Origin of the sequence: Caldicellulosiruptor naganoensis, assembly GCF_026914285.1 — a bacterium.
Classification (GTDB): domain Bacteria; phylum Bacillota; class Thermoanaerobacteria; order Caldicellulosiruptorales; family Caldicellulosiruptoraceae; genus Caldicellulosiruptor; species Caldicellulosiruptor naganoensis.
The window spans coordinates 405172-462842 of record NZ_CP113864.1 but is presented as its reverse complement, the minus strand read 5'-3'; the positions used below and the strand labels follow the sequence as shown (position 1 = coordinate 462842).

Genomic DNA, 57671 nt, shown 5'->3' with positions numbered 1-57671 from the left:
CTCTTATAGCATCTCTAATCCTGTCGTTAAAAAGTCCGATTGAATAGCCTTGATGACAAGATGACAAGATTGTAGCCATCTCTTCAACAAGGCAGGTACTATCGCCCATCACCCAACCTTCGCCATAAATCAACGCTTTCGGATTTCGTTTCCGCACCTCATTAGCAATTTGCCTCATTGTTTTACAGTCAATAAGCCCCATCAGGTCAAACCTAAAACCGTCTATGTGAAACTCCTCTGTCCAGTAGATAATAGTGTCAAGGATAAATTTCCTCACCATTGGTCTTTCTGTTGCAAGTTCATTTCCACACCCTGTCGCATTTGAATAATCTCCATAGTCATCTACCCTGTAAAAGTATTCAGGTACAATCTTGTCAAATATAGAGAATTTTCCGCCCTTTGTGTGATATGTGTGATTGAAAACAACATCCATCACAACTCCAATTCCATTTTCATGAAGCTTTTTTATCATTGTTCTAAGCTCTTTCAACGCTTCAATACCACCGCTTTTTGTTGAGTACCAATACTCAGGACACTGGTAAAGTACTGGGTCATATCCCCAATTGTATCTTTTGTCTGGGTTTTTGTCATCAACACTCCCAAAATCAGATATTGGTAAAAGATGAACATGAGTTATCCCAAGCTCTTTTAGGTGCAAAAGACCGGTTGAAATCCCTTCCTTGTAATATCCTTCCTGACAAAAACCTAAAAACTTTCCTCTTAAATTTTCATCAATTCCAGAGCTTTGGTCAATTGTAAAATCTCTTACATGCATCTCGTAGATTATAGCATCATTTTGCTTTTCAATATTATCAACAAAACTATCAGCTTGCCATCCGTCTATCAAGCCATCTGCCGGGTCAAATATATAACTTTTGCCAGAGTTTGACGAAGATGCCTTAGAGTATGGGTCTGGGACGTGATACACAATATAGCCTTCATCATCTTCGTAATTGTAATGCCAGATTTCGTAAAGGTAAAAATGATTCTTTAAATCCCCTGGGAGATATACATCCCAAGTACCATTTTCTGCCCTTGACATTTCCTTTTCAAACTTGAAATTTTCATACTCATCAAATATTTGAATCTTTACCTTATAGGCAGTTGGTGCCCAGAGTCTAAAATAGGTTCCATATGGTTCATACCTTGCACCAAGCTCCCCAGCATAGAAATACTCGTTTCTTGTCAAAATCTCTCTTGGACGTGCATATTTGTATTCGTTTTTGTACATTACTTTGTATTTTAAATTTGCCCAAAGCCTTTTGGTGGTTGTAATTTTTACCATGTTTGTGAAAGCTGCTTCTCTGTCAAAATAGTCCTCTATTACAATATCATTTCCATATCCTGGAGGATACCAAAGTTTTCGGCTTGCCCCCTCTGCAAATTTAAACTTTTGACCAATTTGAACATCTTTTAAATCTTTTACAAGCTCATATCTTCCTCTTTGCTTTGAATAAGAAAGCTCCCACTCAGGTGAAATTGTCCAGTTGTTCATATCTCCTATAACAAAAACTGGCCTTACCATAGGTTTTCTGTGAAAATCAAAGTGTCCTTCTTTTAAAACAAATCTAATCTTCCCTTTTTGTTCGCAGATTTCATAGCCTCTTGTTTCTGCTTCAAATGGATTTTCTGAATGTGGTATAAGTTTTTTCACTTTTTCAATTTCTATTTCCTGATCATCTAAAAAAACCTTAAAATCTTCTTTTTTAACTGAATGAACCATCTGCGCAAGCACTACTGTTATCTCGTTAAAATCGTCTATATATGCTTTCACTATCATCAAACTCACCCTATCATTCTTAAGATTTAGAATATGACAATAAGATTATTCTAATTCATCTTTATTGATTTTTTAATACCCCAAAAGTTTTATTGGAAAAACGAAACTATGCCAATCTCTTTGCTTTTATATTTTTCCTTGCTTTTTCAATATCTTTTCCATCTCGTCAACAAGCTGTCCAAAGTAAGTTAACAAATTGTCAACAGGCTTTGTTGATGTCATATCAACACCTGCTTTTTTAAGAACATTGATAGGATAATCTGAACTTCCTGCTTTTAAGAACTCTATATACTTCGCAGTATCGCCCTTTTCGATATTCTTTACAACCTCGTTTGCAGCAGCCATAGAGGTTGCGTATTTATAAACATAAAAGTTCATGTAAAAGTGTGGTATTCTTGCCCACCACAATGTTGCAAGCTTATCAACTTCAAAGCTATCACCATAGTACTTCTTCATCAAGTTACCCCAAATGTTGCACAAAGTTTCCGCAGAGAGTGCTTCCCCTTTTTCTACCCTTTCATGAATTTCTTTTTCGAATTCTGCATACATAACCTGAGTATAAACAGTACCTCTTATATTCTCTACTAAGGTATTCAATAGATAAAGTCTTTCATCATCACTCTTTGCTTTTTTGAGCAGATAATTAATCATTAAAAGCTCATATGTTGTTGAAGCAACCTCAGCTGTGAAGATTGGTATATTGGAATTTATATACTTTTGTGTCTTGTTTGTATAATATGAATTTATAGCATGCCCAAGTTCATGAGCAAGAGTTAAAACAGAATCCATAGTATTGTTATAATTCATAAGGATATCAAGGATGTGTATCATATGCTCCCCATTGATATCCACCTGTATACTTGTTCTCGGTCTCAAATACGTCTATCCATCTATTGTTAAAGGCAATGTTTAGAACCTTTAAATAATCACTTCCAAGCGACTTTAAACCTTCTAAAATTAACTTCTTTGCCTGCTCATAATCGATGTTGACTTCATAATTTTCAACAAGCGGAACATACATATCATATATATGAACTTTGTCAAGATTAAGTACTTTCTTCCTAAGCTTTACATACTTATGCAAATACTTGATATTGTTATTAACCGCCTTGATAAGATTATCATAAACACTCCTTGGAATAAATTCCTGTGCTAAAGAAGCCTCTAATGCTGAATTATATTTTCTTGCTTTTGCAAAAAATACATTTTTCTTTACCTCAGCAGTCAATGTAGCCGCCAATGTCTTAACTTTGTCAAATGAGGAGTATATACCTTCAAATGCTCTCTTTCTGAAATCTCTGTCCTTGCTTTCAAGATATTTGCCATAACTTGCTTCTGTAAGTTGAATCTCATTGCCTTTATCATCTTTTATTTTTGGGAATGTAAGGTCTGCATATTTTAGCTGAGTAAATATACTGTAAGGTGAGCCTGCAAAATCCTGAGCTAAGGCTAATAACTGTTCACCTTCTGGAGATAGAGTATGAGGCTTTTGCTTTAAAACCATATCAAGATACATTTTGTAGTCTGCAAAACTTTTATCCTGCATATATGACTTTAAAGTTTTTTCAGGCAAGCGTAAAAGCTCTGGCTGGATAAACGAAACTGCAGCTGAGACTTGTGCATACATCGTCTCAGATTTTGACCTCATCTCATTTGCCTTGTTATCAGCCTGATTTTCATCAGCCTTCATATGAGCATAAACATAGACTTTGTCTGCAATTCTCATCATCTCATCTCTTAGTTTCAAACATTCAAGTAATTTATTCTTGTCTGAAAGCTTACCCTGGTAATTCTTAAATTTAGGAATGTAATAATTTAAAACCTTGTTTAGATCAGCATTCTACTTTTCTGGAGAGCCATAAATCTCTTCAAGATTCCACTTGTACTTGTCAGGGATTTCACTTCGTTTCATTATCCCTGTTGAAGAAAAACCAATAACTGTTGTGGCAACAAAAAAATGACAATAACAAGGACTAAAAACTTTTTCAAATGTACTCTTTTCATCTTGCTTGCGGCAGTTGCCGCCTTCCCCCTTTCTTAAAAAATTGTATTGGTACGCTTTTTTGAATTTTTAAATTTTTACGATTATATAATATTAAAACTATTTTTGCAATATTGTTGTACCAAAACTTTAATTTGCTTGCCCAATCAAAAAGAGTACTATAATTCCTCAATCTGTTGAATTTTGCAGTTAAAATAATTTGAAAATTAAAATTTATTGTAGTATATTTAAGTTCAAGACAACAATTGTAAACTCTAAGAACTTCAAAATCTCTATCGAGGTGATTTTTCATGGCACATAAAACAATCAAAATAGAAGATCTCAATTTTAACCCTTTTACTTTAATTGGGCAAGAGTGGATGCTCATTACAGCAGGGAACATCAACTCATTTAACACAATGACTGCAAGTTGGGGAAGCCTCGGCTATATTTGGGAAAAGCCTGTTTCCTTTTGTGTAATAAGACCTCAGAGGTTTACAAGAAAGTTTGTTGAAGAAAATGAATTCTTTACACTCTCGTTTTTCGGTAGGGAGTATAGGTCAGCTCTTGAAATCTGCGGCAAATACTCTGGCAAAGATGTTAATAAGGTTGAGATGGCAAAGCTCACCCCCAAAGAAGATGAAGAGTTCAAAACGGTGTTTTTCGATGAGGCTAACCTTGTTTTGATTTGCAAAAAGATTTATTTTCAAGATATAATCCCTGAAAATTTCTTGGACAAAGCTATTTACAATTTTTACACTGCAAAAGATTATCATAGAATGTTTATTGGGGAAATTGTTAAAGTGCTACAGAAAGAAAGATAAATAACCCAACTGGAAAGTGCTGTGCTGCTGTTGTCAAAGAAGCATTTGAAAGGGCTACAAGGATTAAAGAAGAAAACAGGGATTGCCTGAACTGATGCTTATTGGCATTCCTTTATTTCTGTCTTAGAAAAAGTAATTGACTTGCCGCTTATATACACTCTTTGGCCATCTATTCTGAGTTTTAGCTCTCTCCTCTTTTTGAAGCCTGATAGGCCACAAATTGTGTCTTTTACAGTTTTTTCCTCCAGTATGGGGCAAATAGGCAGTAATCAAAAAGGTTGTAATAAGATTTTTAAGTAGTATAATATTCCTTGTAATCGATTTACTCAAATTCTGAAAGGAAGGTTATTGCAAATGGCATACAAAAACTTTAAATTGGCAATATACTGCCCTGCTGGATTTTTAAAAAATGTAGAATTAGAGACGCTTGAAAAAGATTTGGAGTTCTTCCAAAGATACTTAGACATCTCAAAGGTATACCTTGAGACACACAGAGGTGCAGATACCGTCCCAAGAGAGAAAATGCTCAGAATAAAAGAGTTTTTTGAGAGGCAAAATATTAAAACATCTGGTGGAATCACTGCAACTGTGGTGTTCGGAAATGAAGAGCTTGATTATTATAGAATCTTTAATACTTTCTGTTACACAAACCAAAAACACTTAGACAAGTTAAAAGAAATTGTTCAATATACAGCTTCTTTGTTTGATGAAATCATTTTAGATGACTTTTTCTTTACTGCCTGCACATGCCCATCTTGCATTAGAGCAAAAGGAAATCTTAGCTGGAGCGAATTTAGGCTAAATTTAATGACAGAGGTTTCAAGAGAGTACGTGATAAAGCTTGCAAAAAGTGTCAATCCAAATGTAAAATTAATAATCAAATATCCAAATTGGATAGAGTCGTATCAAGAGACAGGTTACAACCCTCAAACTCAGGCAGATCTTTTTGACTATGTATACACAGGTACAGAAACCCGCGACCCTGCTTATACACAACAGCATCTTCCAAGGTATGCAAGCTATTCACTTTTGAGATGGTTTGAAAATCTAAAACCAGGCAAAAACCTCGGTGGATGGTTTGACTCCTTAGATTGTCTGTATAATATTGGCAGCTATCTTGAACAAGCAAATTTAACTGTATTTGCAAAAGCAAAAGAAATTACCTTGTTTGCCTTTCCGCACTTGAGAAACTCTGTATTTGTCCCAGCACTTGGGCTGCAGCTGCGTCATCTTGATGAGATTTGTAAATATATTGAAAATCCTATAGGAATTCCTGTTTACCATCCATTTAATTCATATGGTGAAGACCATATTTATGACTACTTAGGAATGGTTGGAATACCATTTGAGCTCACACCATATTTTCCTGAAAACAGTAATATTGTTTTTATCACAGCTGAGTGTGCAAATGACAAGGATATTCTGCAAAAGTTAAAAGAACATCTTTTAGCCGGAAAAGATGTAATAATGACATCTGGTTTTTTAAAGGCCATGCAAGGAAAAGGAATTGAAGATTTGACCTCTGTGAGAGTGACAGACAAAAAGGTTTTTACAAACTTATTTGCCATCAAAACAGAAGTGTGTTCATTTTCAAAGTATGTATATGGTAAAAAAGAAATACTAATTCCTGTCTTAGAGCACAGGACAAATGCGTCATGGCAGGAGATTGTTGCATTCTCAGGTGAAAACAACTTTCCTGTCCTGATGAAAGACTTTTATGGCAAAGGAACTATTTATACATTGACAATACCTGAAAACTACTCCGACATCTACAACTGGCCACTTGATGTCTTGACTGAAATTCGAAGAGTATTTATGAAAAATTTTGGTTTCTACATTGAAGCCGGAGAAAAGATAGGCATTTTTGCATACAGCAATAGCACTTTCATAATAGAGTCCTTCTTGCCTTACAGAACTAAGGTAAACATACACATTAAGAACAAAAATAAAAAACTTGTTGATCCTTTAAAAGCTTCTGATCTTAAAGTCTCTATGATATCAGAAAATGAAAATATCTATGAAATCAACTTAGAACCAACAAGTTTTAGAGTCTTGAAATTAGAAAACTAAATTTTTTTGAAACTCTTTTGAAGGGAGAGTGCTTGCAAAATGAGCAGTGTTTTTGAAAATGAAGTAATAAGTAAAAGATCAACCATGGTTTTTTACAGTGGTTCAAAATTTTGATATTTTAAACAAAAGTTAGTTTTTCCTCAAACCCTACAGGGCTTGCAAGAAGGGCTTTATGCCCTTCTTTTTCGTTTATTACAATGTGTTTAATCACTGTTATTTACAACCATCAAAATCTAACATTTTCTCAAAATTATTGAGAGGATTTTAGTGATTTTTAAGTTATTTTAAATGTTATGAACCTAAAGTAATAGGAGGTAAACTCTTGAGAATAATTGTAACTGACTTTGGAGCAAAACCAGATGGTGTAAGTTTCAGTACAGAAGCAATACAAAAGGCTATTGACACCTGTTTTGAAAATGGTTGTGGAGTGGTAGTTATACCTGCTGGAATTTATTTAAGCCGCCCTATAAGGTTAAAATCTAATGTAACCCTATATTTAGAAAGAAGAAGGTGCTGTAATCAAAGCAACCAACAATATTGAAGATTACCACCAAATTGGTCATTACCACAACGAATGGAGAGAGGTTACTTCCTTTTTATATGCGATGAACGAAAAGAACATAGCAGTTGAGGGAAAAGGTACAATTGACCTTTCTGGAAGCAGTTTTATGGATTTTTCAAGAGCATTTAATCAGTTTGAAGAGCTATCTCAACTTGACAAAGAGCAGTTTGAAGAGGTAGAATGCAAGCCAATTTGTAGACCAAATCAACCTATATTATTTTATAACTGTGAAAATATCAATTTAAGCGGTATTTCAATTATCGACTCACCTTGCTGGACAGTGTGTATTCATTCATCAAAATACATCAAGGTACACAACATAAGGATTATGAACAATCTCAGAGTCCCAAACAGCGATGGTATACATCTTTGCTCATGCGAAAATGTAGTAATCACAGATAGCTTCTTTACTTGCGGTGATGACTGTGTTGCTATATCTGGCATTACAAACTGGGACAAACCATGTGAAAATATAATTGTGTCAAACTGCATAATGCAAACACGCTCAGCAGCTGTGAGAATGGGACATTTAGATAGCAAAGTAAAGAATGTGGTTGCTTCAAATCTTATCATCCTTAATTCAAACAGAAGAATTGCAATATTTGCAAACGGCAAAAACGGATATGTCAAATCAGTTACAATCTCAAATGTCATTATGACAACAAAAATATTTGCTGGTACATGGTGGGGAAAGGGTGAACCAATTGTATTTGCCTCTCCTGAATAAGGCAATTTTATTGAAAATATATCTATTTCCAATGTAAAAGCTTATTCGGAAAATGGAATCTTAATCTATGGCAAAGATAATAATATACGAAATATCTCACTTAAAAGTATTGACATATACCTTAGCTTTGGCAAAAACAGACCACTTTTTGGCAAAAGAATTGATATTCTTCCAAGTCAATGTTCGCCTTTCCCTGATTACATGAATAAAATTCCATGGATTTTTGCAAAAGATGTTTTCAATCTTAAACTTCAAGATATAAACTATGGATACAATTTACAAAGCTTAAAAACTGATTTTGACATAGAGGGAATTTTTCAAAATGTAAATAACTCTTTCTTTTCTGGTATTAGAAAAGTATTTACTTAAAGTCAAAATTTTGAAATTTAAATTGAAACAAAATTTCAAGGCTGCCAGTTCACTCCAGAACATATGAAATGACCTCTTTCAAATGGCAGCCTTGAACTTTTTTTCTCATCTTCTAAATAAGTCGAATTTATCAAGTGTTATTACGTTAAGGGTGGTTATAAACCTTTCTCAGGTGTTCAAACGAATTTATCTTGCCGTCAGTTGTAAATCCACCCCATCAAGGCATAAACCAAAGCCAATAAGTCTTTGAACTTTGCAGTTTATCTGGGTCAGGAATTGGTCCGTTTTCTGTTAAAGCTATGGGTTTTTTAGCTTCTGTCAGCTCATAGACATAATTATACCAAAATGAAAGAGGACCATAGTTTTGGGCCGGGGCATAAAAGTCAACCCCTGCAACATCATAGTAGTCCATTTCTATTCTCCAATCAGGATGTGGTGCATTCCAAACCCATATGAGATTGTTTAATTTAAAGTGATTAGTATATACATCATACAAAAGATAGTAAAGCTTTTTGTAAGCATCAAACCCTTTTGCTCCCCACCAAAACCACCTGCCATCAGCCTCATGTAATGGCCTGAAAATAACTGGAACATCTGCATCTGCCATGATTCTCATCCACTTGCCAATTTTATATATGTCCTCCATCAGCAGTTTGTTTTCTTCAGTATTAGGGCAAAGAGCAACTTCAATATCAAAATCGGTGTTTTTTGTATAAAAAATCTTATCGTTGCCTCCTATTGGAGAAAACCAATGCCAGCAAAATGTCACAATTCCTCCTAACTCCTTGTGCCATTTAATTGCTTCTTCAACAGAGCCTTTATTTAAAATTACTTCAAACATTGCATCGTAGGTCATATTATTAGTAATGGTGTGCTTTGTATAACCCAGCAAATCAAAACCACGCAAAGCTGGTTTTTTGCCTGTTTGATATTCTAAATATGCAATTTCTGGTCCTGCTGCTGTGTTTGTGTGCTGGCCTGCAATAATTGCCTTGCTATAAATCTTTGAAAAATATTCCATCAATTTTTTGCATTTATCAGAGGCATTTTTGTTTGAAAGATCAAATGAAGGAACACTGTAATTTTGCAACTTATCTTCTTCAAGGTCAATTGCATATATGTGAGCTACTCCCCAGCCACCATAAATTTTGTTTTTTTTTGACCTTTTTCCAAGAAGGCCCTCCCAATCTTCATTTTTGAAACTTCACCCGATTCAGAATGCAATCTAATATCGCCATGACACAATCCATCTATATCTACGAGATAGACAGCTTTTGTTTACTTTTCTATTTTATAATTCAAATATAGATTGTAATAACCACTTTTTTCTATTTCTATGCAAAACTCAATTTCAAATCTGTCTGATTCAGGCAAAGCACTATAAACATCTTCCCCGCTGATATGTTCTTTCACAATTTTTACTCCATTTAACATTGCTTCTTCTATGTATTTGCTTATCTTCATAGCTACCCTATCATTCTTTCACAAAGACTCTCTTTGCAGTTTTTTTATCTTTTATTTCGTCAGCAGTATATCAAATACATCATAAATTAGCATGCAGAAATTTTAAAAAATATCTTAGGATTCTTTAAACACTTCATAAATACTGTTTAATCTGTTGATTAAAAGATTTTGATGGTCTGATAAATTCAATAAAAATTTTATAAACTTCAAGCACCAGATAAATCTTATTTTGCATGGGCAAATTTCCTGAGTGCTTGAAAATGAAAGGAAATTAAACTACATAGGTACTCAGAAATAAAATTTGAAGAAAATTTTGTAAATATTGTAAAATCATTTTATGCTTATATACTTACATTAAAGCAAAGAGAAAGGGGGCAAACAAAAGGACAAATGGGAAAATAAAAAGATTTATACCAAAGAGAAAGAAGATAAGTAAGATAAGCATGAAATGATAAGAATGAGCACAAATTGATGTAATAGCCTGCCGAGGAGGATACTTATGTACAAGAGTGTATTGGAGAGTTTGCGAAAGAACTAAGAGCTATATTTGTTGGAAAATATATAAGAGATTATAGCAACGATTTAGGTAGTTAAAATAGTATACATATATAACAACAAATACCAATCACCAGCTTCCCAGCAGGTAAGATGGAATAATACGGATACTAATATCATACACAGTGTGGACTTAAATAATCAATTTCCAGTTGCTTTTAAAAAAGTATTGCATTCGATATTGCAATTTAAAAAATTTTTTTAAAAACTTCTTTGACATTATACCGTCTGTTTTTACATTTTATTGTTTATCTTGGATATCTTTTTGTTTATATTTAGAATTGCTACCAAAGAAAGTCTATACTTTACACAAAATTACTTAAACTTTCGTGGTTACCGTTCATAACGTAATACCTGCCGAAACTCCAGTTGTCGCATTTCAAACAAAATTTGTTATACCTCATATAATTATCACAATTGTCCATCCTACTTTTCCAATACTTTCCAATATGTTTTTTCCTCACTATTTACCACAAGTCCTTCTTTGGGTACTTGTAATAGAATTAAAACGCAACTAAATATATCTACACATGAACCTAAAGCATTGAAAAGCACAATTAGCAATAACAAATCACTTTTAAAATCTAAAAATAACATAATTATGGTTGGAATAATTGAAAGTACAATAAATAGAGCAATATAAACTAATAAATATCTGTTTCTTTTCAAAACTCTGCTGTTATATGCATAAAAAATAAACATATCAGGCCAACATCCAATTACTGTATCTTTTGATAACAAACCACCATGATAACACAAAGCATGTATCATCTCATGAAGAGTTATCATTAGAAAATAGGCCAAAATGTATTCTACTCCAAATTTAGGTAAATTTATGCTTTTAAAATAATGCAAAATGAAAAAAATTAGTCCTACACAAATTAATCCTATTGGTAGAGTAACTATCTGGGTAACTGTTAAACTTTTTGGTTCTTTAAGTAAGTTACACCCTGATAAGTTAATATTTTTATTAATTGGTGGTTTGCCTACTCTAAATTTCATTTAACATTCACCTTGCTTTAATTTTTAGCTTCTTATACTAATTTTACTAGAATACCATTGTGGTATTACTATACATTATGTCTTGATTTTATAGAATTTTACGGATAAATGGAAATCAACGATTTATAACTATGTCCTTCATTGTGATATTATATGTGAAATACAATAAATTTGAAATTTAATTTTTTTCGCTATAATATAATCTTTTAATTTTAAACACATTGATATTTCTGACTACATGTAATTTATTTAGTAAAATTTTTTTAGACCATTTTCAACTAAATTTTGAGCTTAGAACACACTTTTCTTTAAATAGCTTAAAATTTCTTAAATTTTCTTGAGTTTATATCAAGGCCAAATTTGCAAATAGTTAAAATATATAGTTTGTTGAATAAAAGAAATAACCATATAGAGTAAATGTAGTAATAAAAGAAAAAAGCCCCATCGTATTATAATTTTGATCTTTAGAGAAAAGCTGCAACAAAACATAAGGGAAGATAAAAAATAAAGAACAGAACAACCAAGGAATGTAATCTATTTCAAATTGTCGCCATGTACTTAAAAACAAAAAGGATTTACAACTTTTATTTTTCCAAAATACTGACCAGAATTTAAATCTTCACTCCACATTATCGAACTCCTAAGTGCTTGTAAATCTTTCCCTTTAACCACCCCAACAATTTATTTTTTAGCCAAAAAACTGAAGGGTGAGCATTCAGAAAACTCACCCTCACTTTTGACAGATAAATATTATTACATTTTTCTGGTTTAAAATATTTGTATAAAAATTCTCTACTCGCATCAATTTTTATTTCCTTTTCCGTTAGTTTTATTAAACTATTTTTCCACTACTCTCTGACCCATTTCAATAACTGCCGCTTTTTGTGTTCTGATCATAATAATTAATTAATAATAATTTCAACTTTTTAATAAATATTTATCTCCAATCCTTCACTTTAGCTTTAAGTCAATAGAAATCTACTTTTTTACGGATTTACCATGCTCACAACTTTGCCATCGTAGCCTAAGATGAGGTACACTCTCTGACCAATTTTGAAGGTGTCAGAGAGAAGCACAGACGGGTCAAAATCTTCACTCACCTCATATGTCTTGTCCACAAGCTTTCCTGTTGTCAGGTCTACTGCACTTACAACAATTGACTTTGGTGTAAACCTTGTTGGCTGGTAGCTCTTGATATAACATTCAACCCTGTCATCTACAACAAGTATGAACTTATTACCACCCCAGATATCTGTCACAGCATAGACAACATCATTTTTCTGAATATAGCTGTAGTCCACAACATCCCCGTCTTTTATAACTTTACTGCTACCACTTATATCTAAATCACCTGCTTTTAAGGTCAGATATGTCTGCTCGTTTGCAAGGTATGGTTTGCTGTATACAGGGTCAAATACCACACAGTAGTCGTACCCTTTCTTTTGTGTTGATATTCCAAACACAAGCGATGTTGCCCTTTGCATCTTCTGCACAGCCACTGAGTAGTCAATCTTTGTGCCGCTATAGTAGTAGGTTATGTTCTGTGGCAAGTTCATCTCAACCTGTGTTCCGCCCCTGTCAACTGTTACTTTACTGCCAAGAGCGTACACAACTGTCATGCCATCTGTTGAGTTGAATTTTTTGTAGACAAGAGTTATTTGATTATCTGAATCAACATAAAGCCCGTATTTTGCGCCAAGCTCTAAGCTTGTGTTCTGGTTTGACGGCAGGGTCAAAATGCCCTTGTCTGTCAGAACTTCATTTTCTGCAAGACCTTTTGTTACCTTACTTGTGCCCATTACAATGACTTCCATGTATGTTCCATACTCATCATAATATGGGTCCTGGATGATTGCATACTCATAAGAACTTCCTGTCTGGTTGTAGCCAAAATAGATTTTCTGACCTGTTTTGAGAATGTTCTTTAGCTGGTCATAGCTGAGCTTATTTCCGTTGTAATAATATGTGGGTTTTTGAGGAAGAAACATGGTGTTTTCACTGCTTCCTTTTTTGATTTTTACGTTTGTATCGCTCACAACTGCAGTAATCTCTGCTGACTCGCTATTATTGAGCTTTTTCACAACCTTGGTGATTGTATCGTTTTTGATGTACACGCCATACTTTGCACCAACAGAAAGCTTTCCTGCAGATCTTCCCACAACATATATGCCCTTGTCAGTCAGAATCTCGTTTGTTGCAAGCTTACTTGATGAAACTGCATCTGCCATTACTATGACCTCTGTGTATGTGCCATACTCAAGAGAGTATGGGTCCTGAATTACAACATATTCATATGTCTTGCCGTCCTTTGCATAGCCAAAGTAGATTTTCTGACCCACTTTTAGTACATTCTTAAGCTCAGTATAGTTTGTTTTTGTACCATTGTAATAATAAACCGGCTTTTGAGGCAGAATTATGTTCTCCTGCCCCTGAGTACCTTTTAGCTTGACGTTAGTATCGCTAACAACATCTGTCACTTCATACCGCGCAGTGTTATTCAACTTCTTCACAACAAGGGTTATCTTATCATCTTTAACATAAAGTCTGTACTTTGCACCTATTTCAAGTTTTGTCTCGGCAGATGGAAGGTAAAAGATACCCTTGTCAGTCATAACCTGGTTGTTCTCAAGGCTTGAGTTTAAAAGTGCATCCTGCAAAACTATTGCCTCAATATAATTGCCGTACTGTGTGCCGTATGGGTCTTGAATAACATACGCCATAACCTTGCCTGTGTCAGTGTCTTTTGATACATAAAGTATCTGGTCTTCTTTTAAAATGTTTGGCAGATTTTCATAGCTCTGTTTTGTGCCCTGATAGTAATACACAGGTTTGCTTGTTAGCTGAATCTTCTGTGTCTTGCCGTTTTGATCAACATCAAGTGTGTAATCATCTATATTTTTGATTGTAAACTTGTCGGATACCCACACTTTTTGCAAAGCTTTTGTAATTGTATCATCTTTTATATACACTCCATATTTTGCTCCAATTTCAAGGTTTTCAGGTTTTATCGAAGATGCAACAAAATATATTCCCTTGTCTGTCTGAACCTGGTTTGCATCCAGTGCCGATGATGTTTTTGGGGTTGCCAAAATCAAAACCTCATCGTAGTTTCCATAAACCTCTTGTGCATATATGTCGGAAATTACAACAAAGTCTACTTTGCTTCTATCTTCAGAATAGATAAAGCTTATTTTCTGGTTTGGTTTTAGAACATTTTCAATTGCATCGTAGCTTTGTTTTGAGCCATTGTAATAGTATGTTGCCGAAGATGGCAAAGTTATTGATTTTGTCTTTCCACTTTCTTTGTAATATACAGTCTTTCCATCAACCTTTGTGCTGACAATCTGGAAAGAGTAGTTTTCTGTGCCAAACACTTTTGTGATTTTGTTGCTATCGACCTGAAGCATGTACTTTTTCCCAACTTCAAGTTGCGTTTTTGTTGCATTCACAAGCACTCCGCTGTCTGTCAAAACCTCATTTGGAAGAAGCTTTGATGATGTCTTGCCAGTATCAAGCACAACATACGATTTGTAAAGCCCAACATACTCAGAAAATTTTGTATTTGTATTTTTTACATTCGTTTCAAGCAGCCTATATAGCATAATGGCCAAATCGTATTTTGTAACTTTCTTCTTAGCCGACACATTTAAGCCTTTCAACAGTCCAAGTTCAGAAGCCTTTCTGATATAGTTATAAGGCCAAATACCCTCCAAATCTGAATCAGTATAATTTAGCATTTTTACCATTGCAGTTGCTGCATGAGAAAATGTAATTTCTTCAAATGGTCTAAATTTCCCATCTATTGAAATATTCAAATACTTATTTTTAACGGCCCAATTCACATAACCACAAAGTTCTGTATTAGATTTTACATCAATACAGTATGAAAATGGTTGTTGAACTAAAGTTTTTTCATCAACATTTGAAATTTTTGCAATAGCCCTAACAAACTCCTGACGAGTCACGTAACTGTTTGGCTTGAGATAATCTTTTGATGATACAACACCTATCTTAGACAACTTTTCCACTGCAAGCTTGTACATATCAGTCGATAAATATTCTTTTGTTTGTGCACTCACAGTTTTCATTATTAAAAGTTGAGTAATAACACAGATAACCAAAAATAAAAATCTGTGTATATTTTTATATTTCATTTTCTTATATCCCCCTTGCAAACAATAAATCTAAAAAATTTAAGCAATTCTTTTATCTTCTATAATTTTCCCATCATAAATTCTTACAATCCTTTTTGCCTGAGAGGCAATGTAATTGTCATGTGTAATTAACACCACAGTACAGCCTTGGCTATGAAGTTGTTTGAAAATTTGCATAATTTCTTCGCCAGATTTTGAATCTAAGTTTCCTGTCGGCTCATCAGCTAAAATTATTGAAGGATTTGTCACAATTGCTCTTGCAATGGCAACCCTCTGTTGCTGCCCACCAGATAGCTGTCGAGGTCTGTGATTTATCCTGTCAGAAAGTCCTACGCGTTCAAGTGCTTCTTTTGCAATCTTGTGTCTTTTTGATGCCGACATCCCTTTGTATATTAAAGGCAGTTCAACATTCTCAAGAGCAGTTAACTGTGGAATTAAATTAAACTGCTGAAATACAAAGCCTATTTTGCTGTTTCGAATCTCTGCAAGCTGATTGTCAGAGAGTTTACTTGCCTCATTTCCATCCAAAATATATCTTCCAGAAGTTGGTGTGTCAAGACAGCCTATTATATTCATCAATGTGGATTTTCCTGAACCAGAGGGTCCAAGAATTGCAACAAATTCGTTTTTTAATATTTTGAGGTTTACACTGTTTAAAGCATATAGATTAATATCACCCATTTTGTATATTTTGTAAATGTCATAAAGTTCAATCATTTTTTAAAACACCCCCTGGGATTAAATTATTACTCATATCTGAGAGCAACGATAGGATTAAGTCTTGAGGCTCTTTCTGCCGGTGCCCAACCAGCTAACAAACCAATAAGATAACATATTCCTATTGAAATTATAATCCATATTGGTGAAATAATGGCTTCCACTCCCAATACATCTGGTATAACTCCATATACAATCCCCAGTCCAAAAACAATTCCCACGAGACAACCAATAGTAGATATTAAGAATGACTCTATTAGAAATTGAAGTCTTATATCACTACTTTTTGCACCAACAGCTTTTCTAATTCCTATTTCTTTTGTTCTCTCAGTAACAGAGACTAAAATAATGTTCATAATGCCTATTCCGCTCACTATCAAAGATATAGCTGCAACGCCACCCAAAAGTCCACTCAACAGATATGAAATTGTTGTTATAGATTGAACAAGCTCTCTACCGTCAATAACTGCATAATCCTCTTTATTTAAACCTTTGTTTTGCAAATATTCCTCTAATAATTCCTTTATTTTGGGATTGTATATTGAGTTTATACTCTTTATGTAAAACATTTGTGAGGCTTTTTCAAGATTAAATATACTTTCACCAACTTTGTATGGAACAATAATGTTAATATCGTAATATGATGAGCCTATTGATATGTCTGTCATGCGTTTTTGTTTTGCAACAGTTCCTATAACTTCAAATTCCTCTCCCCCGATAAATAATTTTTTAAAAAGAACTCCATTTTTGCTATTAAATAATTTTTCTGCCTGATCATCAAAAACAATTGCAACCTTATTTAACTTCTCTTCATCTAAAACACTTAAAAATCTGCCTTTTACCAATTTTAAATTTTCAAGAATATATGAAGAGGGTTTTAAAAGAAGTACTTCACATTTATAATTTTTTCCATCAGATGATAATACCTCTGTGTAATAAGTTTTCCTTGGAGTTATTCCCACTATTAAATTTTGTTTGCTGTTGAGATATCCGGACATTTCACCTATATCAATGTCATAATGCAAAGCTAATATCAAACTATCAAGCCCACTCTCTTCTAATTGTTTTGAGACGCTAATACTAACCGATTGAACAAGTCCCACTGAAACTATTATTGCGCATATGCCAATTATTACCCCAAGTACACTCAGAAATGTTCTTGTTCTATTGTGAATTAAAGACTTAGCAGCAATTTTAAACGCCTCAAAAAACTTCACATATCCCATATTAAATATCACCCTCTGTTTTTACTTTATGTCTTTCTCATATGCCTGAGGCAATACTACTTCTTCTCCTTCTTTTAAGCCTTTTAAAATTTCTGCATACCTTTTGTTACTTTCACCAATGATAACCTCTCTCTTTTCTGCCTCGTTATAATAACTTTCTTTTGAACCATATTCATCAACAATCTTATCCTTTTCTGTTTTTTTAGTAATATTTTTTGTCTTTTGCTTTTTTACCCACACATAGTACTTACCATTTTCTTCTCTTAAAGCTTCCACAGGGATACAGAGTGCATTTTGCTTTATCAACACTTTTATCTGTGCTGTGGCATGCATTCCTCTTTTAATTCTGTCACTTTTAAACCCGATTTTAACTGGATAGAAGCTTATATTGGTATCCTTGCTCTCTTCAAGCGGTTTTGAACCTACCATTTCTACTGTGCTATTAATTATTTCTTGAACTCCTATTCTACCAGGAATTTTAAATTGTAACATTACTTTCTGACCTTTTTTGATCCTGTCAAGTTCAAGTTCTGATATTTTTGATTCAAATATCAAATTGTAAGGATTCCAAATAACAGCAAGTTTTTCACCTTCATTTAATATTTTGCCCTCAACAATATTAACGTCACTCACAATGCCATCCAATGTAGCTTTTATTACAAACCTGCTAAGTTCCTTTCTATATTCGCTTATTTCTTCTTCAATCTGCTCAATCTGTGTTTTCTTGTTTTCAATCTGTTCTGCAATCTTATCATCTGAAAGTTCAATTATTAACTGATTTTTATTTATTTGTGAAAATTTTGAGATATATATACTTTTTACAACACCATCTGTAGGTGACTTTATAACATCCTCTTCTGCTGTGATTATACCATCGTTCAAACTTCTAACTTTTTGCCCATTATATTCAAATATGCAAAATGCTCTTGCCTTTAAAGGTATACTCCTCTCCTTTAAGACTACTTCAACATCAAATGCTGGAAAACCATTTTCGTCTGTATAAAATACGGAACTTTTTGATCTTACATATCCTTTTATTTCTTGTCCAAACTCATGCAATATTATCTCAATTGGGTCCCCCTGCTTTATGTTTTTAAAAAGCCATTTGGGAAATGCTACTGTAAGGTATACCAAATCAATTTTGCTAACTTTGCAAATTGGGCTTCCTTTTGAAACTACATCTTTTTCTTTTACATATACTTCTAGAACCTGTCCTTCAAACGGAGAATACACTGAACATTCCTCAAGACTTTTGTACAAATTTTCCAAATCTTTATACAAACTTTGTTTTTCTCTTTCTTTTCTTTTTATTTCAAGTTTTATTTTCGTATCATCCAAAATTGCAATTAAATCGCCCTTTTTGACATAATTATTTTCTTTGATAAATACATTCTTAACTTTTGCAGTTACAGGTGAAAATATTGGTATTTCTTCAGAAGTAACCACACCCCTCAATGTCATTTCCTCGTCCAAATCCCTCTTAATAACTTTTACAACATTTTCATTTTGCATTTTTTCAGCCTGCTGTGTTTTTATGCTCTTTGTAAATACATTTACCACTATTAATATAACTATACAGACAATTACAAATACAAATAAAGATCTACCCTTTTTAAATCTCATTACAACTGCACCACCATATTAGTGTTCTATATTAATAATACACTGAAAAAAAAAGAAAGTCAATATATTAATTTATTTTTTCAAGATCTTTTTCTCAAAATTGCGCCTATCTTAAATCCTAAAAACGACAAGAGTGCTACTATTACAGAATAAAGCATAATACTTGATATTACATTGCCAAAGTTGTTTCCAAGATTAAGCTCCATGTTTTTTTGCATAGCTTCTTTGAGCAATCTCTGTTTTACATCTTCAGTTAAGATTACAGGTGTAAACATTGCAGAAATTATATTAATTATTATTACTGTAAAAATATTGATTGTTAAAATATTTAAAAGTTTTTTACCACCAAATATACCACTCAACAAACCTAAAAAAGCAACAACACCTATGACCGATAATCCCCACCCCCAGTACTCGCTCAGTGAAATATTTTCTTTTTTAAGAATCAAAAGTGTTCCAACACAGATTTCATACACAATTGCCAGAAATGCAAATATGTATACTGTCTTTTTCATTATTTATTTGCCCTCCTTGCAGATAGCTATCTTTCATTTATGATCCATTAATAAAGCACCCAATAAGTAAATACATAAACCTTCAGCTTAGGAATATTCTAAGGAAGTTAAACAAATTGTATCTACTGTAAAATTAATATTGAAATACTTATTAAAGAGGAGTACTGAAAAAGAATAAAAACGTAATTATTGAGACAGCTAAAAGAATGGTTCAAGAAGCAAGTATTAAATATATATTGCTTCCTGTGATGATCCTAATTGCTCAGCTCTAAAGCATCTACAAGTAAAACTTGCTCTATTACTTTATGTTGTCTGAAGTGTCAAGTACATCAATGGTTATTTTTGAGCATTCACTTGTCCGGACTTTGAAAGCTTTGAATTTTCCACTCACAAAATATTCTCAATTTTATTGCTGCAATATCACAAAAAGCAGAGTTTTATCTTGCCTATACAAAACACTCTAAAGAATTAAAGAAACATTTTTTATCCACAAAGGACACCAAAAGTGTAAACAGCATGATTGAAAAGTCAAGAAGTAAATTAAAATGGATATCTTTAGACTGTTAAAGTCAAGTAAATTAATATTTACTTGCAGCGAGAGAACTTACGCCGTATAAAATGGAAACAAGGAGGTTAAAGTATTAGAAAATGCACGAATAATATAACATATGTAAATCAGGCCTATTATAGTAACTTTAATTTAATAATCCTGATTTTCATTTTTTCATTATTTCAGGAAGTTTTATAACCCATAAATACGTGTTTCTTTCCTCTTCAGAATTAGGAACAATACTGATTGTCGGCTCGGCAAGTTTTTCTTTGTATTTGAGGCTACCATCTGCATAAAGTGTATAGTCTGCAATTTTAACATCTTTTCTCTCACTGTCTTTAACATTAATGGTTATACCAAAGTCGTTATCATTTATCACCATTATTGTCTTTTTGTCAGGACACATGACTATTCCTTCTGCTTTTTCAGCTTTCCAGCCATTTGCCCTTAGGTCAAATACAATTTTCTTTGTAGGAAATTTAATAGTTTTATAAAGCTGATCTTTGTCAGCGACAAATTCCAGTTCTTTGCCCTCTACTCTTATGTTAGAAATATCTGTGGCCTCTTTTATATCAACCAGGTAAATAATATTGCGCATATTATTATCTTTGCCTTTACCTTGTTCAATTAAAAGAAATTTGTTATTAGATATAGCAAATATATCACCAATTTTAGCATCTTTAGGAGACTTATAATTATCTTGATCAATGGGATAAGCATACATTTTTGTTCTTCCACTTTCAGGGTCTAATTCTAGTATTCTAGTAAATTTAGCAGTCTTAGCTGTTTTCCCCTCTATATCTAAAACACTTTGTAGCGCAGCGTAAATCTTTCCATTTGGTGCTATAGTAATGCCCTCAAAACCTCTGTTAGGAATACGGTACTTCAGTATATTAGGCAAACCATTTCCAGGAGCATATTTCTTTATGAGTTTGCCAGTTTTATCAAACTGAGCTATAAAAGGACCATATTCATCACAAATCCAGAAATTACCTTTAGAGTCAAGTGCAATACCTTCTGGATCAAGACCATTATTGTCATAACTTAGAAGTTTTAGATTTTCAGTTAAAGCAACTTCATTAGTAGAACCAACTAAACCAGGCATGATAGGTAAACCCGTAATAGCTTTACCTTGTTCGTCCTTTAAACCTATTGTCTCAATAACCTTTGCTTTTCCATTTTTAATAACTCCTACCGCAATTTAAGGTTGAAATGTAGGAACAGGGAAAATTATACTGGCATATTTATTTCTGCCATCATCGTAATTTGGACCATCAACATTTGGTCCCCGGTCAGTAACCATATAGAACTCGATGGAACCATCCGGGTTGACTGATTTAATGGTGAGTCCAGAACCAAAAGCTGGTTTAATACCATTTGGGAAATATTTATGAGCATTGCCTTTATAGGGGATATAAAATTTTTCTGGTATTGTTATTACATATTTATCTATCATAACAGTGGGCGCGTTTTTCGCACCAGTAAGAAAAACTGTAACACTAATCACCAGGAATAAGGTAAAGACTATGATAGCCAGAATTCTCATTATTGATTTTATCATACCAATACCTCTCTCGTATCATATAATTATCAAATCAATTAAAACTTCATATCTCAATTGGTACATTTAATTATCAGTACCAATTGATTACTGGAAATTTATTTTGATAATGCACCTTTCTTAAAACACTCACTTCTCAAAAATTGAATATTAAAATTGACTGCTACAGTTTAAATTTGCCTTTTATCTTTGGTAAACTAAAATCAAAAAAAGTTTAAGCCTGATTTAGTTTATTTTGGATATTTTTGATCACCTCCTGCTGGACGTGCTTTGATATCTGCACGCCACAGTTTGAGAAAGACTTCTGCCTCAAAGAATTACATGAGTAATGTTTACTCGAAGGCTTAAGCACTGACAGTTTACTACATCTGATTTGAGCATGTGAGATGTGTGCCCCCTGTAAACTGTTCAAGTAGCTCTAATATCGGCGAGGCTACTATTGCCATGTAATCCCCAGGGATAAAGGACTTAACACTTCTTTTTACCATAACTTGCAAAAAGGAGTTTATCAAATTTCTTTACCTAACCATCAAGAAAGTTTTAATAAATAATCAAAAGAGTTATTGATTGTTTTTGACGACATTGCCTCTATGGCTTTAGAAGACTTAATTAAATTTGCATCCGATAACAGCAACAATAGATTTTCATTAGATTTATGCAAAAACAACTTAAAAAACTTGATAAAGAAATCTCAAAACTTCTTAAAGCCTTTTCTCAAACCTTGGCTATTATTCATGGCATAGGAGATGTTCTTGCAGCCGACATCATCGCTGAAATTGATAATATTAAACGCTTCAAAAATGAAGCTGCTTTGGCAAAGTATTCTGACCTTGTTTGGGCTCAGTACCAATCAGGCAACTTCAATGCCCAAGATGTCTCATTAGCTAAGTGTGGTAACCAATATTCTCAGAATACCATCTTGTTGAGGCTGCTAACTGTGAAAAGTAGTACACAATACGCTACAAAGCCTTCTACAACAAGAAGTTCTCAGAGATTGACCTGTCATTGACTTAAACGTGCCCTCGTCCTCACCCAAGATGATTAATTCCTCTTTTTTATTTTAATAATCTTTCCCAAACAAGCTGCTAGTTAAATTTTTCCATACTGAGCAGCTCGGTATTCTATTGTATTTTTTGTCCTAATTATCTAAAAATCTTTTTAACCACCTTGAAATTATACCGCTTTTTTTAAACTACCTCTCCCGGTGTACAGTAGAAAAACCTATTTTTAATTACTTCTTTTCTACCATTTTTTCTTTCGCCTATATATATAGCAAACAGATTTTAAATCTAAATAAAAATCATGTAAAATATTTGTTAAATTTTAATTTGGAACAGAATGTTAAAATAAAATTGTCTGGTAAAAAGGTTTGACAAAAAGGACTTGACATAAAAAAAGGGCTGATCTTTTTTTCTCTTGCAAGCCAGCCCTTTTGACATCAATCAAGCTGCCCTTTTAATATCTCAACCGGCATTACCCTCGCTATTTTCTGCCTTGCCAAAAACCTTGAAATCAGAAAGACTAAAAGAAGTATTACAAATGTAGACAATACACTCTGCACGCTCAAATCAAGGCTTATTGCAAAATCTATATCTTTTGTCACTGTGCTCATAAGCCCATCCATTGTAATTTTAGATAGGGGAATTCCTGCAACAAATCCTATAAAAAACGAAATGTAGTTAAAACCGAGAATCATTTTAAAAATACTCCTTTCACTGTGCCCCAGCATTTTTAAAATTCCTATACTTTTCTTGTTTTCATTTAAAGTCAAAGTAGACAGAACATACACAATCAAAAGAGCAAGCACAGCAGCAATTAGTGCCATCACACCTATAGTCTTTGATAAATCGCCAGCAGATGCCTTTATTGTATTTAAAAGTTCAGATTTTGTATAACTTTCAAAAATTAAGCTCTGTGGAATTTCCAACTTTTCTTTTGAGAATATCCCAATATAATCTCCATTGCTATATCCAAAAAGCTTATTAAAGCTTTCAAGTTCCATATACCCATTGTTCCCAACAGGAAGGTTGGCAACTTTTTTCACTTTTAAAGTATATTCTTTGCCTGTAAATTTGTTTTTTAGTTTAATCTTATCTCCTTCGCCAATACCAAGTTTGCTTGCAAGAGGTTTGGTTATGATAAGTTCACTTGACACAGAGATTTCTTTTCCTTTTTCATCATACAGCTTTATCATATCTGAGTTACTTTTAATACCGTAAATTGTAATACTCAGTTTTGTCCCTTCAATGTCAAAAGACAAAAGGTTGTATGGCTCAGCTGCGCTTTGGAGTTTAATCTCAGGGTGTGTGGAGACAGAATTTAATAGATAAAGATAGTTGTATTTAAAATTCTTCTCATATGCTCTTTCTATTGCAGTTATAATTGAATCCTTTGCAGTCATACCATACATCATAAGGATTGTTGAAAAGATTATCCCAACTGCCAAAATTAGTTCCCTGCCAATATGACGCCAGCCATATTTTAGCATAATCCTTGTTCCAAACTCAAATCTGTCAAAAAACTTTATTGAAGGAAGCTTGCCAAATTTTATTTCATCAACGCCGTGAAGCATCTGAACAATTGTGAGCTTGAAAAAGTTCTTGATTGCAAGGTAACCTGAAAGAAATATAAATATGGCTGGGAGAAGCATCGCAACAAATATGTGCTGCCATGGCAAAATTGACTTTATCTTTGGTAATGTAAAATATGACCTGTAAAACTGTGCAAAAGGAGATGCTTCAATAACCCCAAGTACAACACCGAAGATGGAACCAAAAAGCCAAACATAAAGTGGAAACCTCATGAAGACTTTTAGTACATCTTTTTGTGTATATCCCATTGAATAGATTGTACCAATTTCAGCATGCATAGTATTTATTACCCTTCGCATGACAATAAAGAGTATAAAAGATGATACAAGAATTATAAAAAGACTGAGTGGCACAAAAGTTTTATAGATTGAGACAGAACATCTTTAAAATAACTTATATCAAGATCAAGTGTTGTTGATGTTTTGCTCAGATCTTCTTCAATTATAAACTTCATATAAAAACGTGTATCTTCCAAAAAATAGAAATTATAACGATAATCTCTACCAAAAACTCTCTTGACTGTTTCAAAAATTTTTCATTTATCTCATCTTTAAAAGGTGAGTTTTGTGAAAAAAAGCTCTTTCACTGCAATTCAAATAGTTTCTTGTGAATTCTCATAATAAGCAAAGAAATTTATATGCACCATATCAAGCTTTTCAAGAAGTTCTAAAAACCTCTAGTAAGAAACTTCTACAGCATAAAAGTACATATCTTTCTCGTTTTTAAAATACTGATACATGCTCCCCTTTGTAACATTGCATTCTTTTGCAACATCAGAGATATCAACCTCATGATAAGGTTTTTGTGAAAAGTGCTTTATTAATGTAACTGTTATAAGGTTTCTTTTCTCCTCTGGAAGGTTTAAAAATGTTTGCTTGGGCATAGAACCTCACCTCAAGATTTATTATGACTGTTCGGTCATGTAATGTAAAGAAAATTTTATTTTGATTGAGCTTGATAGACAGTATACAGTATATACATAAAATAACGAGAAGCGAATCAGTTGTATAAGAGATGTTTAAAACAAAAATAGGTCTTTGCAAACCTGGTCTGCAAAGACCCCCACTCTCAATTAGCAAAACAATTAAGAAAAGTAATTTTTTGGGTTTTTCATCCCCTCAGTTATTTTTCTTCTAGTACACCTTCTTGCTGAATTAATGCATTGAGTCGTGAAATTTCAGCTGAAATTTCCTCACTTTTCGCCGTTAATTCTTCAATCAGGGCACTTTCATTCACTAAAGAACTGTTTATATTTTCAATCGCATTTAAAATTTTCTCCGATAAATCAGGGATCTGGTTCATCAAACTGATCATTGTATCAAATTCCTTTTTTACGATAGATGTTTCAACTTTCATTCTATCTGCAAGTTTCCTTATTTCTGAGGCTATAACAGAAAAACCTTTTGACTCAGTTATTTTTGAAGCTTCAATAGAAGCATTTAAAGCATAAAGAGATATGCTACTTCCTATATCCTGAAGTATATTATTTGTTTTGTTTAGAATATCAATTTTCGTAGACAACTCTTTACTAATACTATCAAGTAACTTAATTTGAGCTAATAATCCAGAAACTGAAGTAGATATATTCTCAATTTCTTTAGCACTCTCACTATATCCAACAGCTATCTCTTGCATACTCCTATCTACAACATCTGTAGCAAATGCCACTTCATTTATTAATTCCTCAAGTTGTTTTTGAGTATTGTTAATATTATCTAATAGTTTATTTATTTGTATATTTTTGGTATATAATTCTTCATTCTCAAGAGACAGTTTATCTTTTAAGTAATTTACACAATTTTCTTTTCTGTTATATCCATAGTAGATTGCAATAGCCATTTCTTCACAAGAATCATATCCGCAAGCTGAACAATTTAAATTTCTCTTTTCTGTCGAGGTTTTTAGCATTTCATTGTAGATATTTTCTAACACATCAGAAGAAGGCTTTTCTAAATACTTGCTTTTGTTTGAGTACGTTGTCATAAAGTCTTCTAATTTAAGTTTTTTGTCGAAGAACTTAAACAATCTTTTACTTTTGAATTTGTTATACGTACTTTTCTTCATAACATCAAATTCATAATCTATTACATCGATAGGAACATCTAATTTGGTAGCGGTTCCTTTATTGCACCCCTCGTGGCAGTTTAATATGTCAACAATTAGAGGTTTTTGATTGTCTGGCGTATTCAAATAGTCTTTTTCTAAATATTCAAATATTATATCACCTTCGATCTGTTTTACTTTTGCATCCTTGAAATATGCATGAACATTCTCTTTTAATCCGCCTGGTCTGCTAAAAAGTTTTCCTAAATACCCTTCAGCATAATCAAACTTTCCTGTATCAGCTGCCCTGTTGTATACATCACCAAATTCTTCCATCAAGGAAATATATGTTACATTCAACTGGACAATATCAGGAAATCTTGCTATCTCGTCTTTTTTAGCAATACATGGAGAAATAAAAACTATTGGTTCGGTTTTTTTCAAATATTTTTTCAGAAAAATACTTACACACATCATTGGGCTCTGGACAGGAATCAGATAATCAAGAAGTTGAGGAATGTGTTTTTCTATGTAATTAACTACTGCAGGACATGGTTGAGCAATAACACTTTTTTTGGAAAAACGCTGAATGTATCTGATATAAGCCCAAGTGGTTATATCTGCACCAAAAGAAACATCGTAAACCTCTTTAAATCCAATTTCTCTCAAAGTATTTATAAGTTTTCCTATTTTGAAATTGGCTCTTGCTGAGGGGGCAACAACTGCAATAGGTTTTATACCAGAAGCTAACATCTCTTTAAGCAAAGAAATATCATCTATAAAACCCCTTGCTCCATGTTCACAGTGCTTTATACATCTTCCACACTTGATGCAAAAATCATTGTCAAGTTTTATATATTCTCCGTCAATAACATTAGCAAATTGTACAGGACATACACGTATGCACTTATAACAGTTTACACACTTTTCTTTGTTGATAGTAATCATTAGAATAATCCCCCTATCCATCTAAAATACTTCATTTGTTTAAAATCAATAATTTAGTGTTATCATAATTCTATCACATTAATTTTTTAATTTGCAATATCAAGCATGAATCTTCTTAATTTTCACTGCTAATTTTCATTGCTATTGAAATACTTTGAAATAACCTTCCCAAGTTCTTTATTAACTCCTACCCATGGCCTACTTCCCCCTTTTACAAAATCTTCAGCTAAAACATATTTCATAATCACACCTGAACTTGATGAAAAATAATAAATTGTAGGCTGGCTACTCTTTTGGTATATTTCAATTTCATAATCCCTTTCAAATAGAGTATTAGCAAAATCAGATTTAGTTTTTATCTTCCTAATGCATCTTAATATATCTTGTATTTCTTTTTCATCTGTAATGCTTTTTTCCACCCGTAAATTAACCTTCTTACCGTTTCTACCAACATCGGTCGAGGCTGAAACATATTTTATCAACCTTATCTTTTCAATATTTGCGGAATCTTTAATTAGATTATTATTTGGCAGCAGTATACCAAATGTTATATAACTTGTAAAGAACACTACCATAGCTGCTATCAGCGTACTATAAACCTTTTTGAATGGTGGGAAATATTCTTTATATTGTTTTTTTTCAACATCAGTCAATATCCGGATCCTCTTTTTTAACGAAGGATGGGATTGAATCTTCTCGAGCGGCTTTGAAACATCACCTTTTATGTAGTTAAGTGCATAAATTGATTTCAAGGCATTCTCATAAACCTCTCTATCCACCCCACTTTTTAGCACAAATAAGTCTGCTTCAATTTCGGCAATTCGACCAATGTAACTTATTAGTAGAAAAAGTTGAAGTGTACCCGCCAATAAGATAGCTAATATAACAATATTAAAAATTACAATGTCTTGCACAAAATAATCGATTAAACTTTCAAGCCCGTAGACAAAAGCTAAATAATAGAATATAGTTATGACCCAACCTAAAAGTATTTTTCTTACATGTTTTCTCTTTATATGCCCTATTTCGTGAACCATAATTGCCTGAAACTGATCTTCTTTTAAATTTTCCAAAGCATATGATGTAACTAAAAGCTGTGGTTTAAAAACACCTGCTGCAAAAAGATTTGCAAACTTTTGTCCCATTGTTTCAAGAAGAATAACTTTTATATCTTCAAAATTAAACTTTTTTAAAACTTCTTTGATGAAAGGATATTCATCTATTTTTAGTTCCTTCTTAGGATATTGCAGATTCAAAAATATTAACCAAAATAAATAAAACCCTATAAAAATAGAAATGGGTAAAAGATAGGTATATTTATAATCATCAGTTTTTAAATTGGCTAAAATAGGTATTAAAATTATAAAAAGCATAACAATTAAACCCAAGGAAACAACCACAAACTGCCTTATTACAAATAAACTTTTTAACTTTTGATCAAAAATTTTTTCATGAATTTTATTTGTAAAAAACATTATTACAACATAAATTTCAAAAGCTAACAATATCATGAACAAAGTAAATTCACGCAATCCCTTTACCTTGAGTATCGCTGCCATCGAAAATCCAGCTAATGCTCCTATTGCAGTGCTAACTACGAATATTGACCAAATAAAAAAGGTATTTAGCTTTGTAGCTGCTTCCTCTTTGTTCTTACTGTTTTGAAAGTTTAATATAATGTAATTTTTAATAATGTGCATAATAATAATGTATAATGCAATGCATGCCAAATCTAGACCCAATATTTTAATCCAAACCATTTAAAAATCCCCCTTGCAAATTTTAAAAATTGTATCTTATAACCCCTCAATTAAAAACATTTTATAACAAAAAATCCTTGATGGCAATAACCACCAAGGAACAATCTAATTGTTATGACTATATTATTCTTTATTTTCTACAATCCTCTTGAACCGCATTTTCATTCTTCAACCCTTCTAAAACTTCATTTGGATTTACACCAAATCTCTCCAACGAGGCAAGTATCCCCAGACATACTGTCACATGGCAAAATATTTTCTCAGCAAGCTTTTTTCCCTTTTCAATTGTTGAAAACTCTAAATAGCTGTTTAGCTCATTTTCTACATCTTCTTTTGTGCAGCTGAACATCTCTTTTAGCTCATCAAATGACCTTGCTGTTGGTACAAGCTTGATAGAAAATTTTTTTGAAAGTTTTGGAAAATGAAATTTCAGATACAAAAGTAAACTTACTACTCCCCCTACGAACCCCATAAAAAACAAAAAAACATTTGCCAAACTATCACACTCCTTTGAAATTTTATTATACCATAGATATTCATGTTGTTGTTTTGAATTTTACTTCAACTTTTTTCAAGAAACATTTAAACTTACATTTTATTAAACCCACCTCCTTTCTTTTGTGCTATTTTCAATTTTCGCAGGGATTTTAATATACTCCGATAGGAACTGTACTACGCCCGTTTAAGACAAACCTGTCATGCTGCCAAATTGACTTGAACAAGAAAGGCAGATCATAGAACTTTCTCTGAAGATGAGGTTTTTGCTTGTAGTGGTACAGGTAAAACGGTTTTTTCGAACCCTCAACATACTGTATCAGCCACTCGTCGCAAATTGTTCTAATTCTCACAACCGTTTGTGTAACTTCGTACACTCTAAAGCCATATTCATGAGCCAGCCTTGTTGCTTCTTCAAACAACCAGTTCTGGCTCAAAAAATCACATCCTTTCTTCGTTTATTTTAAAGCCTTAAAGTTATTTGGTGTACTTTTTGCCTTCTTTTTTTATTCCCTCCTTCCCAGCCAATCTTGTTTTTAGTAGCAAGCAGCTAATTTTTTATTATATTCAAAACGCTTTTCTAAAAAAGTTCAAATTTTATGCGAAGTTAAAAAAAAATAAAAACCACAGACTTTTCAAGCCTGTGGCCTTGTGCTGTATAAATTCCATTTTTAAATATTCCTTTTATATATTGTTATTTTAGCTTTTTTCTTTAATGAATTTATATATTCCTTTCTGAAGTCTTCAATCACCAAATTCTTGGACTTGAGCCTGAACTCTTCAAATTTTGCATCAAGTAGTTTCTGAATAGAAAGCATATTTCTTGTCTGTTCAATAACTTTTTTGTCATACTCCTCTCTTGTTATTCCCCATCCTTTGATGAGCTTCTCAATTACATCATTTGCAAACTTTACACTTTCCACATCACCTGAAACTTTTCCACTTATTACGTCTTGCATTGTCTTCTTTGTTTTTTCATAGTAGTCTTTCGCTTCTTTTTCTGACACTATATACCCTTCTTTTTTAGCAGCCTGAAGCAAAAGAAGATTTTCTATCATGTTGTTTAAAACATCTTTTTTTGTCTTTTGCACAGGTGGCTTTAGAAAGCTTGCCTTGTATTTTTTTAAAAGCTTTTGATAAGATTCTTTTCGAGATAAATAGCTTGCCTCTTCTAACGCATACGCAACCTCTAAATCCTTTTTATAAATCTTTTCACCGTTTACAACTGCTACAACTCTATTGTCTTTTGACTGCTGTATATTTTTTATCTTCTTGCCACACTCTATCCAAATATCTGCTGATAAGACTGTAGAAAATGCCATCAGACTTATTATTACCATTATTATCAAAGAAAAGCATCTTCTAATCTTCTTCTCTTTCAACCTTCTTCACCTCTTTAATTTACTATCTTTTTTTATTGTACCAGATACAAGCTAATTTAATCAAGTTTTGAATCTAACAGAAAGAAAACTTTTCAAAAGACATTAGCTTGTTCTAAAATAAATGTAGAAACAAAGGATATCGTTGATTCAAACTTTCTATTACAAAAGATTTTATTTTGGCACAAAGGAGATATACCAGCGATGAATGAGAAAATAAAGCTCTACAGACTGTGTTTTGAAAACCTAAAAGTTTATCGAAACCTTATTCATGATAGCGTTCTTGAAAAGCTGTATAATCTTATCTGCTACATTGACGATGGAAATAAGGATTTTGTAAGAATTGTAAATCTTTATAGCACAGTTTGTTACAATCTTTTAGAAGCTGGGAAAGGCTGTAGTTTAAAGGAATACATTATTGAGAAAATTCTCTTTAGCGAAAACACTTTTACAAAATTAGCAGCAAAAAGTGTTAACAACATAGCAATAAATGAGAGTCTTAAAAAAGCTGCAGCTTGTGATTTAGACTGCCTTGAGTTTATATCAAACTTTTCTGCAAAAGAGATAAAAGATTATTTAAAAGAATCTGCTGCCTTGCCAAACTTTTTAGCTGAAAGTTTTTTAGAGCTCAAAGGCACAAATACCATGTTGCATAACACCATTGATAACTCTACAAAAACCATCATTGAAAAATTTTTGAAAAAAACTTGCTGGAGCAGTTTAATTGAGGAGCTTGTAGAATTCCACAGGCAAAATGGCTTTGGAATCTTTGCAAAATACAAAGGTTTTTCATGGGATGGCGAGAAGCTAATTGGCATTGAAAACTTAGACCCAATAAGATTAGATAGCCTTGTAAATATTGACAGGCAGAAAAAGATTGTTGTTGAAAACACTTTAGCGTTTTTAAATGGTCAAAGAGTCAACAATATCCTGCTTTATGGCAGCAGAGGAACTGGAAAGTCATCAACTGTAAAAGCAATTTTGAACGAGTTTTCTCACAAGGGCTTAAGAATTGTTGAAGTGTTTAAAGACCAGCTTTATACTTTTCCGAGGCTAATTAGAATCTTAAAAGATGTCCCGCTTAAATTCATAATCTTTGTAGACGATTTGTCTTTTGAAGACATTGAGGAAAATTATACCAAACTAAAAGCCATTTTAGAAGGGTCTTTAGAGGCAATGCCTCAAAATGTTGTTATATATGCAACCTCAAACAGAAGACACTTGGTAAAAGAAAGGTTCAGCGACAGAAATGGTCTTTCTGATGATGAAGTGCACTTTAACGACACTTTAGAAGAAAAACTTTCTCTTGCTGACAGGTTTGGAATAGTGGTCACATACCCATCCCCAACCCAGCAAGAATACCTTGCAATTGTTGATGAAATTGCAAAGAAAAGGGGAATTGAGATTACAGAAAAGCTTCACAGGCTTGCTCTGCAGTGGGAGATGAACTACAACGGCCGCTCAGCAAGAACAGCTAAGCAGTTTGTTGACTGGTATGAGGCACAGGTTAAAATGGAAAAGGGCTAAGGCAGTGACAGATTCGCACTTAGCCCTTTTGAGTTTTTTAATATCTCTCTACTTTTACAGTAATTTCAAATTCGATCTTTTGACAAAATCTTCAAAAGATATTATTTCAACCAAGTTCCCCTCTTTTATATAGTCAACATGTTTTTGATTTAAATAAAAATCTTTTGCTTTCTTAGTATATCCTGTTCCACCAATTATAATATAAGCTTTTTTATACTTTGGATTTTCCTTTAAAATTTTAACCAAGGTGATTATCTCATAAACTATTTTTTGCTCTGCGGTCCCGCGTGTTTGCTGCCATTTAGCACTTATAATTATCTCGTCATTTAAAACAAAATCAGCTTTATATTTATTCCCAAAGAGATCATTGCCAACCACAACTTGTTCCTTAAACGCATCAGGGTAATTTTCTAACAATGCCTGTTGAATCAATTTTTCATGAACCTTCCCTGTCCGAGTACCTCTTCCACCAGGTGACACAATAACACCTTCTTTTCAATAATTAGTTATAATAACTTCTTTATGACCAGTCCTTTTCTCTGCACTTGAATTAATGAGTCTTTTTGCCTCTATTACCTCAATGTTGTAACTTCTATAAAGATCTCTTATAAACTCTGAATCTGAGTTGCTTATCATAACAAAACAACCCTTTTTGCTCAGGTTATCACAAACATTTTTCAGCCTTACTTGTTCCTCTTTTGTAAAACCTGCAACTGTGTAATCAGTAAAATTAGCTGTTTTGGACACAGGCATGTATGGAGGATCAAAATACACAAAATCAAACTCAGAAGCTTTTTTCACTGCTTCTTCAAAGTCTGCATGTAAAATTTCAACAGATTGTAGCATTTCTGAAAAGGCAAATATTTCTTCACTGGTTGGCATTTTAGGATTTTTATATCTTCCAAAAGGAACATTGAATTCGCCTTTTGAATTCACCCTGTAAAGCCCATTGTAACAATGTCTGTTCAAATAGAGCAATAACACTGCTTTGAGTAAGTTTTCATTTTCAATTGTACCTATACTTTTTATTTTAATAGAATTGTAAAGTTCTCTTGCCTTATAGTAATCGTCCTCGGCATTTTTAAAATCTAAATTTTTAATATAGTAAACTACCTCATCTGGACAATTTTTAATTGCAGTGTAAAGGTTTATGAGTTCAAGATTAATATCTGAAACAACAGCATTCTTTAAAATTCCTCTATTATAAAGCTCTATCAAAAGTGCTCCGCCACCTAAAAAAGGTTCATAATATGTGGAAAAATGGCTTGGCAGTTTTTCAAGCAAACTCTTTATTATCTGCCTTTTACCACCCGCCCATTTCACTATGGGCACAACTTTTTGGCGAAAAAAAGTTATTTGAGTCCTCATTGCAAAACCATACTCCAGATTTAAAATTAACTATTGATTTGATTATACCATACATTTGTTTGGTGTGCAAGGATTTAATATTTTATTTTTTCTGCAAGTTTTAGTTAATATTAATCTCGCAAATATTTTCATTACAATGCAAAAAAATCTTGCTGAATTTATTGGATATACCATTAATACCTCTTTGTTTTAAATAAAACAGCTCTCTTTTTGCAATGCTTTACAAATTGTTTTTTCAAGCCAATCATTTAAATTGTTGTTCACATTATTCAATGTAAAAGAAGGCAACAATAATATAACTTTTCCCGCCCTTTCAGAATTTGTACCTTTCTTCAATTCTATTTTAACACAATTATTACATAATCTGTTTAAACAACTTCCTATACCGTTCAACATTAAATTTAATTCTTCTAAATTTGTACACTTTATATCAGCACCTCTAAAAAACCTGCAAAGTTCTTCTATCATTTTTTTATATCTCTTTTTTATTTCTTTATGGTCTTGAAGGTCTGCAACTTTACACTTCGTAAAATCAATTTTTAAAATTTTATCTGAAGGAATATATTCCTCTAACTTTTTATTAAAACCTCTCATTGAATTGTAAAAACTATAATCCTCTAATTCCAACAAAGTTGCCTCAACGTAAGCAATTTTCTTCCCGTTTTCATAGGCAATAAAATTAGGTGAATCTTTATTGCAAATTTTTAACTTATAGCCTGTTTTTCTTTCAAATATGTTTTTTAAAAAATTCTCTCTTTCACTTATCTGTCTTCCCAAACTAAACACCTCTCAACATTAATATTTCATTTATCCAGCACTAACTCCCACCCCCTCATCAGCCACTCCTTTCTTTGCTCATTGTCCAAAACCTTTTTGCAGCTTTCCCAGTCGACTTTTTCGACATGCTCTCTATATTTTATATCAAATGGATGCTCGGAATTTAAAACTTCAACTGTTTTGACAATTTCCATCCACTCATCTTTTATAATCTCTGGAAGTGATCCAATCATATCATAGGTGAGTTTTATTCTGCCAGACAGAACTGCATGAATTCTATCTTCAATAGAATCTTTGTATCTTAAGTTATACACATAAACCTTGTCAAATTGCTGACCTATTCTTCTTATTCTTCCCTGGCGCTGCTCAAGTCTTATTGGGTTCCATGGAAGGTCAACGTTTATAAGAGCACCTAGCGTTTGCAAGTTCAAACCTTCTGCAGCGGCATCTGTTCCAATCATAAGTTTAATTTTACCGTCTAACACAAGCTCTTTTATCTCATCCCGTTCTACCTTTGAATAAACTCCATTCTTGATTATGCCAGATTTATCACCACCCGCATAAATTGCTATGTTCTTGTCTGGCATAGCTGAAGACAATTTTTGTGCAATGGTCCATGCTGTGTCAAAGTACTCAGAAAAGATTATGCAGCCCCTTTCAAGCCACCCCATGTCGTTTAAGATATGCAAAATTTTATTTAGTTTTGGGTCTTTGTCTTTGTTATATTCAAGAAGATCTATTATTTCTTCCAAACAGAAAAGCTCATCCCTGCCTGTGATACTAATTCTATCAGGCATTTCATCGTCTTCATCCTCTTCAGAAAAGTCGTCTTTAACAATTGCTCTCTTTTCATAAATTGCTTTTGCAGTGTTCAAGCCTGCTTGCATAGAAGAGCCCATCCTTCGCAAAAGTAGTGTCTTATAAAACCCTTTCGCGCCTGTTTTCTGCCTCAGTAAATTTGTAAATTCTTCAGCATACTCATAAGCTTTTTTGAGTGGTGCAGAAAGTACAAGACCTTCATCATCACCTTCACCAAAAAGGACAACATCAATCTTCTTAAGATACGGCTCACCTGTTTCTGGATCAACTGTATTTTCAAGTGTACTTCTTTTTCTCTTGACAATATGCCTGATAAAAGGATTATACTTTTCCATGAAGTTTTCTTCTATAAGCTCATCTACGATATCCTGCTGGGATGGCAAAAGTGCATCATAATCATCATATGAAACATACTCATCGTCACCCATACCAAGTGATCTTCTGAGTTTCCCAATTGTAAATGGATTTTCACTTGAGGGAGGCAGAGGATTTCTTATCCAGCTCCAGTAATAAGCCTTACTTGAAATTTCTTTTTCTCCCCTCACATAATCAATTCCTTCTAAAGGTCTCAGTTGCCACAGGCTAAATGCATCGCCTAAAACCTTTTGAGAGCCCTGTGCAAGTATATACAGAAGGTCCCAACCCTCAATGGGATGTAGCTGAATTGGAGTTGCAGTTGCTAAAATCATTGTCTTTGTCTTTTGTGATAGCTCAAGTAAAAACTTCATAAGGTTGTTAGGCTCTGGCTTTTCAGCAGGCTTATTTAAATTTTGGCGCCTTGCCCTGTGTGCCTCATCAACAATTACACATTCATACTCAAGGTCCAAAAGAGGCTTTACAATATCCGAATTAGAGGTAATCAAGCCTTGGGAAATTATTCCTATTCGCCTTGGACACTGTAAGATTGGGGGTATGCCATTTGCCTGTGGCCTGTACTCTTGCCCTGTTTCAACTATCCATCTTTTCCCATCCCACACAGCAGAAGGTATATCAAACATTGTTTTGAGCTCATCCTGCCACTGCCATAAAAGTGTCTTTGGAACAATTATCAAAACAGGTTTGTCTCCATAAAGCGCTGTAAGCTGAGCAATCATACCAAGCTGGGCAGTTTTACCAAGTCCAACCTCATCTGCAAGAATGTATCTTGCTCCATCTTTGCAGTGCTCTTCAAACACCATTTTTACAAAATACTTTTGGTGATTCCAAAGTCCAAAACCTTCCCGGTAAACAGGTGCTTCTATCACAGGAGATGCAGGATCAGGCTCTTTTTTCCATTCCTCAATGCTAACTATATTTTTTTCTGCCAATCTTCCTATATTTTCAATTATCAAATCACAAAGCTCACAAGCATAAGGATTATTCCAGAAAAAGTCAAACTCATTTTGCACCCATTCCACGCTCTCAATACTGTCATCTGCCCAAAGTATCTCGTAGTTGCCTTTCCAGGCAGGTAAGGTTTCATTGACACTTCCAACAAATGCAATCTTTCTACCATCTGATAGAGTTATGACACCGGCTTTGCCATGTACAAGTCCATACACATCATTTGGTACAACTCTTACCTGAAGTTTACCGCTTTTCAGAAGTTCATAGAGTTTTTTAAACCTCTCTGGAAACTGTTCAGCCTTAAGCTCAGGTTTCGATTTGAACCATTCCCTGACAAGCTTTTGTTTTGCAAGTTTTGCCACTAAAACGTCCTTGCTCTCAACCTCAGAGTTGCAAACAACCCTTGCAACTCCTTCTATACTCTCAATTGCTTCACCTGCTATCTCTAAGATAGATGAGCTAAAGTACCCAGCAAGTCTATCATAGCTTTTAGCATTTTTCAGGTGTTTGTTTAAAAATTCCTCTGCAAGGTCAATAAGACGTGACGAATATCTTTCAAGCATATTTTACAAAAAGGCAATACCCCGCATCCTTTTTCTGCAGGATACTGCCTTTTTTGGCACCTCCTTCTCGCTTTAAATTTTACAGTCTATCGTTTGCCACACGCTCAGCAAGATATGAAGCTATTTTTGAGTCGTTTTGCCAGTGTTCCATACCATCAATTTTCTCAAGCCTTGCAAGGTATCTGAATATTATCTCTATCTTAGTTTTGTTGTTCCAGTATTTTGTTCCAAGTTTGGTCTTTAGCATCTCATGTGAAAGTGCAACCGCTTCGGCAGTGTCATTTATTTCCTGGTCTTTTTTTATTGCGCTATTTATTGCGAAAAGACAGTAACGCAAGATTGTTGTACTAAACGCATGTTTGGTATCAAGAAGTTCTTGCCCAAGCTCGCTTGCTGTCTTCAGTCTTGTCGAATTTGATTTTTTAATTGCAAAAAGTTCATCATAATCAGCAACACCAAGACTCCTTGCAGCATCTTGATATGCACCTATTCTTTTTTCGCCCCTTGTTTCAAACTCGATGCCTCTTATATAAAACTTCTCATAGCTTTCCATCTTGCGCCAGATTTCATAAATGGTATCTTGGTCAAACCCAAGGTATTTCAAACCTTCTGGTACTATGTAGCTGCTTGCATATTCGCGCATGGAATCCAAAAATTCTTTAATCTTCTGGTTTGTTGCTTTAAGATTGCAGGATGTCAAAACACGCAATGCTGCATAGTAGCCTGACAGCTCCAAATCTGTTGGACTAAAATTAGGTTCTGCTTCATCTTTGTCAAGCTCATACATGAGCTTTATCTGCCTTTCTACCTCTTCTTTGCCAAAAGGATACAGCTCTTCAATAAATACAGGCTCAAGTTGAGTTCTATCAATCTTCTTTAGAACAACACACACAGTTGACTGCACAAAATTGCCCTCTGACATATTGTCCTCTGTCTCTGTTGCAATGCTCCATGCATTGACAGACAAAAGCCCTGAGCTGAGCAAAATTTCTGTTAGGTCTGCAAAAACCTGTGAGTCCTGGTGTGTAAACATGAGGACAAAATAGCCATTTTCAGGCATATTAGAAACTATGTTTTTAAGAATCTCTGTAAAAGCTGCTTTAAACAGTTCGCGGTCGCCCCGAACTGCCAATGCCCTTTTGCTGTCTGTATACCAATCTGGAAAAACTTCTTTCAAAAACTTCTTATCCCATGCTAAGAAGAACTCTGATAGCTCATGGTAATTTATTGCATCGGCATAAGGTGGGTCTGTTATCCAAATGTGGCAGGATTGATTTACATCGCGGGCATCGGTAGGATAAACTATTTTGTGACTATTTGACAACAAATAAGGCTTTAAACTGTCTAAAAACCATGGTAAAACAGTCAACCCTCTTACATTAAAATTGAACAACGTATTCAATGCCTGATTGTAAAATGTGTTCTTCCCATTATCCTCACGCGTATTGTCCCATAGACATAACTTAGAATTCCACGTAACACACCTATTAACCCCCAGTAGCCCCACAATTTTTTCCTCTTTTGTTCTTGCCTCTTTGTCAATAAGCTCCATCAAAAGCCCATGTAAAAGTAACTGTCGTGGATTGAAAAGCTGATGCCAGTAAGCCCAACCGCGTGTTCGTATAGGTTCGTTCGTCTTCTCCCCTTCTTCAATCATATCACTTGGAATATACCCTTTTTGCTGCCACTCATCAAACCTTTCTTTCAAAAGCTCTATAACTTTCCTTTCTCTTTCTAAATCCTCATCATCCGGGGCTTTGTAATATCTTTGCCCTTTTTCATCCTCATATCTTATGCAATACAATCTTTCTTGAAAAACATCATCTTCTCTTGGTATAAATTCATGTTTTTCCCAGCGCCTTAGCCCCCAAATTGTTTTGCCACTCTCATCAACCTTATCTCCCCTAATTGACGAAATACTTGTTTCCATTTTACAATGTGGACAAATTAGATAACCATCCTTTACAGTTCCGTTTTTAGCTGCTTGTTCGAGCTCTGATTGGCTGACATTCATTTTGATTTCTATATCAAATCCTTTTTTAACTGGGTTTTCGTGCAACACAGCAACAGTTTTAGAATTTTTGCCAATTACCAAAGAAGGTAGTAGAGGTACTTTGAAACCACATTCAGGGCAAATTGTCTCAACGCAGTATAAATATGCATTTGCTCTATGCCCTTTTGAGTTGTGCTCGATCTGCCACTGAGTTACAATCTTGTCTGCTGCTTCAAATACTCTTTTTTGAAAGTCTTTTAGTTTTTCAATCTCATCTTCGGGCAAGCTTAAAAGATTCAAAGCAGCCCACGTAAGAAGCATTGCAATTGGATTTAAGTCTGACGCAAAAACACCAAACCCCAGCCTTGCTGCTTCAAATGGAATACTCCCTCCACCGCAAAAGCAATCCCCAACTGTTGGAATCTGACCAAATCTTTTTTTGCCAAGCTCTTCAACAAGAGATGAATACGAATATGCATTTGTTCCAAGATGTTCATTTATCTCATCCCAAGCACTCTTGGGTAGATTTTCTATTTCTTCAGGTCGCTTGCAATATTTTAGCTTCTGTTCATACGGCATCCTTTTAAATATTTTTTCTTGAATTTCTTCCCTTTCAGCTTTTTTTAAGTCTTTTTTGTAGCTTATCTTCCCATCATCTGTAACATCGAAATATCTTGTCTTTTCCTCCTCTGTTGCAAATTCAAAAAGATCTCTTGCTGATATGCTGCTTTTTCTTCTCAGCTTTAAGCCTTCTTCGTCCATAGCCATAAGCTTGAGAAAAATCTTCATATCTTTTTTTGGATCATCTGTTGCAGGCAAAAGAACTCCCAAAAGTAGTGCACGCACAAGCACAAGAGGTTTTCTGCCCCACCATTTGCCAAGTCCTGTTAATGTCTGTCCTGCACCTGCTTTTCGCTCTTTAAATGCCTCCTTTGAAAGTTTTGAAACTGGGAATTGAACCTCTATAAAAGATTTCTCCATCTTCTTCCATCTCCTTTTAGGTCAAGAATTTCTGTCAGTATTACTCTTCATATATAACTTTTTGTTCTTTGATGCTTTCAAAGTCAAGCTGTTTAATTTGTTTTTGACTTACTGGATTATCAAGCAAAGCATATTTTAGTGCCATTCTCCAACCTTTTCTGTCATTTACCCTGCCTGTTGCAGCATTTGTAACACCATATAACCACCATCTCTCTTCTGGTCGCAAGCCCTGCCAGTTGACAATTGCAACAGGCACCTGCGAATCATCAGTGCAATCTTCCAGTGCCCAGAGCAAAACCACAAGTTCTTTCCCCAAAAGTCTGTGAACTGGATTTTGCCCAACTTTCCACTTAGATTTCTTAAAACCCTCCTTTTCAAGCCGAAAATTGAACTCCTGTGCAACATAAGGTGCAACTCTCTGCCATAACCATTTGGGAACAATTACTTTGAGCTGGTTGTGAAGAGGACTGTTCTCATCAATATCTTGTACTTCCTTCCCTTCTTGCCATATAAATCTTTCATACACCTTTACTGTTTCGTTCTTCCCTTGAGGAATTACCACCATAAAATGGTGCTGCGTTTCAGATGGAACATATCCAAAGCCAATTGAAGTTGCAGCGTCTTTCTTTTTAGATTTACTCATTCTGTGTTATTGCCTCCTTGAAGTCATTAAGCGTCTTGCCTTTTTGTTTTATCCATTCTTCAAAGTCTTTTGCATCTTCAAATAACAGTTCTGTAATAACAGCTCTCACGTTTTGAATCCCATCACTATAGAAGTTGGTTTTGACCTTTTCAATATGTGTAAAAATCTCGGTTGGTTCTACCCCTTGTGGCTTTTTACATGTCAGGACAATATAGTTATCATCATCTCTATAAATATCAAGAGAATAGGCAACAAACTTTCCTTTGTAATTTTTCAACAGTTCAATTTCTCTTTGAAGTTCTTCTATACTAAAAATCAGAATTTTCTTGCTACCTGAAAGTTTTAATTTGACCGGTTTTGTATAATCAAGTTCTATTTGCTTAATTACTATATTTCCTGTAACATCTCTTCTCACAGGAATATTTTTTATCTCTGAAAAAACACCATCCTTTTCTGCAACCACATTAATTACCCTTGCATTATCTGGAATTGTAATATCACCATTTTCGGCAACTTTGCCATTATAGCGCGGGTTTGAACCATCTGTTGTATACTTCACAGTTGCCTGCGGTGCTGTTCTTATTTTTATGTGAGCTCTGCCTTCTTGGTCGCAAAATCTTATATTATCGTCAAGTAAAATTTCACATTCATATCTCACAATATCACCTTTTGGATGATACCCAGTTGAATCAATGCAAAGGAAACTGAGCTTTACTGCTTTTGTCCTGAACTCATTAATATTTGGCACAACCGGTGAGTTCTCTGATACCTCCTTATCACCCTCTTCATAATGTACAACGTCACCAAACATTGGTATGATCTTTAAAACTACCTCGCCTGTGTCAAAGTCAGGGGATACAAATTGAACTTTTACTGTTGTTTTGTCCTTTGCTGCCTCACCTCTTAAAACAAGCCCTCCACTTTCTTTCCACAAACCTTTTGAAAGCATCTCGCGCTTTAAATTCTCCAGGGCCTCTGGTGGATGCCAGAACCACCTCGCATCCCGCGCTGCTCTTTCAATAATCTCGTTCCAGCTCATTGATTCTCTTGTGAACAAAAGATTTTCTACCTTTTCGCGAAACTCGTCAATGTCATTTACTTCTATGTATTTTTTCCCAAGTAGGACTTTTTGTATGACAATCTCTCCATCTCGGTTGTTGCCAAGAAGAGCCCTAACTCCATCTAACCCTTTTGTACCTTGAGAATCACTATTTTCCCCTGCTGGCAGATATTTTAAATCTTCAGGGATAAGTTCAGCAGTCTGCTTGGTATATGGCCTTTGTGGATAGTAAATCTTGTTGAAAGTCTCTCTTAATGCTGATAAAACCGAATTTTTCATCTTACTCTGCTCATTTTCTGCTCGTTGATATTCTGTGTCAGTCTCTGGAACACCTTCTTTTCTGAGCTCATTTAGCACGTTTTCCCAACACATATACTCTCTTATTCTCTCTAAAAGCGTATTATACATGGTAGTAGAACCTGTTAAAAAGAGAAGTCTATTTTTGTAAGTTTGATTTTGCCAAAAACCAATCAGTGCTGGGTTAAGAGACCCTTTTGAGTCATAAGGCTTTGAAATAATTAGCGTTACATTGTTCATGTCCACATTGATTTTGGATATGTCATTTGGCAAAGCAACAATCTTTTGGTACACCTTCTGATAGCAGTTTAGATTTCTGGGTGAGAAATATTCATAAAGAAGTCTCTCTAACACTGCCTCTGCTTCATCTAATGTATACATACTTTTGAATTTTCTTATACACGCAACTACATTTTCCATTGGTGTAAGATATATTCTGTCGTTTGCATCAATTCTTGTATGTAATGAATTTTGCTTAAATTCTTCAATTATGTTCGCAAGAGAGCTCAAATCTTTGTTTGGTGAGCTCATATATGCAAAAAGTTCACTTGTAGTAAGTCCAAGGGGCGATTTTGTAATTTCGGACAGTGAAGATAGTAAAATCAATTTTGCAACTTCACTTGCCAGTGTTGTGTTATATTTTTGGTCAATAGCCTTTGCAGTTGTAATATGAGCTGTTGAATAAACATCGTGCATAACAGCATTTTCTAAACTCTGCTTAATGTTTGTAATCTCTTCGCGTGTGTTGTAATCGCTCAGGTCAAAGTCATATGGCTCAATGAGATACTTTTGCTTTGCAAGTGCTCCTTCTTCACGATAAAGATATCTTATGTAATGCCTCATAAGACGAATAAGCCCGCGTGTCTGCTGGAAATTTACATTTTCCCTGAATCTGCTAACAAGCTCCATTATTGCAGGATGAAATGGATATGTCCTCTTTATCTCTGTGTAAATTCTCTCAGGCTCAACTGTGGTCTGCCCTTTTTTGTTGCCTTCTTCAATAACCTCCTTGTAGGCTTTTGCAATCTCTTCTACATCTAGATCATTTTCAGGGTCTTGTGGGCACTCCTTGAAAAACCTCTTTCTCAAAATACAGTACACATCATTTGTAACCATATCAACCGGCTGGATAGAAAAGGCAACACGGATTGCTTCTTTGTCAAGTTCTGTTGCTAAAGCGCTTTGTAAAAGTTTCCCACCTTGCTCATACGCTGCTTGAAGGTCTGCCACAACCACCATTACGTTTGAAAGTTCTTTTTTCTGAATGCTATTAAAAAGATTCGAAAGCCCAATCGAAACAACCTTTCCAAAGTTGGTCTCACCAACTGGAATACTCTGGACATACTCAAGATACAGTGGAAGCTCATCAAGCAGTATCAAAAGAGGATCTCCTGCCAAAAGCTCTGTCCACTCTCTATCACCAGGAGCAGACATATGATTTTGTAGGGACTTGTTCAAAATCTCTTGTTTGCCAAGCTGGTTTGCTATCTCTACCCATGGAATAGAACTTGTCCATCTTCCAGTAAATACTGCAAGTCTTATTCTGCCTGTGTACATATATGGGTAATTTTCGCCCAAAATCTTTTTTCTGAGTTCAGGGTATTTTGCCAAAAGACCCAGGGCAATCATGTTATGGGTCTTGCCACCACCCATTGCCTGTCGCAGGACAATTACACCTTGTTCATCGTCAATTCCACTAAATCTTTTGAACGCAACATCAAATAATCTTCTCATACCGTTTGTTATGTATGTTTGTTCAAAAAACTTTTCCGGGTTGATTTTGTCAGAAAGAAGGTCCGAGATTTCCTGAACATCTTCTGAGCTTCTTGTGGTAAATACATCTTCTCTTGGTTTACAAAGATCGAAGAGAGTTTTCATGAAAACACACCTCCAACAACTTATCCAAATTCTCATTATCTTTAATCACTTCTTCAATGGTTTGGTCAAAATAGCTTAGACTTAAGGCACCTGAGTCAGCCAAATAATCTATTTTATTTATTTTCAAGTATTTCACTTTAAAAATCATTACATTTTTAGATAGCTTCTCTTTGATTTAAACTTCAATTTTCTTGAGAATAAATTCTTTGACTAACACTGCTAATTCATAAGAAGCTTTAGCTTCTTCTATCGACGGAATATAAAAATCATCCGGGTATCTAATTTCAACAGCATAAAATGTCAGCTGCTCCACATTTAATTCCTTTAGTTTTAAAAAATCACTATCTTGATGTATACAAAGCTGTAAAAGATATGCTATATCATGAGATTTGCCGACTTTAACATTCTTTGAAGTAAGGTAAGCTTTGAGCAACTTTTCAACTGCTTGTTGAGAATGAAAACAAATAGCACTTGTTACCATCTGATTTTCCTCTAAAGATAGCTCATGCTCTGCAACCTTTAAATCCTCCAGAGCCTTTTTAATCCAATTATTCACAATATCATTCATATTTTTTTCCCCTCAATAAATACTTCATGGCTGAGCGTGTTAACCACTTGTTTCTCAATTTCAAATTCTTTTACAGTCCTAATTAAAATATCAAAAGCAATACACGGAAACTCTTCATGAAGACTTTTATAAAGTGTCCACCATAATTGTTTCTTGTTATACCCGTTATAGTCGTCAATAACTGTAAAAATGTCATAATCACTCTCTTCTGAAAAATCGCTTCTTGATCTTGAACCAAAAATATATACATCTTGCACATTTATGCCAAGATTTTTAAGGTTTTGTATAATTATGCTTTTTACTAATTCCAAGTCAATCATATTTTTCACCTCAAAACATCATTCCCATCTTAATATTTTTATTTTACCAAAAGTGCCTTCTACACTAAAAATACTTTTCTCTAATCCCCAAACCTATAAACCTGATCTTTTGTAAACTGCCATTCTGGTGTTACTAAAACATCACCAAAGTTTATTGAATACCATGGATTGCCATCTTCGTTTGCTGGGTTTTTTAAGATGTGAATGTCTTGGGCTGGCATATAGCTTTGTGCAAGCAGGAATATCTTTTCACCTGTTTTTGGATTTTGAGCCATATCAACTACAATAACGCAATGTCCAGGGTCGCTTCCTTTTAAAAATACATCTCCAATTTGCAAATCACTCAATGGCACTCTTTTCATTTCTTGAGAAAGTGATAGTGTTCCAGCATATGCAAATACCATGTCAAGATACTTTCTAAAGCACGCATAATCATCACAGTATTCAGTCTTCTTTATCCAATAAGCTTTATTTCCTTCAACTTTGATTCTGTAGCCTTGCATCCACTTTCTAAAATCAGCTCTAAAGCCATTTGTGAAGTTAAAATGAATTTTGTCATATTGCCTGTTCTTATAAAGATACTCTGAATAGAGCCTTATGACAGCATCAGCACACTGTTGCAAATCTCTTGTGCCAACATCCATGTCAATTACTGCAACGTATACGTCGTTTGGTTTTTCTTCACCATTATAGTACTTTACCTTTGTGCCATGGGGCTTGAGTGGCAGATTCCTCAAGTATTCAGCAAAAGACCCTCTTGGAACTTCAACTCTTTCATATCCTTCTGGTACCTTTATTCTTTCACTTATTGTTTTGCCATGGCTATTTATCAGACTTTCTTTGTAACTTTGTTCTGATTTATTGGTTGGAAAAGTAATACTACCCTTTTCTTCTAATCTTGGCTTTTTGGCAATTTCAGCTTTTTTCAAGTGAGATTGTTCAGTTGTACAACCAACCATTAAAGAAAAAATAAAAATAGCTGCTGTTGCTAAATATATCAGCTTTCTTAACATCGGCATTTTACTAAGCTCCTTATTTAAACAACTTTTTCAAAAGTGAAAATATGTTAAAAGTTGTTCTGTTATAGATTTTGTTGTACATGTATTTTTTAGGATTTGTTATCCATCCATATCCTCTTGGTGCTTTCAAGCCCAAATTATGTCTTACAAACCTTTTGACGCTTGTCCTTGCAGCTATGCTCTTTCTTATGCTTGGTTTTCTCATACCAAATTTCATCTTTATTGACCACCTTTCAGGCTAAAGCTTTCAATATACTTTTTGATTCAATTGTTTTATTTTCTTTTACAGTATGTACATCAATTAGAAACAGTAAAAGTTTAGCTGTTATATAAATATCTACACTATTCATAGTACCTATCTCTAATTATACCATACACTTGCTAAATTTAAAATTTCCTAAATTGCACATCAACATTTTAGCATCCTTCTCTTTTATGATGTGCTGAGTAGAATGTGAGTTTAGCCTTTGTGAGGACAAAAAAAGCTTAGGTGAATAAGCCTGAAAGGATGCTCTTCTGACAAGTTAATAGAAAGACAAGAAGTCCTAAAGTGTTTATTAATAATGTTGGGGTGGTACTAAAAATGCCACCCCACCTATTGCTCATTATAGAAAAGTCACAGATATTTACTCTTATTTGCCACAATCAAAGTCTCACTTCATTGGGTACAATGATTCTTCGTAAATCTTTTTAATTACTTCTTTGGTTGCTTTAACTGGAGACATTGAAAGGAGTAACCCTAAAGACGGTGTCTCAAGTGCCAAGTCCACAAGATTATCAACGTCGCTCTGGCTAAATCCAAAGTCAGAAAGTTTCTTATCGCACCCCATTGTAAACAACCACTCTTCCACTTTCTTAGCTGCAAATTCTGCCTCTGAAGGCACTCCTTTTAAGTTAGGAACAATTGGTTCATAAACAGATGCCAAAACTTCAGCCTGATATGGATAAATTGTCTTGATTATAGCAGGAAGAAGTGCTCCAAGTCCCAAACCATGTGGAAGTTCAGGCTTTACAGCACTTAGCGGGTGTTCAAGAGCATGTGTAAGATGTAAAAGTCCGTTATCAAACGAGATACCTGCTAATGCTGATGCATACAAAAGGTAATACCTTGCAATAAGGTTTTGTGGCTCATTTATTGCAACAGGTAGATATTTTGCTATAAGCCTTACTGTCTCCTGTGCGGTTAAAATACTGTATGGGGATGCTACCAATGTTGTTGAGGCTTCTGTAATGTGATTGAGCGCATCTACTGTAACTGCAACAGTTTGCGTTTTATCAAGTTTTGTCATAAGCTGAGGATCATCTATTGAGTACAATGGATAGATACAATCATATGCAATTGCAGGCTTGTAATTTTTCTCAGGTATTGTTGCAACAGCAAATCTATCAACTTCTGTACCTGTACCATGTGTCAAGTTTATAGCTATTATTGGAACAGCTTTTTCAGGAGCAAACTTTTGCTCGTAAAGTTCTCTTGCATTCCTGTCTTTGTATTCAAGAAGTACAGCAACGCTTTTTGCGGTATCAATTGGACTTCCTCCACCGATACCAATAACTGCTTGTGCACCAAAACTCTTAGCCATTTCAACCGCTTCTTCGATCATATCAACAGTGGGGTTTGGCCCAACCTTGTCATAAATACAAAAGTCAACTTTCTTTTCTTCCAGTGCAGGCCTTACAACATCCCAGGCTCCACTTATTTTGTACGAGCTTTTGCCAGTTATAAGTATAACTTTATTTATTCCCCTCTTCTTCAAATCCTCCAAGATGTCGCCTATTTTATTAATAGCACCAATTCCGAAATATGTTGTGTTTTTACACCTAAGTTCAAATACCTTGAAAGGATTTATTTTCGTTTCCCACATACAAATTACCTCCTGTTAAAAAATTAACATTCTATTTATTATTATAAACATTGTTTGTTTTTTGTCAATCAAAAATATTAAAAATCAAAATAGGCTCTCTTAACAAGAGAGCCTATTTTTAGTATTTCAAACACTTATCTTGTAAGTATTTTTCAAATCGATTTTTCACTGTGTCAAATACTGCTTTTTCTAAAAAAGCAGGTGCATCCTTCGATACAAATAAGTGCACGGTTTTATCTGAAGTTGCAAACCCTTCTGTATAAAGTATTTGCTGATTATACTTGTTCTCATTTTCGAGCAATTCAACCATTTCGCGGTTTAGTTTCTCTAAGTTATATTGCAAACCAAATAGTTCAGCCAATTTCAACAACAACTCCAAATTAGAAAGCCCACTCTTTGGCTTTAGTACCAAGTTCAGATTTTGTATCTTTCCGTCAGCTCTTGTCACAGTTCCTGTGCTCTCAACATGGCTGACAAGTGGAAGAACAACGTCGGCTTTCTTGGCCGTTTCTGTCAAAAATACATCAGCAACAATCAAACATTCAAGTTTGTCTAAAACTTCTCCCAGGTTCTTATCTGCAGCTTGTGGATCCTCACCTACTATGAACGCAGCCTTGACCTTTCCTTCATTAATCAGCTTTACTATTCCTTCTTTGCCCATTCTAATACCCATATCCCAAGCACCTTGAGTATTGCCAAGGCCAGTTACTTTAATTATACCGCAGCGCGGTCTTCCAATTTTTTGTGTCAATGCTAATATATCAGCAAGCAGTCCAATTGTTGTGTCTGATACACTCTCTTCGTCTACAATCACCATAGCAGTTTTCGCACCAGCTATGATTTTTGCAAACTCACTTGCTTCATCTGTAACTTCAACATTCTTTACATCATCTTTTAGTTTATCTAAATTAACTGCTATTTTAGATACATAATCTTCATCGACAGCTTTCATTTCGAATAAAGCTTTTATTGTGGCCTTGAAAAAGACTGTATTATCTATCTTGTATGTTGCAATCGCCCACTCGTCTGCCCTTGTCTCTCCATTGTTTATTGTAACCAGTTTTGCACCCAATTCAACTGCTTTTTTCAGTTTAGCACCCATTACTGCATGGTTTTCTGTTACCTTGCCAACAGCTACAATAAGGTCAGTAGAGTAAATTTCATCAAAACTATTGGTTGAAGCGTTCAAACCAAATATTCTATCGAGTACAGACTCCCTCAAGTCGAAAGAACCTATTACAGTAGTGTCAAGTTTTTGTGCCAGTTTTGTAAGAAGCAAAGCCTCCTCATTTGTCAACCTCTGTGATGCAATTATTGCTATACTATCCTTACCATATGATGCTCTAACTGCTTGAAGTTTTTTAGCAGTCTCAATCAGTGCTTGGTCAAAAGTGGCTTTAGATAGTTCTCCATTTACTTTAATAAAAGGTGCTAAAATTCTGTCTTTGTCGTTTACATACTTTATACCAAACCTGCCAAAAGCACAAAGCATACCCTCATTTGATTGAACTGGTGATGCATCAAATATCAAATTCCCCTTTGTCTCTACCAGCATTTCACAGCCCATGCCACAGAAAGTACATACAGTTTTTGTAGCAACAGTATTAACTGGTACTTGCTTTGCAACAGGTTGTTTGCCAATACATGCACCTGTTGGGCATATGTCAGCACACTGTCCACAGGATATACAGCTTGTCTCTTCTAACGGCAAACCAAACTCTGGTTTGACTATTGTTTCAAAGCCGCGGTTCACAAATCCAAGCGCGCAAACTCCAACTACCTCTTCACAAACTCTTATGCAAAGACCGCACAAAATACATTTGTCAGGATTTCTTTCAATAAACGGATGCTTCTGAGGCTCATATCTTTTGTGTTTGTAACCTGAAAGCCGCTGAGGATCTACATCGTACTGGTTAACATATTTATAAAGCTGGCACTCAAAGTAATCCATACATCCACACTCAAGACACCTTGATGCTTCTGCAATAGCCTCTTCTTCTGTCATTGTTGATGTTATCTCTCTGAAGTTATTCTTTCTTTCTTCGGCATTTGTTACCTTTAATGGTACTCTTGGTTTTTTCTCTCTATCTTTAAAGTCTTCTGGCGTAAGGTCTTCTTGCTTTACATAATATGGTTCTTTAATTGGCTCTAACTTGCCCCTAAGATAGCTATCGATAACCCTTGCTGCGTTTTTCCCTTGTGCTATAGCTTCTATTGCAATCCTTGGACCTGTTACAGCATCACCACCTGCAAATACACCCTCAAGACTTGTTTGATATGTCCCTTCATCTACCTTTATTGTACCATGTCTTGTAAGCTCCAACCCTTCTACATCTTCCACTCTTACTTTCTGACCAATTGCAGATATAATTGTATCGGCTTCAAAAATAACCTCAGCACCCTCTATTGGTACAGGTCTTCTTCTTCCTGATTCATCCATATCACCAAGTCGCATCCTCTGACACTTAAGCGCCCTGACCCTGCTTCCATCAGTTATTACCTCAATAGGTGCAACAAGGAACTGGAACTTTACTCCTTCCTCTTCTGCTTCTTTTACTTCAATATCCTCGGCAGGCATCTCTTCACGCGTTCTACGATAAAGCACTGTAACCTCTTTTGCACCAAGTCTTATTGCTGTTCTTGCAGCATCCATAGCAGTGTTACCACCGCCAACTACAAGAACACGCTGTCCAAGATTTACTGGCTGGTTCATAGAAACCTTTCGCAAAAACTCAATCCCACCTATAACACCTTCTGCACTGTCTCCTGGACATCCCAGTGTTGAGCTTTTCCAAGCACCAACTGCTAAGAAAACTGCATCATAGTTTTTGCGAAGATACTCTAAAGAAATATCAACACCAAGCCGCATATTAGTCTTAATTTGAACGCCCATTTTTTCAATTAGCTCAATTTCTTTATCCAATATCCTCTTTGGAAGTCTGTATTCAGGTATACCGTATCTTAACATACCACCAGCTTTTGGCATAGCCTCATAAACAACTACGTCATGACCTTCCTTTGCCAAGAAAAACGCACATGTAAGCCCAGCCGGCCCACCACCAACAATAGCAACCTTTTTACCTGTTTTTGGTTTTATCGGCGGTATATAACCATCGTCCAAAAGGTCAATGTCACCTACAAATCTTTTGAGCTCGGCAATAGCAATAGGTTGGTCCACCATATTTCTTCTGCATGCTTCCTCACAAGGGTGTGGGCACACTCTACCTATACTTGCAGGAAACGGCAACTGTTCTTTTATGAGCGCAACCGCTTCTCTAAACTGACCATTTGCAATAAGTCCCACATACCCTTGGCAATCGGTATGAGCAGGGCAAGCCAGGACACAGGGAGGTCTACAATCTCCTCTGTGCTCGGATAACAAAAGCTCTAAAGCCATCTTGCGTGCATTTCTGACACGTGGTGAATTTGTTTTTATAACCATTTTATCAGTAACATATGTTGAACATGCTCTTGCCAATTTAGGTGAGCCTTCTATTTCTACAACACAGAGCCCACATGCACCGTAAGGTTTTAACCTTTTATCATAGCAAAGATGGGGAATCTCTATATTATTCTCATGTGCTACTTCTAAGATTGTTTTCCCTTCCTCGGCAAATATCTCTTTGTTGTCAATGTTCACCCTTACAAGTCGCATAAACATCCTCTCCCTCTTTATTCAACATTGACAGCACCAAATCTGCAAACATTCATACACGTTCCACACTTTGTGCATTTGCTCTGATCAATAACATGTGGTTTTAATCGCTCACCTGTTATTGCTTTAGTTGGACATTTTCTTGCACAAAGTCCACAACCTGTACATTTTTCAGGCAATATAGAGTAGGTTATCAGCGCTTTACATTGCTTTGCAGGACACTTTTTATCTCTTATATGTGCTATATACTCATCTTTAAAATATCTAAGGGTTGTAAGGACTGGGTTTGGAGCAGTCTGTCCAAGTCCACACAGTGAACCGTCTTTAACACTAACTGCCAGTTCTTCAAGCAATTCTAAGTCGCCATCCCTACCCTCGCCATTGCATATCCTATCTAAAATCTCCAGCATACGTCTTGTACCGACACGACAATAAGTACATTTACCGCAGGATTCTTTACAAGTAAATTCTAAGAAGAATCTTGCTATATCAACCATACAGGTAGTTTCGTCCATTACTATCATTCCACCAGAACCCATTATAGCACCAGTTTTTGTTATGCTTTCGTAGTCAACTGGAGTATCTATAAGGTCGGCCGGAATGCATCCACCAGAAGGTCCGCCCATCTGCACTGCTTTAAATGCTTTGTCGTCTTTAATACCGCCACCTATGTTGTATATAACCTCGCGCAGTGACATGCCCATAGGAACTTCAACCAATCCACCTCTTTTTATCTTACCAGCAAGTGCAAACACTTTTGTTCCCTTACTTTTTTCTGTTCCCAAGCTTGCAAAAGCCTTGCCTCCATTTGCGATTATCCATGGCACATTTGCATATGTTTCAACATTGTTTATATTTGTAGGCCTACCCCATAGCCCTGATTGAGCTGGGAATGGCGGTTTTAGTCTTGGCATACCTCTTTCGCCTTCTATAGACGCAATAAGTGCAGTTTCTTCTCCACATACAAATGCCCCTGCACCTTTTTTTAGCTTTATATCAAAGCTAAAATTGGTATTTAGGATATTATTCCCAAGCAGGTTTCTATTTCTTGCCTGCTCTATTGCTATCTCCAGACGCTTTATTGCAAGTGGATATTCAGCACGAACATAAATGTACCCTTCCTTTGCACCAATAGCATATGCAGCAATGGCCATTCCCTCTAAAACTGCATGAGGATCACCTTCAAGGATGCTCCTGTCCATAAAAGCACCAGGGTCGCCCTCATCAGCATTACAAACAACATATTTTATATCTCCACTTGCTTTTCTTGCCGCATCCCACTTAAACCATGTAGGAAATCCTGCGCCGCCTCTACCGCGTAACCCTGAAATCTTTATCTCTTCAATAACCTCTTCAGGCGTCATTGACGTTAGCACTTTTTTAAGCGCTTCATAACCACCATTCTTTATATAATCATCGATATCTTCAGGATTTATTCGGCCACAATTTTTTAGTGCAATTCTTACCTGCGACTTCAATATCGGGTAGGGTTCGAAAGAGGTAGATACAATAAATTCATCAAGCGGTTTTTTGCCAATAACATGGCTTTCAATTATCTTGGGTATTATCTCAGGCGTAACATTGCCATAGGTGTATACATCATCACCATCTATGACATCAACAAGTGGCTCAAAAAAGCAAAGACCAATACAACCTGTTGGTTCCACTGGAATATCAAGATTTCTGGAGCGTAACTCCTGTTGTATACATTCCATGACCTTGTTTCCGCCTGCTGCCATACCACAGCTGCCAAGTCCCACTCGAATTTTCATCTCTGCCACCTCTTCTATACATTTTTCTCTCTTTCATATATCCTACGTATAATCTCCCTTGCCTTATCAGGTGTAAGTTTTCCATATGTTTCACCATTTATCATCATAACAGGTGCAAGACTACAGCAACCAAGACATGCAACCTCTTCTAATGTGAACATCCCGTCTTCTGTTGTATCACCTGGCTTTATATTCAATTCATCACACAGGGCGTTCTTAATCTCTTCAGACCCATTTACATGGCATGCAGTCCCTTGGCATTGTAAGATTACATATTTTCCAACTGGCTTTAACCTAAATTGAGCATAAAAGGTTGCAATTCCATATATCTTAGCCTTTTTTACACCTGTCTTTTCTGAGATGTAATTTAATGCATCTAATGGCAGAAATCCGTAAATCTCTTGTGTTTTTTGTAAAATCGCTATAATGTTACTTTTTTCTCCTTTGTATTCATCCAAAACAGGGTCAAGCAAAGAAAGATCTACTTTCTGGTTTTTAAAATTAGAGGCTAATCTGTTCTCACATTCAGGGCAACTCATATACATCATCCCTTCCTGTATCTAAAAAATCAAAAGCATGATAAGTCTTTCATAGTTAGTCATCAATTTATTATAAATCACTTTTTCACTTTGCACAAGGTTTAGTGGTAACAAAACAGTTCCTTGCCGTCATTCCTTTATTAAACTTTTTCTCCCTGCAAATCTTATTTCAGTATCAAATGGCTATATATTTCGAGTATAAAACAAACCTGAATAGCTTTTTTGAAATTGCCTAATATTTCTATTTACCAAACACATTTTCGGTGATATAATATATACAAACTCTTGTTCTATAGGTGAGAAAAAAGTGGGCAGGGTGATTTTGCACTGTGATCTTAACAACTTCTATGCGTCTGTTGAATGTCTTTACCGTCCTGAGCTGAGAAACAAGCCTGTTGCTGTTTGTGGTGAAAGTGAGCTTCGACATGGAATAGTTCTTGCAAAAAACCAGATTGCAAAATCATATGGTATTCAAACAGGTGATGTTATATGGCAGGCACTGAGAAAATGCCCAAATCTTGTAATTTTAAAGCCTAATTTTCCTCTTTATATCCGATTTTCAAAGCTTGTGCAACAAATTTACTCTGAGTATACAGATTTGATAGAACCTTTTGGAATTGACGAGTGCTGGCTTGATGTGACAGAGTCTACAAAAATTTTAGGAAGTGGCAGAAAAATTGCTTATGAAATCAAAGAAAGAATAAAAACTGAGCTTGGTCTGACGGTATCTGTTGGAGTATCATTTAACAAAGTATTTGCAAAGCTTGGAAGTGACTATAAAAAGCCCGATGCTGTAACAGTTATCACAAAAGAAAACTTTAAACAAATTGTCTGGCCACTGCCTGCAAAAGACCTCTTGTATGTCGGTAGCGCAACAGAAAAGAAGCTAAGTTCAAGGGCAATTTACACAATAGGTGATATAGCCAAAAGCTCACCTGAATATCTTAAAAGAATCCTTGGCAAATGGGGTGAGGTGCTATGGATATTTGCAAATGGACTTGACACAACACCTGTTACTCCCCCACTTTTTGAAGACAACATCAAGGGAATTGGCAATAGTATCACACTGCCAAGAGATTTGACTTGCTACGAAGATGCAGAATACGTTATTCGAATGCTTTCTGAGTCTGTTGCGCAGAGGCTTCGTCAGCAGTATTTAAAATGTTATACAGTCCAAGTTTGGATAAGAGATAGCTTCCTTTTTTCAATAACAAGGCAGGAAAAACTCAAAAATCCTACTTTTCTGGCAAGAGAAATCTCTCAAAAAGCTTTTGAAATATTTAAAAAACACTGGAACTTTAAAAATAGCATAAGGTCGCTTGGCGTAAGAGCTTTAGATCTTGTTTGTGCAAACTCATTTTATCAGCTTGAGTTTGACAGTTTGAAAAAGCTCAAATTAGAACAGCTTGAAAAAGCTATTGACCAAATTCGAAGAAGGTTTGGGCAGAGCGCAGTTTTGCCAGCTATACTTTTGACTAAATCTGACTTGCCTTGCAAGATTCCTCTGCACAACAAAATCCATCCTGTTGCATTTTTCAAATAAAATTTTGTTTTTCAAAATAAACATGGGAGGGTGAAGGTTTTTAAAATGAGAAAAATATTTGTAGAAGTTTATGCTCATTTTTCAAAGGAAGGAGAAATAACCCCCATTTCGTTTGTCTGGCTTGATGGAAAAACATACGAAATTGATAAAATCATAGAAAAAAGACCTGCTGCCTCTTTAAAAGCAGGCGGACAAGGCATAAGATATAAAATCCTTGTCCGCTCAAAAATGCTGTATCTTTTTTGTGATGAGAATAGGTGGTTTGTAGAGCTTGGTTAAATTCTTCTATTTCCCTTTCACAATCTCTTTTCCCACCTCAAAAGCTCTTTCAAGTAATTCTTTTCTATTTGCCACTTCGCCTGCAGGATTTAGGTTATTACTACCTATTATAGCTTTTATCTCCATATTAAATGCCCATTTAAAAAATCCAGCTATTTCGTTCATTATCTTCTCTCCATCTGTGCCGCCGCCTTGAGTATATACAAGCACACACCTTTTGCCAGCAGGTATTCTTGAACCTTCTCCAATCTTTAAAAGAGCATACAGTCTGTCCAAAAAGATTTTTGTCTGGGCAGTCACATAACTCATGTAAATTGGAGAGCCAACAACCAGTGCATCGGCAGAATACAGCGCATCATATATTTTTTGCATGTCGTCCTGCTGCCTACACCTGCCATGTTCTTGACAAAAATTACATCCCTGACAGGGATGAATATTCATCTCGTTTAACTTAAACACTTCCACCTCAGCACCTGCCTCTTTTGCACCGCTTAAGATTTTTTCAACCAAAATTTCAGTATTGCCACCTTTGCGCGGACTGCCAACAATCCCTATTACCTTCACTTTAGAATTCCTCCTTCCCACTGATTACAAATAATATATTATCTACTGTTAGTATATAATTGCAAGTAGGTACTTTTTTGTGATATACTATACTCTAGGTAACTTTAGAGTAAAAAAGGAGCTATGTACATTGAAAAATTCAAATGATAACATACCAGTTTGTCCTGTGGAAATTACGCTGACTTTGATAGGCAGCAAATGGAAAATTCTTATTTTGAGAGAACTTATGCATGGTACAAAAAGGTTTCATCAACTTCTAAAGTCCATAAATGGCATTAGCCAGAAAGTTCTCACACAGCAGCTGCGTTCAATGGAAAAAGATGGACTTGTTATTAGAAAGGTTTACCCAGAAGTTCCGCCAAGAGTTGAGTATACGCTTACAGAGCTTGGGCTTAGTCTAAAACCTATTCTTGATGCAATGTATGAGTGGGGAGAAAAATATAAAAAAATTAAGAGGCTGTCCAAAAACAATAATTTTTAATAACCAAAATCAAGCATTTGATGGTATTTAATGTTAATATTGAACTATGCAGTAAAAAGCAAGAGGGTTGGCTGGCAATTTTGCCCCAACCCCCTATTATTATCTTCGCCAATCTTTCTATGTTATAGGCAATACAAACCAAACTCTACTTTAGCTTCACACCCTTCATACCCCTGAGCAGGAATCTCCTAAACCCTTTATTGTTCTTTATTATCCCAAATACTGTCTCAACTTCTATCTTCCTTTTTTCGTAAATCTCTTCGCCTTCTCTACTTAACAGCCTTTGCCTCACCTCTTCCTTCAATTTCTCTAACCTCGGTCTTATACTAAATCTCTTCTTCCATCTCTTACCTTTATAACATTTTTCTCTGTGTTCACAACCATTACAAATATCTTCACATTGATATACCTTCTCATAACTTACAAATCCTCTCTCATTTGCACTTATCTTCGGATATAAGTATTTCACCTTCTTACCAGCAGGACAAATATATGCATCTTCTTCAGCTATGTACTCCCAGTTCCTTACATTGAAAATATCCTTCTTAAATCTTCTTGTCTGTTCCAAGTCAAATGTGTTATACTTAATGTAGCTATTTATGCCACATTCTTTCAGATGAAGGTAGTTTTCTTCAGACCCATAGCCACTGTCTGCTACAATGTTCTTTGGCATGAAACCTGTTATCTTCGTCACAAGCTCAAGGTGTTCCTTTAGACAGACAGTGTCTGTGGGACTTTGGTGGATGCTAAAACCTATGACAAATCGGTTCTGTGTGCCGATTTGTACATTATACCCGGGTTTTAGCATCCCATTTTTCATATGGTCATCCTTCATCCTCATAAATGTGGCATCATTGTCTGTTTTTGAAAAACTATTCCTGCCATTTAAGATCTGCTCATAAGACTCATATTTCTTGAGTCTTAATACGCAGTTGTTT

The 57671-nt window shown here is 34.8% G+C and carries 40 protein-coding genes and 8 pseudogenes (2 of these 48 only partly in view); 10 read left to right on the top strand and 38 right to left on the bottom strand.

The window, feature by feature from the left end; translation table 11 throughout:
- Together pulA and pepF are read right to left on the bottom strand one after the other, a co-directional pair.
- Window positions 1-1780: the 5' portion of a type I pullulanase gene (gene pulA, locus OTJ99_RS02135; RefSeq protein WP_045165423.1), read on the bottom strand. Its footprint begins 710 nt before the window's first position; the window shows 1780 of its 2490 coding nt (coding positions 1-1780); its start codon is at window positions 1778-1780; its stop codon lies beyond the left edge, outside the window.
- Between the two features lie 126 nt (window positions 1781-1906).
- A pseudogene (pepF, locus tag OTJ99_RS02130) lies at window positions 1907-3326 on the bottom strand (oligoendopeptidase F).
- Between the two features lie 746 nt (window positions 3327-4072).
- Here pepF and OTJ99_RS02125 point away from each other — a divergent pair.
- From OTJ99_RS02125 to OTJ99_RS02110, 5 genes and pseudogenes are all read left to right on the top strand, one after another.
- On the top strand, window positions 4073-4585 hold the full coding sequence (locus OTJ99_RS02125; protein ID WP_045165425.1) for a flavin reductase: 513 nt from the start codon (window positions 4073-4075) through the stop codon (window positions 4583-4585).
- Window positions 4579-4680 (top strand): annotated as a pseudogene (locus OTJ99_RS12970) ((2Fe-2S)-binding protein); the annotation flags it as partial. The gene OTJ99_RS02125 and the pseudogene OTJ99_RS12970, both read left to right, overlap by 7 nt.
- A gap of 259 nt (window positions 4681-4939) precedes the next feature.
- Complete coding sequence (locus tag OTJ99_RS02120) at window positions 4940-6655, top strand: hypothetical protein (RefSeq protein WP_045165426.1); 1716 nt, start codon at window positions 4940-4942, stop codon at window positions 6653-6655.
- A 322-nt stretch (window positions 6656-6977) separates the two neighbouring features.
- Window positions 6978-7196, top strand: coding sequence for a glycosyl hydrolase family 28-related protein (locus OTJ99_RS02115; protein WP_235374670.1), 219 nt, complete (start codon window positions 6978-6980; stop codon window positions 7194-7196).
- Between the two features lie 64 nt (window positions 7197-7260).
- Window positions 7261-7944: a glycoside hydrolase family 28 protein gene (locus OTJ99_RS02110; protein WP_235374671.1), complete on the top strand. Its 684-nt coding sequence runs from the start codon at window positions 7261-7263 to the stop codon at window positions 7942-7944.
- Between the two features lie 586 nt (window positions 7945-8530).
- On the opposite strand, the gene OTJ99_RS02105 is transcribed toward OTJ99_RS02110, so the two are convergent.
- The 11 genes and pseudogenes from OTJ99_RS02105 to OTJ99_RS02060 all read right to left on the bottom strand — a co-directional run bounded on the left by OTJ99_RS02105 (window position 8531) and on the right by OTJ99_RS02060 (window position 21680).
- On the bottom strand, window positions 8531-9403 hold the full coding sequence (locus OTJ99_RS02105) for a glycosyl hydrolase (RefSeq protein ID WP_235374672.1): 873 nt from the start codon (window positions 9401-9403) through the stop codon (window positions 8531-8533).
- A gap of 188 nt (window positions 9404-9591) precedes the next feature.
- Entirely contained in the window at window positions 9592-9777 is a 186-nt protein-coding gene (locus tag OTJ99_RS02100; RefSeq protein WP_235374673.1) for a hypothetical protein, read from the bottom strand.
- 981 nt (window positions 9778-10758) lie between these two features.
- Complete coding sequence (locus tag OTJ99_RS02095) at window positions 10759-11334, bottom strand: DUF3267 domain-containing protein (RefSeq protein ID WP_045165427.1); 576 nt, start codon at window positions 11332-11334, stop codon at window positions 10759-10761.
- Window positions 11335-11892: 558 nt separating this feature from the next.
- A pseudogene (locus tag OTJ99_RS12965) lies at window positions 11893-11979 on the bottom strand (PIN domain-containing protein); the annotation flags it as partial.
- 341 nt (window positions 11980-12320) lie between these two features.
- Entirely contained in the window at window positions 12321-15488 is a 3168-nt protein-coding gene (locus tag OTJ99_RS02090; RefSeq protein ID WP_045165428.1) for a hypothetical protein, read from the bottom strand.
- A gap of 39 nt (window positions 15489-15527) precedes the next feature.
- Window positions 15528-16205, bottom strand: a complete 678-nt coding sequence (locus OTJ99_RS02085; protein ID WP_045165429.1) for an ABC transporter ATP-binding protein — start codon at window positions 16203-16205, stop codon at window positions 15528-15530.
- 29 nt (window positions 16206-16234) lie between these two features.
- Entirely contained in the window at window positions 16235-17431 is a 1197-nt protein-coding gene (locus OTJ99_RS02080) for an ABC transporter permease (protein ID WP_045165430.1), read from the bottom strand.
- A 21-nt stretch (window positions 17432-17452) separates the two neighbouring features.
- Complete coding sequence (locus tag OTJ99_RS02075) at window positions 17453-19054, bottom strand: efflux RND transporter periplasmic adaptor subunit (RefSeq protein WP_045165431.1); 1602 nt, start codon at window positions 19052-19054, stop codon at window positions 17453-17455.
- Between the two features lie 80 nt (window positions 19055-19134).
- Window positions 19135-19569, bottom strand: a complete 435-nt coding sequence (locus OTJ99_RS02070) for a hypothetical protein (RefSeq protein ID WP_045165432.1) — start codon at window positions 19567-19569, stop codon at window positions 19135-19137.
- Between the two features lie 716 nt (window positions 19570-20285).
- Window positions 20286-21305: an esterase-like activity of phytase family protein gene (locus OTJ99_RS02065; protein WP_268748495.1), complete on the bottom strand. Its 1020-nt coding sequence runs from the start codon at window positions 21303-21305 to the stop codon at window positions 20286-20288.
- A gap of 15 nt (window positions 21306-21320) precedes the next feature.
- A complete protein-coding gene (locus OTJ99_RS02060) occupies window positions 21321-21680 on the bottom strand; it encodes a hypothetical protein (RefSeq protein WP_052671485.1) in 360 nt (119 codons plus the stop codon).
- 575 nt (window positions 21681-22255) lie between these two features.
- On the opposite strand from OTJ99_RS02060, the pseudogene OTJ99_RS02055 reads away from it, so the two are divergent.
- Window positions 22256-22625 (top strand): annotated as a pseudogene (locus OTJ99_RS02055) (transposase); the annotation flags it as partial.
- A 493-nt stretch (window positions 22626-23118) separates the two neighbouring features.
- On the opposite strand, the pseudogene OTJ99_RS02050 reads toward OTJ99_RS02055, so the two are convergent.
- The 8 genes and pseudogenes from OTJ99_RS02050 to OTJ99_RS02020 form a co-directional block, all read right to left on the bottom strand.
- Window positions 23119-24624: pseudogene (locus tag OTJ99_RS02050) on the bottom strand (FtsX-like permease family protein); the annotation flags it as partial.
- Window positions 24603-25154: pseudogene (locus OTJ99_RS12960) on the bottom strand (TetR/AcrR family transcriptional regulator). The pseudogenes OTJ99_RS12960 and OTJ99_RS02050, both read right to left, overlap by 22 nt.
- Before the next feature lie 239 nt (window positions 25155-25393).
- Entirely contained in the window at window positions 25394-27079 is a 1686-nt protein-coding gene (locus OTJ99_RS02040; RefSeq protein ID WP_235374675.1) for a [Fe-Fe] hydrogenase large subunit C-terminal domain-containing protein, read from the bottom strand.
- Window positions 27080-27106: 27 nt separating this feature from the next.
- Window positions 27107-27262: pseudogene (locus OTJ99_RS12955) on the bottom strand (4Fe-4S binding protein); the annotation flags it as partial.
- A 128-nt stretch (window positions 27263-27390) separates the two neighbouring features.
- Entirely contained in the window at window positions 27391-29022 is a 1632-nt protein-coding gene (locus OTJ99_RS02035; RefSeq protein WP_045165435.1) for a M48 family metalloprotease, read from the bottom strand.
- 130 nt (window positions 29023-29152) lie between these two features.
- Window positions 29153-29518: a hypothetical protein gene (locus tag OTJ99_RS02030; RefSeq protein WP_045165436.1), complete on the bottom strand. Its 366-nt coding sequence runs from the start codon at window positions 29516-29518 to the stop codon at window positions 29153-29155.
- Between the two features lie 151 nt (window positions 29519-29669).
- Window positions 29670-29954, bottom strand: coding sequence for a hypothetical protein (locus tag OTJ99_RS02025; protein WP_013403056.1), 285 nt, complete (start codon window positions 29952-29954; stop codon window positions 29670-29672).
- 234 nt (window positions 29955-30188) lie between these two features.
- Window positions 30189-30899, bottom strand: a complete 711-nt coding sequence (locus tag OTJ99_RS02020; RefSeq protein WP_052671487.1) for a SurA N-terminal domain-containing protein — start codon at window positions 30897-30899, stop codon at window positions 30189-30191.
- Window positions 30900-31100: 201 nt separating this feature from the next.
- On the opposite strand from OTJ99_RS02020, the gene OTJ99_RS02015 reads away from it, so the two are divergent.
- A complete protein-coding gene (locus OTJ99_RS02015; protein WP_045165437.1) occupies window positions 31101-32423 on the top strand; it encodes an ATP-binding protein in 1323 nt (440 codons plus the stop codon).
- A 54-nt stretch (window positions 32424-32477) separates the two neighbouring features.
- Here the strand turns inward: OTJ99_RS02015 and OTJ99_RS02010 are convergent, their stop codons facing one another.
- From OTJ99_RS02010 to nuoE, 15 genes are all read right to left on the bottom strand, one after another.
- Complete coding sequence (locus OTJ99_RS02010) at window positions 32478-32903, bottom strand: PD-(D/E)XK nuclease superfamily protein (RefSeq protein WP_045165438.1); 426 nt, start codon at window positions 32901-32903, stop codon at window positions 32478-32480.
- 15 nt (window positions 32904-32918) lie between these two features.
- The gene (locus OTJ99_RS02005; RefSeq protein ID WP_045165439.1) at window positions 32919-33791 is read right to left on the bottom strand and encodes a DNA adenine methylase; all 873 of its coding nucleotides are present in this window, start codon (window positions 33789-33791) and stop codon (window positions 32919-32921) included.
- Window positions 33792-33980: 189 nt separating this feature from the next.
- Window positions 33981-34568, bottom strand: a complete 588-nt coding sequence (locus OTJ99_RS02000; RefSeq protein ID WP_045165440.1) for a hypothetical protein — start codon at window positions 34566-34568, stop codon at window positions 33981-33983.
- 26 nt (window positions 34569-34594) lie between these two features.
- Window positions 34595-37276, bottom strand: coding sequence for a phospholipase D-like domain-containing anti-phage protein (locus tag OTJ99_RS01995; RefSeq protein ID WP_045165441.1), 2682 nt, complete (start codon window positions 37274-37276; stop codon window positions 34595-34597).
- Window positions 37277-37355: 79 nt separating this feature from the next.
- Window positions 37356-40250, bottom strand: a complete 2895-nt coding sequence (locus tag OTJ99_RS01990) for an anti-phage-associated DUF1156 domain-containing protein (protein WP_045165442.1) — start codon at window positions 40248-40250, stop codon at window positions 37356-37358.
- Window positions 40251-40290: 40 nt separating this feature from the next.
- Entirely contained in the window at window positions 40291-40893 is a 603-nt protein-coding gene (locus tag OTJ99_RS01985; protein WP_045165443.1) for a DUF3780 domain-containing protein, read from the bottom strand.
- Entirely contained in the window at window positions 40886-44128 is a 3243-nt protein-coding gene (locus OTJ99_RS01980; protein ID WP_045165444.1) for a DUF499 domain-containing protein, read from the bottom strand. Before OTJ99_RS01980 ends, OTJ99_RS01985 begins: the two co-directional genes overlap by 8 nt.
- A gap of 175 nt (window positions 44129-44303) precedes the next feature.
- Window positions 44304-44696, bottom strand: a complete 393-nt coding sequence (locus OTJ99_RS01975) for a HEPN domain-containing protein (RefSeq protein WP_045165445.1) — start codon at window positions 44694-44696, stop codon at window positions 44304-44306.
- A complete protein-coding gene (locus OTJ99_RS01970) occupies window positions 44693-45016 on the bottom strand; it encodes a nucleotidyltransferase domain-containing protein (protein WP_045165446.1) in 324 nt (107 codons plus the stop codon). Before OTJ99_RS01970 ends, OTJ99_RS01975 begins: the two co-directional genes overlap by 4 nt.
- Window positions 45017-45096: 80 nt before the next feature.
- Entirely contained in the window at window positions 45097-46035 is a 939-nt protein-coding gene (locus OTJ99_RS01965; RefSeq protein WP_045165447.1) for a DUF4846 domain-containing protein, read from the bottom strand.
- Window positions 46036-46048: 13 nt separating this feature from the next.
- Window positions 46049-46252 carry a hypothetical protein gene (locus OTJ99_RS01960; RefSeq protein ID WP_045165448.1) on the bottom strand — a complete coding sequence of 68 codons (204 nt, stop codon included), beginning with the start codon at window positions 46250-46252 and terminating at the stop codon, window positions 46049-46051.
- Between the two features lie 436 nt (window positions 46253-46688).
- On the bottom strand, window positions 46689-47900 hold the full coding sequence (locus tag OTJ99_RS01955) for an iron-containing alcohol dehydrogenase (RefSeq protein ID WP_045165449.1): 1212 nt from the start codon (window positions 47898-47900) through the stop codon (window positions 46689-46691).
- 118 nt (window positions 47901-48018) lie between these two features.
- Window positions 48019-51555, bottom strand: a complete 3537-nt coding sequence (locus OTJ99_RS01950) for an NAD(P)-binding protein (RefSeq protein WP_045165450.1) — start codon at window positions 51553-51555, stop codon at window positions 48019-48021.
- A gap of 17 nt (window positions 51556-51572) precedes the next feature.
- Window positions 51573-53327 (bottom strand): NADH-quinone oxidoreductase subunit NuoF, encoded by a 1755-nt coding sequence (locus OTJ99_RS01945; protein WP_045165451.1) that lies wholly within the window; start codon window positions 53325-53327, stop codon window positions 51573-51575.
- Window positions 53328-53341: 14 nt separating this feature from the next.
- Window positions 53342-53866, bottom strand: coding sequence for an NADH-quinone oxidoreductase subunit NuoE (gene nuoE, locus OTJ99_RS01940; RefSeq protein ID WP_045165452.1), 525 nt, complete (start codon window positions 53864-53866; stop codon window positions 53342-53344).
- A 307-nt stretch (window positions 53867-54173) separates the two neighbouring features.
- Between nuoE and dinB the strand changes: the two genes are divergently transcribed.
- Window positions 54174-55409 (top strand): DNA polymerase IV, encoded by a 1236-nt coding sequence (dinB, locus tag OTJ99_RS01935; protein WP_045165453.1) that lies wholly within the window; start codon window positions 54174-54176, stop codon window positions 55407-55409.
- 45 nt (window positions 55410-55454) lie between these two features.
- The gene (locus tag OTJ99_RS01930) at window positions 55455-55688 is read left to right on the top strand and encodes a hypothetical protein (RefSeq protein WP_045165454.1); all 234 of its coding nucleotides are present in this window, start codon (window positions 55455-55457) and stop codon (window positions 55686-55688) included.
- Window positions 55689-55694: 6 nt separating this feature from the next.
- Here the strand turns inward: OTJ99_RS01930 and OTJ99_RS01925 are convergent, their stop codons facing one another.
- Complete coding sequence (locus tag OTJ99_RS01925; protein WP_045165455.1) at window positions 55695-56252, bottom strand: flavodoxin family protein; 558 nt, start codon at window positions 56250-56252, stop codon at window positions 55695-55697.
- 130 nt (window positions 56253-56382) lie between these two features.
- Here OTJ99_RS01925 and OTJ99_RS01920 point away from each other — a divergent pair, with 130 nt between their 5' ends.
- Window positions 56383-56733 (top strand): winged helix-turn-helix transcriptional regulator, encoded by a 351-nt coding sequence (locus OTJ99_RS01920; RefSeq protein WP_045165456.1) that lies wholly within the window; start codon window positions 56383-56385, stop codon window positions 56731-56733.
- Here the strand turns inward: OTJ99_RS01920 and OTJ99_RS01915 are convergent.
- A pseudogene (locus tag OTJ99_RS01915) lies at window positions 56702-57671 on the bottom strand (IS1182 family transposase) (it continues 725 nt past the right edge of the window). The gene OTJ99_RS01920 and the pseudogene OTJ99_RS01915 overlap by 32 nt on opposite strands.

What these genes read in the sequence shown, in the direction of transcription:
- OTJ99_RS02090 (WP_045165428.1), bottom strand. Translation starts at nt 15,488, where the DNA reads ATGAAATATAAAAATATACACAGATTTTTATTTTTGGTTATCTGTGTT.
- OTJ99_RS01980 (WP_045165444.1), bottom strand. Translation starts at nt 44,128, where the DNA reads ATGAAAACTCTCTTCGATCTTTGTAAACCAAGAGAAGATGTATTTACC.
- OTJ99_RS01985 (WP_045165443.1), bottom strand. Translation starts at nt 40,893, where the DNA reads ATGAGTAAATCTAAAAAGAAAGACGCTGCAACTTCAATTGGCTTTGGA.
- OTJ99_RS02035 (WP_045165435.1), bottom strand. Translation starts at nt 29,022, where the DNA reads ATGGTTTGGATTAAAATATTGGGTCTAGATTTGGCATGCATTGCATTA.
- OTJ99_RS01990 (WP_045165442.1), bottom strand. Translation starts at nt 40,250, where the DNA reads ATGGAGAAATCTTTTATAGAGGTTCAATTCCCAGTTTCAAAACTTTCA.
- OTJ99_RS01950 (WP_045165450.1), bottom strand. Translation starts at nt 51,555, where the DNA reads ATGCGACTTGTAAGGGTGAACATTGACAACAAAGAGATATTTGCCGAG.
- OTJ99_RS02060 (WP_052671485.1), bottom strand. Translation starts at nt 21,680, where the DNA reads ATGATAAAATCAATAATGAGAATTCTGGCTATCATAGTCTTTACCTTA.
- OTJ99_RS01930 (WP_045165454.1), top strand. Translation starts at nt 55,455, where the DNA reads ATGAGAAAAATATTTGTAGAAGTTTATGCTCATTTTTCAAAGGAAGGA.
- OTJ99_RS02080 (WP_045165430.1), bottom strand. Translation starts at nt 17,431, where the DNA reads ATGGGATATGTGAAGTTTTTTGAGGCGTTTAAAATTGCTGCTAAGTCT.
- OTJ99_RS01975 (WP_045165445.1), bottom strand. Translation starts at nt 44,696, where the DNA reads ATGAATGATATTGTGAATAATTGGATTAAAAAGGCTCTGGAGGATTTA.
- OTJ99_RS02120 (WP_045165426.1), top strand. Translation starts at nt 4,940, where the DNA reads ATGGCATACAAAAACTTTAAATTGGCAATATACTGCCCTGCTGGATTT.
- OTJ99_RS02095 (WP_045165427.1), bottom strand. Translation starts at nt 11,334, where the DNA reads ATGAAATTTAGAGTAGGCAAACCACCAATTAATAAAAATATTAACTTA.
- OTJ99_RS02075 (WP_045165431.1), bottom strand. Translation starts at nt 19,054, where the DNA reads ATGAGATTTAAAAAGGGTAGATCTTTATTTGTATTTGTAATTGTCTGT.
- OTJ99_RS01960 (WP_045165448.1), bottom strand. Translation starts at nt 46,252, where the DNA reads ATGAAATTTGGTATGAGAAAACCAAGCATAAGAAAGAGCATAGCTGCA.
- OTJ99_RS01955 (WP_045165449.1), bottom strand. Translation starts at nt 47,900, where the DNA reads ATGTGGGAAACGAAAATAAATCCTTTCAAGGTATTTGAACTTAGGTGT.
- OTJ99_RS02100 (WP_235374673.1), bottom strand. Translation starts at nt 9,777, where the DNA reads ATGAAGATAAGCAAATACATAGAAGAAGCAATGTTAAATGGAGTAAAA.
- nuoE (WP_045165452.1), bottom strand. Translation starts at nt 53,866, where the DNA reads ATGAGTTGCCCTGAATGTGAGAACAGATTAGCCTCTAATTTTAAAAAC.
- OTJ99_RS02070 (WP_045165432.1), bottom strand. Translation starts at nt 19,569, where the DNA reads ATGAAAAAGACAGTATACATATTTGCATTTCTGGCAATTGTGTATGAA.
- OTJ99_RS01995 (WP_045165441.1), bottom strand. Translation starts at nt 37,276, where the DNA reads ATGCTTGAAAGATATTCGTCACGTCTTATTGACCTTGCAGAGGAATTT.
- OTJ99_RS02085 (WP_045165429.1), bottom strand. Translation starts at nt 16,205, where the DNA reads ATGATTGAACTTTATGACATTTACAAAATATACAAAATGGGTGATATT.
- OTJ99_RS02125 (WP_045165425.1), top strand. Translation starts at nt 4,073, where the DNA reads ATGGCACATAAAACAATCAAAATAGAAGATCTCAATTTTAACCCTTTT.
- OTJ99_RS02005 (WP_045165439.1), bottom strand. Translation starts at nt 33,791, where the DNA reads ATGAGGACTCAAATAACTTTTTTTCGCCAAAAAGTTGTGCCCATAGTG.
- OTJ99_RS02015 (WP_045165437.1), top strand. Translation starts at nt 31,101, where the DNA reads ATGAATGAGAAAATAAAGCTCTACAGACTGTGTTTTGAAAACCTAAAA.
- OTJ99_RS02110 (WP_235374671.1), top strand. Translation starts at nt 7,261, where the DNA reads ATGAACGAAAAGAACATAGCAGTTGAGGGAAAAGGTACAATTGACCTT.
- OTJ99_RS01970 (WP_045165446.1), bottom strand. Translation starts at nt 45,016, where the DNA reads ATGATTGACTTGGAATTAGTAAAAAGCATAATTATACAAAACCTTAAA.
- OTJ99_RS01965 (WP_045165447.1), bottom strand. Translation starts at nt 46,035, where the DNA reads ATGCCGATGTTAAGAAAGCTGATATATTTAGCAACAGCAGCTATTTTT.
- OTJ99_RS01945 (WP_045165451.1), bottom strand. Translation starts at nt 53,327, where the DNA reads ATGAAAATTCGAGTGGGACTTGGCAGCTGTGGTATGGCAGCAGGCGGA.